Source organism: Micromonospora sp. B006, from assembly GCF_003408515.1.
Lineage (GTDB): Bacteria > Actinomycetota > Actinomycetes > Mycobacteriales > Micromonosporaceae > Micromonospora > Micromonospora echinospora_A.
Window position 1 is genome coordinate 6832200 of sequence record NZ_CP030865.1, and the last position, 57671, is coordinate 6889870.

At 72.0% G+C, this 57671-nt stretch carries 47 protein-coding genes and 3 tRNA genes (2 of these 50 cut by a window edge); 26 read left to right on the plus strand and 24 right to left on the minus strand.

Annotation, left to right across the window (positions count from 1 at the left end; translation table 11 throughout):
* The 7 genes from MicB006_RS30645 to fxsT form a co-directional block, all read left to right on the plus strand.
* Positions 1 to 52 carry the 3' end of a hypothetical protein gene (locus MicB006_RS30645; RefSeq protein WP_225980579.1) on the plus strand. The gene continues 1994 nt to the left of window position 1, outside the view, so only the last 52 of its 2046 coding nucleotides appear in the window; its start codon lies beyond the left edge, outside the window; the stop codon is at positions 50 to 52.
* A 10-nt stretch (positions 53 to 62) separates the two neighbouring features.
* The gene (locus MicB006_RS30650; RefSeq protein WP_116510785.1) at positions 63 to 2324 is read left to right on the plus strand and encodes a hypothetical protein; all 2262 of its coding nucleotides are present in this window, start codon (positions 63 to 65) and stop codon (positions 2322 to 2324) included.
* 286 nt (positions 2325 to 2610) lie between these two features.
* Positions 2611 to 2784, plus strand: coding sequence for a hypothetical protein (locus MicB006_RS32130; protein ID WP_184680028.1), 174 nt, complete (start codon positions 2611 to 2613; stop codon positions 2782 to 2784).
* A gap of 6 nt (positions 2785 to 2790) precedes the next feature.
* On the plus strand, positions 2791 to 5094 hold the full coding sequence (locus tag MicB006_RS30655) for an FxsB family cyclophane-forming radical SAM/SPASM peptide maturase (RefSeq protein ID WP_116510786.1): 2304 nt from the start codon (positions 2791 to 2793) through the stop codon (positions 5092 to 5094).
* Positions 5091 to 5894, plus strand: coding sequence for an aminoglycoside N(3)-acetyltransferase (locus MicB006_RS30660; protein ID WP_116511994.1), 804 nt, complete (start codon positions 5091 to 5093; stop codon positions 5892 to 5894). The genes MicB006_RS30655 and MicB006_RS30660 overlap by 4 nt, the downstream gene beginning before the upstream one ends.
* 129 nt (positions 5895 to 6023) lie before the next feature.
* On the plus strand, positions 6024 to 7214 hold the full coding sequence (locus tag MicB006_RS30665) for a TIR-like protein FxsC (RefSeq protein ID WP_116510787.1): 1191 nt from the start codon (positions 6024 to 6026) through the stop codon (positions 7212 to 7214).
* Positions 7211 to 11146: an FxSxx-COOH system tetratricopeptide repeat protein gene (fxsT, locus tag MicB006_RS30670; protein ID WP_116510788.1), complete on the plus strand. Its 3936-nt coding sequence runs from the start codon at positions 7211 to 7213 to the stop codon at positions 11144 to 11146. Before MicB006_RS30665 ends, fxsT begins: the two co-directional genes overlap by 4 nt.
* Here fxsT and MicB006_RS30675 read toward each other — a convergent pair.
* Positions 11124 to 12044: an alpha/beta fold hydrolase gene (locus MicB006_RS30675; protein WP_116510789.1), complete on the minus strand. Its 921-nt coding sequence runs from the start codon at positions 12042 to 12044 to the stop codon at positions 11124 to 11126. The two genes, fxsT and MicB006_RS30675, sit on opposite strands and share 23 nt — an antisense overlap.
* Positions 12045 to 12085: 41 nt before the next feature.
* Entirely contained in the window at positions 12086 to 15568 is a 3483-nt protein-coding gene (locus tag MicB006_RS30680; protein ID WP_116510790.1) for an NACHT domain-containing NTPase, read from the minus strand.
* Between the two features lie 166 nt (positions 15569 to 15734).
* Here MicB006_RS30680 and MicB006_RS30685 point away from each other — a divergent pair, with 166 nt between their 5' ends.
* The 3 genes from MicB006_RS30685 to MicB006_RS30695 all read left to right on the plus strand — a co-directional run bounded on the left by MicB006_RS30685 (position 15735) and on the right by MicB006_RS30695 (position 17877).
* Entirely contained in the window at positions 15735 to 16343 is a 609-nt protein-coding gene (locus tag MicB006_RS30685; RefSeq protein WP_116510791.1) for a class I SAM-dependent methyltransferase, read from the plus strand.
* Positions 16344 to 16435: 92 nt separating this feature from the next.
* Complete coding sequence (locus tag MicB006_RS30690; RefSeq protein WP_073831724.1) at positions 16436 to 16777, plus strand: DUF1330 domain-containing protein; 342 nt, start codon at positions 16436 to 16438, stop codon at positions 16775 to 16777.
* Between the two features lie 47 nt (positions 16778 to 16824).
* Entirely contained in the window at positions 16825 to 17877 is a 1053-nt protein-coding gene (locus tag MicB006_RS30695; protein ID WP_116511996.1) for a P1 family peptidase, read from the plus strand.
* A gap of 48 nt (positions 17878 to 17925) precedes the next feature.
* Here MicB006_RS30695 and MicB006_RS30700 read toward each other — a convergent pair whose 3' ends face one another.
* Positions 17926 to 18303: a helix-turn-helix domain-containing protein gene (locus tag MicB006_RS30700; protein WP_116510793.1), complete on the minus strand. Its 378-nt coding sequence runs from the start codon at positions 18301 to 18303 to the stop codon at positions 17926 to 17928.
* Positions 18304 to 18381: 78 nt separating this feature from the next.
* On the opposite strand from MicB006_RS30700, the gene MicB006_RS30705 reads away from it, so the two are divergent.
* The 7 genes from MicB006_RS30705 (at position 18382) to MicB006_RS30730 (ending at position 26414) form a co-directional block, all read left to right on the plus strand.
* On the plus strand, positions 18382 to 18798 hold the full coding sequence (locus MicB006_RS30705) for a RidA family protein (RefSeq protein ID WP_116510795.1): 417 nt from the start codon (positions 18382 to 18384) through the stop codon (positions 18796 to 18798).
* A gap of 430 nt (positions 18799 to 19228) precedes the next feature.
* Positions 19229 to 20386 (plus strand): NAD(P)-dependent oxidoreductase, encoded by a 1158-nt coding sequence (locus tag MicB006_RS30710; RefSeq protein WP_161565980.1) that lies wholly within the window; start codon positions 19229 to 19231, stop codon positions 20384 to 20386.
* Between the two features lie 17 nt (positions 20387 to 20403).
* Positions 20404 to 21414 (plus strand): NAD(P)-dependent oxidoreductase, encoded by a 1011-nt coding sequence (locus tag MicB006_RS30715; protein ID WP_161565981.1) that lies wholly within the window; start codon positions 20404 to 20406, stop codon positions 21412 to 21414.
* A complete protein-coding gene (locus MicB006_RS30720) occupies positions 21411 to 22562 on the plus strand; it encodes an aminotransferase class V-fold PLP-dependent enzyme (protein ID WP_116510801.1) in 1152 nt (383 codons plus the stop codon). The genes MicB006_RS30715 and MicB006_RS30720 overlap by 4 nt, the downstream gene beginning before the upstream one ends.
* The gene (locus tag MicB006_RS30725) at positions 22547 to 23347 is read left to right on the plus strand and encodes a hypothetical protein (protein ID WP_073831719.1); all 801 of its coding nucleotides are present in this window, start codon (positions 22547 to 22549) and stop codon (positions 23345 to 23347) included. Before MicB006_RS30720 ends, MicB006_RS30725 begins: the two co-directional genes overlap by 16 nt.
* Positions 23344 to 24261: a DUF6734 family protein gene (locus tag MicB006_RS31915; protein WP_161565982.1), complete on the plus strand. Its 918-nt coding sequence runs from the start codon at positions 23344 to 23346 to the stop codon at positions 24259 to 24261. The genes MicB006_RS30725 and MicB006_RS31915 overlap by 4 nt, the downstream gene beginning before the upstream one ends.
* On the plus strand, positions 24258 to 26414 hold the full coding sequence (locus MicB006_RS30730) for a BTAD domain-containing putative transcriptional regulator (protein ID WP_161565983.1): 2157 nt from the start codon (positions 24258 to 24260) through the stop codon (positions 26412 to 26414). Before MicB006_RS31915 ends, MicB006_RS30730 begins: the two co-directional genes overlap by 4 nt.
* Here the strand turns inward: MicB006_RS30730 and MicB006_RS30735 are convergent.
* The 12 genes from MicB006_RS30735 to MicB006_RS30790 all read right to left on the minus strand — a co-directional run bounded on the left by MicB006_RS30735 (position 26354) and on the right by MicB006_RS30790 (position 41894).
* The gene (locus tag MicB006_RS30735) at positions 26354 to 27421 is read right to left on the minus strand and encodes a glycosyltransferase family 4 protein (RefSeq protein WP_152037919.1); all 1068 of its coding nucleotides are present in this window, start codon (positions 27419 to 27421) and stop codon (positions 26354 to 26356) included. The genes MicB006_RS30730 and MicB006_RS30735 overlap by 61 nt on opposite strands.
* The gene (locus MicB006_RS30740) at positions 27418 to 28680 is read right to left on the minus strand and encodes an FAD-binding protein (protein ID WP_116510806.1); all 1263 of its coding nucleotides are present in this window, start codon (positions 28678 to 28680) and stop codon (positions 27418 to 27420) included. Before MicB006_RS30740 ends, MicB006_RS30735 begins: the two co-directional genes overlap by 4 nt.
* Positions 28677 to 29516 (minus strand): hypothetical protein, encoded by an 840-nt coding sequence (locus MicB006_RS30745; RefSeq protein WP_116510808.1) that lies wholly within the window; start codon positions 29514 to 29516, stop codon positions 28677 to 28679. Before MicB006_RS30745 ends, MicB006_RS30740 begins: the two co-directional genes overlap by 4 nt.
* Positions 29509 to 31566 (minus strand): ATP-binding cassette domain-containing protein, encoded by a 2058-nt coding sequence (locus MicB006_RS30750; RefSeq protein ID WP_116510810.1) that lies wholly within the window; start codon positions 31564 to 31566, stop codon positions 29509 to 29511. Before MicB006_RS30750 ends, MicB006_RS30745 begins: the two co-directional genes overlap by 8 nt.
* Positions 31563 to 32615: a hypothetical protein gene (locus MicB006_RS30755; protein ID WP_116510812.1), complete on the minus strand. Its 1053-nt coding sequence runs from the start codon at positions 32613 to 32615 to the stop codon at positions 31563 to 31565. The genes MicB006_RS30750 and MicB006_RS30755 overlap by 4 nt, the downstream gene beginning before the upstream one ends.
* Positions 32608 to 35451: a thiopeptide-type bacteriocin biosynthesis protein gene (locus tag MicB006_RS30760; protein WP_116510814.1), complete on the minus strand. Its 2844-nt coding sequence runs from the start codon at positions 35449 to 35451 to the stop codon at positions 32608 to 32610. Before MicB006_RS30760 ends, MicB006_RS30755 begins: the two co-directional genes overlap by 8 nt.
* Positions 35448 to 36437, minus strand: a complete 990-nt coding sequence (locus MicB006_RS30765) for a hypothetical protein (protein WP_116510816.1) — start codon at positions 36435 to 36437, stop codon at positions 35448 to 35450. Before MicB006_RS30765 ends, MicB006_RS30760 begins: the two co-directional genes overlap by 4 nt.
* A gap of 213 nt (positions 36438 to 36650) precedes the next feature.
* Complete coding sequence (locus MicB006_RS30770; protein WP_073831709.1) at positions 36651 to 36845, minus strand: hypothetical protein; 195 nt, start codon at positions 36843 to 36845, stop codon at positions 36651 to 36653.
* Positions 36846 to 37212: 367 nt separating this feature from the next.
* Positions 37213 to 38271 (minus strand): polysaccharide deacetylase family protein, encoded by a 1059-nt coding sequence (locus tag MicB006_RS30775; protein WP_116510818.1) that lies wholly within the window; start codon positions 38269 to 38271, stop codon positions 37213 to 37215.
* Between the two features lie 202 nt (positions 38272 to 38473).
* Positions 38474 to 39544: an alpha/beta fold hydrolase gene (locus MicB006_RS30780; protein WP_225980580.1), complete on the minus strand. Its 1071-nt coding sequence runs from the start codon at positions 39542 to 39544 to the stop codon at positions 38474 to 38476.
* A 135-nt stretch (positions 39545 to 39679) separates the two neighbouring features.
* Positions 39680 to 40864 carry an MFS transporter gene (locus MicB006_RS30785; protein ID WP_116510822.1) on the minus strand — a complete coding sequence of 395 codons (1185 nt, stop codon included), beginning with the start codon at positions 40862 to 40864 and terminating at the stop codon, positions 39680 to 39682.
* A 58-nt stretch (positions 40865 to 40922) separates the two neighbouring features.
* The gene (locus MicB006_RS30790) at positions 40923 to 41894 is read right to left on the minus strand and encodes an aldo/keto reductase (protein ID WP_116510824.1); all 972 of its coding nucleotides are present in this window, start codon (positions 41892 to 41894) and stop codon (positions 40923 to 40925) included.
* A 166-nt stretch (positions 41895 to 42060) separates the two neighbouring features.
* Here MicB006_RS30790 and MicB006_RS30795 point away from each other — a divergent pair, with 166 nt between their 5' ends.
* Both MicB006_RS30795 and MicB006_RS30800 read left to right on the plus strand, forming a co-directional pair.
* Entirely contained in the window at positions 42061 to 42666 is a 606-nt protein-coding gene (locus tag MicB006_RS30795) for a TetR/AcrR family transcriptional regulator (RefSeq protein ID WP_116510826.1), read from the plus strand.
* 43 nt (positions 42667 to 42709) lie between these two features.
* Complete coding sequence (locus tag MicB006_RS30800; RefSeq protein WP_116510828.1) at positions 42710 to 43807, plus strand: Gfo/Idh/MocA family protein; 1098 nt, start codon at positions 42710 to 42712, stop codon at positions 43805 to 43807.
* 107 nt (positions 43808 to 43914) lie between these two features.
* Here MicB006_RS30800 and MicB006_RS30805 read toward each other — a convergent pair.
* Both MicB006_RS30805 and MicB006_RS30810 read right to left on the minus strand, forming a co-directional pair.
* Positions 43915 to 43987, minus strand: a tRNA-Arg gene (locus MicB006_RS30805).
* Between the two features lie 35 nt (positions 43988 to 44022).
* Positions 44023 to 44113 (minus strand) — tRNA-Ser (locus tag MicB006_RS30810).
* A gap of 497 nt (positions 44114 to 44610) precedes the next feature.
* On the opposite strand from MicB006_RS30810, the gene MicB006_RS30815 reads away from it, so the two are divergent.
* Complete coding sequence (locus MicB006_RS30815) at positions 44611 to 45960, plus strand: hypothetical protein (protein WP_225980581.1); 1350 nt, start codon at positions 44611 to 44613, stop codon at positions 45958 to 45960.
* Positions 45961 to 46086: 126 nt separating this feature from the next.
* Here MicB006_RS30815 and MicB006_RS30820 read toward each other — a convergent pair whose 3' ends face one another.
* Entirely contained in the window at positions 46087 to 46860 is a 774-nt protein-coding gene (locus MicB006_RS30820) for a CPBP family intramembrane glutamic endopeptidase (protein ID WP_116510830.1), read from the minus strand.
* 122 nt (positions 46861 to 46982) lie between these two features.
* On the opposite strand from MicB006_RS30820, the gene MicB006_RS30825 reads away from it, so the two are divergent.
* A complete protein-coding gene (locus MicB006_RS30825; protein WP_116510832.1) occupies positions 46983 to 48104 on the plus strand; it encodes a globin domain-containing protein in 1122 nt (373 codons plus the stop codon).
* Positions 48105 to 48170: 66 nt separating this feature from the next.
* On the opposite strand, the gene MicB006_RS30830 is transcribed toward MicB006_RS30825, so the two are convergent.
* Entirely contained in the window at positions 48171 to 49703 is a 1533-nt protein-coding gene (locus MicB006_RS30830) for a peptide deformylase (RefSeq protein ID WP_116510833.1), read from the minus strand.
* 320 nt (positions 49704 to 50023) lie between these two features.
* Here MicB006_RS30830 and MicB006_RS30835 point away from each other — a divergent pair, with 320 nt between their 5' ends.
* On the plus strand, positions 50024 to 50806 hold the full coding sequence (locus MicB006_RS30835) for a hypothetical protein (protein WP_116512000.1): 783 nt from the start codon (positions 50024 to 50026) through the stop codon (positions 50804 to 50806).
* Between the two features lie 4 nt (positions 50807 to 50810).
* On the opposite strand, the gene MicB006_RS30840 is transcribed toward MicB006_RS30835, so the two are convergent.
* Complete coding sequence (locus tag MicB006_RS30840) at positions 50811 to 52589, minus strand: hypothetical protein (RefSeq protein WP_116510835.1); 1779 nt, start codon at positions 52587 to 52589, stop codon at positions 50811 to 50813.
* Between the two features lie 208 nt (positions 52590 to 52797).
* Here MicB006_RS30840 and MicB006_RS30845 point away from each other — a divergent pair, with 208 nt between their 5' ends.
* Positions 52798 to 53502, plus strand: a complete 705-nt coding sequence (locus MicB006_RS30845) for a bifunctional 2-polyprenyl-6-hydroxyphenol methylase/3-demethylubiquinol 3-O-methyltransferase UbiG (RefSeq protein ID WP_116510837.1) — start codon at positions 52798 to 52800, stop codon at positions 53500 to 53502.
* A 53-nt stretch (positions 53503 to 53555) separates the two neighbouring features.
* Here MicB006_RS30845 and MicB006_RS30850 read toward each other — a convergent pair whose 3' ends face one another.
* From MicB006_RS30850 to MicB006_RS30860, 3 genes are all read right to left on the minus strand, one after another.
* A complete protein-coding gene (locus tag MicB006_RS30850) occupies positions 53556 to 54089 on the minus strand; it encodes a YbhB/YbcL family Raf kinase inhibitor-like protein (protein ID WP_116510839.1) in 534 nt (177 codons plus the stop codon).
* Between the two features lie 40 nt (positions 54090 to 54129).
* On the minus strand, positions 54130 to 54819 hold the full coding sequence (locus MicB006_RS30855; protein WP_116512001.1) for a DNA alkylation repair protein: 690 nt from the start codon (positions 54817 to 54819) through the stop codon (positions 54130 to 54132).
* 172 nt (positions 54820 to 54991) lie between these two features.
* Positions 54992 to 55081 (minus strand) — tRNA-Ser (locus tag MicB006_RS30860).
* 96 nt (positions 55082 to 55177) lie between these two features.
* Between MicB006_RS30860 and MicB006_RS30865 the strand changes: the two genes are divergently transcribed.
* Both MicB006_RS30865 and MicB006_RS30870 read left to right on the plus strand, forming a co-directional pair.
* Positions 55178 to 55717 carry an AAA family ATPase gene (locus MicB006_RS30865; protein WP_116510840.1) on the plus strand — a complete coding sequence of 180 codons (540 nt, stop codon included), beginning with the start codon at positions 55178 to 55180 and terminating at the stop codon, positions 55715 to 55717.
* 9 nt (positions 55718 to 55726) lie between these two features.
* Positions 55727 to 56701: an NAD(P)H-quinone oxidoreductase gene (locus MicB006_RS30870; RefSeq protein WP_116510842.1), complete on the plus strand. Its 975-nt coding sequence runs from the start codon at positions 55727 to 55729 to the stop codon at positions 56699 to 56701.
* A gap of 3 nt (positions 56702 to 56704) precedes the next feature.
* Here the strand turns inward: MicB006_RS30870 and soxR are convergent, their stop codons facing one another.
* Positions 56705 to 57157: a redox-sensitive transcriptional activator SoxR gene (soxR, locus tag MicB006_RS30875; RefSeq protein WP_073831052.1), complete on the minus strand. Its 453-nt coding sequence runs from the start codon at positions 57155 to 57157 to the stop codon at positions 56705 to 56707.
* A 46-nt stretch (positions 57158 to 57203) separates the two neighbouring features.
* Between soxR and MicB006_RS30880 the strand changes: the two genes are divergently transcribed.
* Positions 57204 to 57671, plus strand: the 5' portion of a protein-coding gene (locus tag MicB006_RS30880; RefSeq protein ID WP_116510844.1) for a transketolase. 216 nt of this gene lie beyond the right edge of the window; only the first 468 of its 684 coding nucleotides appear in the window; its start codon is at positions 57204 to 57206; the stop codon falls past the right edge of the window.

Below are 57671 nucleotides of genomic sequence, written 5' to 3' on the forward strand. Positions count from 1 at the left end.
GCACGAGATGACGTACCAGGGGCTGCACTCCCTGTTCACCCTGCCGCTGTAGAGGAGCACCGATGGGCAGAGTCGTCGTCGCCGACGCCGATCCGGCGACGCTTGGTTTCAGCACCGCGCATTCCGACCGGTACGTCTACTCGAACTACTTCGTACCGGTCCGGCTCACGTTCGGCGGTGGCGAGACGCCCATCCTGCCGTTCTACGTCAAGCAGGCGCTGATCGAGGCGATCCGCTACGGCGGGCTCGACGGCGACCGGCTGCCCCACCTGCTCAAGCAACTCGGCCTCTACGACCTGTGGAAGGCCAACGAGATGGACGCCGCCACCGAGGCACTGCCCGGCGCCGACTCGGGCATGTCGTACCGGGAGCCGCCGGCGCGGCGCCAGACGCTCCTCGGCGACCAGCAGGCGGAGTTCGTCGCCGGGCTGCTCCAGTCCGACGTGGGCATCGCGTTCCTCGACCGCACCCGGATCCGGCCGGTGGGCTTCGCGCTCGGCGAGCACGTCTACGCGCTGGCGCTCGCCCCCGGTGAGGAGGCGGTGCTGGAGCAGCGCACCTACACCAAGCGCGAGCTGACCCTGGAGGAGCAGAACGAGTCGGAACAGCAGACCGACGTCGAGCTGACCAGCGCGCTCACCACGGAACTCCAGGAGGGCTTCGAGCGGCAGAAGTCGCTCACCGACACCTGGGGGCTCAACGCGAGCCACACCGGCCAGTACACCAGCCCGACCGGCATCTGGGGCACCTTCAACGCCAGCCACACGATCGGCTTCGCCAGCAGCGTCACCGCGGCGAGCCAGGAGACGAGCCGCCGCGCGGTCAAGGACAGCCGGACCGCCACCTCGAAGGTCGCCGCGCGCTACCGCACCCAGCACAAGACCGACTTCAAGCTGGTCAGCGAGACGGGTACGGAGTCGTCCTCGAAGCGCACCGTCCGCAACCCGAACCGGGCCACGCCGATCACGCTGCACTACTTCAAGGTGCTGCAACGGCTGGAGCTGGCCCACGAGCGGTACGGCGCACGGGTCTGCTGGGCCCCCACGATCAAGGATCCGGCGTTCGCCTTCGCCCAGAAGATCGTCGACGGGCGGCAGCGGATCCGCGACAACGCGGTCGCCGCACTGCCCCCGATGCCGGTGAAGCCGGAGCGCCCGCCGCGTGGCGCGCCCGCAGCGGTGGAGACGCGCGTCGTGTACTCCCCCGTGGTCACGCTCGACAAGTGGGGATTCACGGGTGACATGAGCGCGGACTACGACGTCGATGTCCCCGTCGACGCCGGCTGGGAGTGGGACGGCAACGTCGACACGATCCGGCAGAACCTCACGCTGATCACCCGCCGTCCGCCGGACGCGATCGCCGCCCGGGTGGTGGGCGTGCCGGTGGTCACCGAGGCGGACGGACGGCCGGTGCTGCGCGTACGCGTGCACGTCGGCGCCCGGAGCTGGCTGGCGGGTCCGGGCGCGGACGTGCAACTCGCCGCCGGGTTCCGGCGTACCCCGACGGTGGTGGACCAGACCGCCGACGACGCGGCGTACAACGCGCTGGTCGCGGGCTACCTGACCGACCTTCAGGAGTGGCAGGACCGGCGCGACGCGGCGCTGGCGGCGGCCCAGACGGCGGGGGACGAGTTCGAGGCGCGGCTACGGGCCGGCTTCTCGCCGGTCAACGAGATGGTCTCGCAGATCGTGGAGGCGCACTTCCCGGCCAGCGTGCGGGACGAGGCGTGGGAGATCGACTTCTGGCACCGGGTCTTCGACTGGGAGCGCGCGTCGTTCGTGGCGTACCCCGGGTGGTGGTCCGGCGGTGATGCCCGTGCCCCGGAGCGCGACCCCGGCGACTTCGTCAACGCCAGCTGGGCGAAGCTCTACCTGCCGGTGCGGGCCGGCATGGAGCTGACCGCGCTGCGGTGGATCTTCGGCAAGGTGGTGGCGACCAGCCTCGCGCCGCAGGTGGAGCACGAGCTGAAGGCGTTCGTGGACGAGCTGACGGCGTACCGGACCGGCCACCTCGGCACCGGCGACGAGATGCCCGAGCTGACCACCGAGTGCCAGGACGTGCCGGAGCGGGTGTACTGCCTGGCGAAGTGGACCGAGTTGATGCCCACCGACGGCACTCACCTGGAGGTGGTGCAGGGCGCCACCACGGCGGCCGACGCGGTGACCGCCAAGGAGATCAGCGACGCGGAGGCGCTGCGGGCGGCGTTGCTCGACGGCGAGGTGCAGACCAACCGGCTCCGGACCAAGGCGTACGACCAGATGACCGAGCCGGCCGACGTCGGCATCCACCTCGGCACGCCGTCCGGGAGCGGCCCGGCCGCCTGAGCCGCCGGACGCTACCGCTCGTCCACCCCGGTCCCTCGCCTGAGCAGGGGATCGGGGTGGACGATTTCTGGCAAAGTCTGAACTTTCGATTCGTGGCCTAGATGGTCAAAAAGGCGCATAATTGATCCCTTACGGTCGCTCCCCTGAGCGACGACGACGCCGGCCGGCGAACCGTCCAAAAAGAACCGTCTCCCCACCGGTGGGTTGATGGTGCTGGATCCCCAAAGGCACTAGGTTGGCCGGGGCCACTGTGCTCGGCTGGCGTACACGAACCTAAGGAAGACTCATGACTACCGCACCCTTGCGCCAGGAAGAGCCCCCGGTGTCGCTGGGCAAGGTCCGCGCGGAGCCGCTCGACCGGCTCTCCGCCGCGGACATATCCCCCATCGTGCGCCGGGTGATGGCGGCTCACCTCGATCAGACCAGGATCCCGGCGGCGAAATTCGGCTCGTTCATCTGACCTGCGATGTCCCCGGGGCCGGCCCGCGCGGCGCTCACCGAGTTCGTCCTCAAGGTGCACGCCAGGTGTGACCTGGCGTGCGACCACTGCTACGTCTACGAACACGCCGACCAGAGCTGGCGCCGCCGCCCGGTGCGGATGACGCCGGACGTGCTCCGGGCCGCGGCCGGACGGATCGCCGAACACGCGGCGGCCCACGGGCTGCCGGACGTCACAGTCGTCCTGCACGGCGGGGAGCCGCTGCTGCTCGGCCCCGACGGGCTGGGCCAGGTACTCGCCGAACTGCGGCGCGTCATCGGCCCGGTCACCCGGCTCCGAATGGGCATGCAGACAAACGGCGTGCTGCTCTCCGAGCGGTTCTGCGACCTGCTCGCCGAACACGACGTCGCGGTCGGTGTCTCGCTCGACGGCGACCGGGCCGCGAACGACAGGCACCGGCGCTTCCGCTCCGGTGCCAGCAGCTACGACCAGGTGCTGCGGGCGCTCGCCCTGCTGCGCCGCCCGGCGTACCGGCGGCTCTGGTCGGGTCTGCTCTGCACAGTGGACGTGCGCAGCGATCCGGTAGCCGTGTATGAGGCGCTGCTCGCCCAGGAGCCGCCCCGGATCGACTTCCTGCTCCCGCACGGCACCTGGGACAACCCGCCGTGGCGGCCGGCCGCCGGGGACACCGCGTACGCCCGCTGGCTGCGCGCCGTCCACGACCGCTGGCGCGCGGACGGCCGCCCGGTCCCGGTGCGCCTGTTCGACTCGCTCCTGTCCACCGCCCGCGGCGGACCCAGCGGCACGGAATGGCTGGGCCTCGACCCGATCGACCTGGCCGTGATCGAGACGGACGGCGAATGGGAGCAGGCCGACTCGCTCAAGACCGCGTACGACGGCGCGCCCGCTACCGGCATGACTGTCTTCTCGCACACGGCCGACGACGTGGCGGCGAGCGCGCTGCTGGCCCGCCGCCGCTCCGGCCGGGCCGGTCTCAGCGACGAGTGCCGGCGGTGCCCGGTGGTCGACCAGTGCGGCGGCGGACTCTTCGCCCACCGGTACGGCGCCGGGCACTTCGACAATCCGAGTGTCTACTGCGCCGATCTGAAAGAGCTGATCGTGCACGTGAACGAGAACCCACCGGAACCCGTCCGGCTCGACGCCGGCCTGCCCGACGACTTCATCGACCGCCTCGCGGCGCTGACCGGCGACCGGGTCGCCATCGGCCGGCTCGTGGAGGCACAGATCGCCATCGTCCACGCGCTGCTCGCCGAGGTGGCCGACCCCCTGCCGACCGGCGGGGCCGGAGCCGACGGCTGGGCCGCGCTGACCGCCCTGGACCGCAGCGCGCCGGAATCAGTGGCCCGGATCGCGGCGCACCCGTACGTGCGGGCGTGGGCTGTCGACTGCCTCGCCGGCACCGGCACCGGCGCCCGCCAGGGGCCGGACTACCTGAGCGCGATCGCCGCCGCCGCTGCGCTCGACGCCGGCACGCCGGTACACCTGGCCGTGCCGGTGCGCGGCGGCCGCCTGCACCTGCCGACGGTGGGCACCGTCCTGCTGCCCGAGGTGGCCGACGGCACCGCGCGGGTGGAGATCGGCCCGGACTCGCTGCGGGTGCGGGCCGGGGACGTGACAGTGGCGGTGAATCCGGGCACGGCGGGTGGGCCCCGCTGGTGGCCGACCCGCCGTCTCGTCGCGCAGGACGTGTCGGTCCTGCTGGAGGACGGCGACCCGCACCGCGACTGCCACCGGCTGCCCGCCGGTGACCGGCTCGGCGACGAGGGCGCCGCGCGCTGGGCCGCCACGTTCGCGGCGGCATGGCAGGTGATCCGGGACGAGGTCCCCGGCCACGCCGAGGAGCTGCGCGCCGGGCTGCGGGCCGTGGTGCCGTTGCGGCGCAGCGGCGCCGGTGTGAGCGAGGCGTCGACCGCCCGGCAGGCGTTCGGCGGCGTCGCGGCGACGGAGACCGACGCCGGGTCGCTGGCGGTGCTGCTCGTGCACGAGTTCCAGCACAGCAAGATGAACGCGCTGCTGGACGTCTGCGACCTGGTCGACGGCACCCGGCCGATCGACATCACTGTGGGCTGGCGGCCCGACCCGCGTCCCGCCGAGGCCGTTCTGCACGGCATCTACGCGCACGCGGCGGTGGCCGACATCTGGCGGATCCGGACCGACCGTCAGGTCGACGGCGCGCAGGCGGTCTACCGGCGGTACCGCGACTGGACGGCCGAGGCGATCGGCGCGCTGCAACGGGCGGACGCGCTCACTCCGGCCGGGTCGCGGCTGGTCCGGCAGGTCGCCCGCTCGATGTCCGGGTGGCCGTCGTGACCGCCGTCCGGACCGCGCACCCGGCCGGCACGCTCGCCGCCGACCTGCGCGCGCTCGGGCTCGGCCCCGGTGACGTGGTGCTCGTGCACTGCTCCCTGCGCGCCCTCGGACCGGTAGCCGGTGGGCCGGCCACCCTGGCTGCGGCGCTGCGGGCCGCCGTCGGTCCGTCCGGCACCGTCGTGGTCCCGGCGCAGACCCCGGACAACTCGGTGAGCAGCCCCGCGTACCACGCGGCGACCGCCGGGCTGACCGACGGGGAACGCCTGGCGTACGAGGAACGGATGCCCGGCTTCGACCCGGCCGTCACCCCGTCGTTCGGGGTCGGCGCGTTCGCCGAGCACGTACGCCGCCTGCCCGGCGCGGTCCGCAGCCGGCACCCGCAGACGTCGTTCAGCGCGTGGGGGCCGCGGGCGGAGGAGCTGATGCGCGTCCACGACCTGGACTCCCACCTCGGGGAGCGGTCCCCGCTCGCCGCCCTGGAGGCGGCCGGTGCCCGGACGCTGCTGCTCGGTGTCGGTTATGCGACATGCACCGCGCTGCACCTCGCCGAGTACCGGTTGCGCCGCCCGCCGCAGCGGCGTCCGTACCGCTGCTACGTGGTGCGCGACGGCCGCCGGGAACGGCTCGACTTCGAGGCGCCGCACCTGGATGCGGCCCCTTTCCCCGCAATCGGCGCGGAACTCGACCGGGCGGCGTTCACCCGGCACGGGACGGTCGGCGGCGCCCCGGCCCGGCTGCTGCCGATATCCGACGCGGTACGCACCGCCGTCGCCTGGATGGACGCCCACATCGGACGGTGAGGGCCTGGTAACCCGAGCGCAACCTCTCTACCCTGATCGATAGACGCCGTATCGTGTCGACTGGGGAGCAGCACGTGATCATTGACGGTTGGGGGTCAGGCGCTCTTCCCGTGGAACGGTCGGGTCGTCGTGACCTCTGAGCGGCCCGCGCTGCCGGGCCCGCCCTATTTCTTCCTCAGCTACGTCCCCCCGCCGGCACACAACGACCGCACCCCGGGCGACCACTGGGTCCGCCGCTTCTACCACGATCTCAACCTGGCGATCGACGGCCGGCCCGGCGACCGGTTACGCCGGCAGGGCTTCGCCGACTTCATGGTGCGGCCGCCGGAGGCCCGGACGGAACGAAAACGCATCGCGCTGGCCGAGGCCGAGGTGTTCGTCCCGCTGTACTCACCGGCCTACCTCAACCGGAACGACTCGCGCCGGGAGCGGGAGTGGTTCCGGCAACGGCTCATCCGGGCCGGCCGGCAGCCCGACGGCGACAACATCCTCCCGGTCCTGTGGATCCCGTCGCCGGCCGCCGTCCACGCGCCGGACCAGACGCGCGCGCTGGCGATGGCCGCCGACGTGGAGGCGTACGCCGCGAACGGCATGAGCGCGCTCTGCCGGCTCCAGAAGTTCCAGCATGCCTACAAGGAGGTGCTGGGCCGGCTCGCCCAGCACATCGTCGACACCGCCGAGCAGACGCCGCTGCAACCGGCCGAGCCGCCGACCGGCCCGACCGACCTGCCGTCGTCCCCGCCCAGCGAGGTGCCGTTCCGGGCGGTGGTGATCGCACCCGAGCAGCCGGGGGACCCGGGCCGGCTCAACGGACGCTCCGACACGCACGCCGGGCGGTGGCGCCCGTTCCGCGGCCGGCCGCCGGTGGTCGACGACGTGGCCGACGCGGTGCAGCGGTTGCGGATGCCCATCGACGTGCGCGACTTCGTACCGGACGCCGGGCTGTTCCGGGCCTGTCCGGGCGTCCTCATGATCGATCCTCGGGTGGTCGAGACGCCGGACGGCGCGGAGGCCGTCCAGGCCGCCGTCGACTGCCTGCACAGCTGGGTGGGCGTCGTGCTGATCAGCGAGGACGCCCGCCCCGGCCACCGCTCGCACGCGGCGGGACTGCTCGACCGGGCGGCGAGCATCCTCTCCGCCACGACGCGTCCGCTGATGATCACCACGTGGGACGCCTGGCGGACCGAGATCCACGATCTAGTCCGCCGGATGCGACGCCGATACCTGGAGGCGGGACCGAACTACCCACCGCCGGGACCCCCCATCAACAAGCCCCGGCTCTGGGAGAACCCGCCGCCCGACGAGGGAGTGGACACATGACCCGACGTGAGGGACAGGTCGTCACCTTCTACTCCTACAAGGGCGGCACCGGCCGGACGATGGCGTTGGCCAACGTCGCCTGGATCCTCGCCGCGAACGGCAAGCGGGTGCTCGCCGTCGACTGGGATCTGGAGTCCCCCGGCCTGTCGCGCTTCTTCGCGCCGTTCATCGACCGGGACGCGCTGGAGAGCACCGGCGGGGTGATCGACCTGATCCGGGAGTACGAGTGGGCGACCACCACCAAGCAGGACAAGGGCGACGACCGCTGGCACGAGCAGTACGCCCGGGTGCACAAGTACTCGTTCTCGCTGAACTGGTCCAACTTCCCCGGTGACGGGACGCTCGACTTCCTCGGCGCCGGGCAGCAGAACAACGACTACGCGGGCGCGCTCGCCGGGATGAACTGGGACGAGTTCTACGAGCGGCAGGGCGGCGGCTACTTCTTCGACGCGCTGCGCGCCGACATGAAGCGCAACTACGACTACGTGCTCATCGACAGCCGCACCGGGTTCTCCGACGTCGCCGACATCTGCACCATCCAGCTGCCGGACGTGCTCGTCACCTGTTTCACCCTCAGCGAGCAGGGCATCACCGGCGCCGCGAAGGTGGCGCGGCTGGTCGAGCACCGGTACGGGTCGCGGCGGATCCGGGTGCTGCCGGTGCCGATGCGTATCGACCCGGCGGAGAAGGTCAAGGCGGACACCGGGCGGGCCGTGGCGCGACAGCGTTTCAGCGGTCTGCCCAGCGGCATGAGCGAGGCCGAACGGGACCGGTACTGGGCCCGGATGCAGGTGCCCTACCAGGCGTTCTACGCGTACGAGGAACTCCTCGCCACGTTCGCCGACCAACCAGGCGTCAACGGGTCGCTGCTGTCCGCGTACGAGGCGCTGACGCGCGAGATCACCCGGGGCGAGGTGGAGTCGCTGCCGTCGATGAGCAGCGCGGTACGCGAACGGGTCAACGCCCGGTTCACCCGCACCTCCAACTCCGTGGAGAACGAGATCCTGCTCCGGCACGCCCCGTACGACCGGGTGTGGGCGGAGTGGATCGGCCACCTCCTGGTCTCGGCCGACGTGCGGGTGACCGACCCGTGGTTCACCGACGACGAGACGCCCCGGACGGCCCGGGAGCTGATCATCGTCTCCGAGGCGAACGCCACCGAGGAGGCGGTGCTCGCCGCGCCGGACCGCTCGCCCGACCAGGTGCCGCTCGTCGTCTACGTGGCGGACGTGCGGCGCCTGGCGAACGTGCCGGCCGCGCACACCGTCTCGGTGGCCGGGCTGGAGGCGCAGACCGCCGCCGCGCGGATCCTGCGCCTGGTCGGCCGGGAGGGGGTGTCGGCCGACCTGGAACTGCCCACCGGTCCCCGGTTCCCCGGCCGGGACAACACGGTGTTCGAGGTGCCGGGCCGCAACAAGCGCTTCACCGGCCGCGAGGCGGACCTGCGCGAGCTGCGGACGCTGCTGCGCAGCAGCCCGAAAGTGGTGCTCTCCGGCACCGGGCCGGTGGCGTTGCAGGGCATGGGCGGCATCGGCAAGAGCCAGCTCGCGCTGGAGTACGCCCACCGCTACCGCGCCGCGTACGACATGGTGTGGTGGATCGACGCCGACCAGGTGCCGTTCATCGAGTCGGCCATCGGTGACCTCGCGCCCTACCTGGGCGTGCCCTCCTCGGAGTCGAACCGGGAGAACGCCCGGCTGGTGCTCCAGGCGCTGCGCCGCACCGACCTCCGATGGCTGCTGATCATGGACAACGCCGACGAGATCGAGGGCGTCCTGCCGTACGTGCCGGACGGCAAGGGCCACGTCCTGATCACGTCCCGGAACCTCCAGTGGGTCGAGCGGGCCACCACCGTCCAGGTCGACGTGTTCAAGCGCGCGGAGAGCATCCAGCACCTCACCGAGCGGGTGCCGACCATGCGCGTCGACCAGGCCGACCGGATCGCCGCCCTGCTCGGCGACCTGCCGATCGCTGTCACCGCCGCCGCGGCCTGGCTGGCCGACACCGGCCACTCGGTCGACAGCTACCTCACCGAGATCGCCAACTTCGGTCCGGGCGCGGTGATGGAGCCGAACAGCAACGTCTCGGTGGAGGCGACCTGGGAGCTGTCCCTGAACCACCTGCGTACCCGGAACCCGGCGGCCTACCGGGTGCTGCAACTCTGCTCGGTGTTCGCGCCGGAGATCTCCGCCGACCTGGTCTACAGCGACGAGTTCGCCGAGGCGCTCGTGCCGTTCCACCCGCAGGCCAAGGAACGGCTGGTCCGTCAGCAGTTGGTGCAGCAGGCGAACCGGCTCGCGCTGGTCCGCGTCGACCTGCGGGCCGAGAGCCCGTCCGGTGGCGAGCGGGGCCGGGGCGGCCTGGTGCTCATGCACCGGCTGCTCCAGCACGCCGTCCGGTCCCGGATGACCGAGGAGGAACTCGACGAGGCGCGCCGCCAGGTCCACCTGGTGCTCGCCGCCGCCCGGCCCGAGGGCGAGGTGGACGACCCCGACGGCTGGCCCCGGTTCCGGGTCATCTGGCCGCACCTGGAGGCGTCGAAGGCGCCGCTGAGCCACCGGGTGGAGGTGCGGGCCCTGATGATCGACCGGGTCCGCTACCTCCAGTTGCGCGGCGACCTGGAGACCGGCCGGCGGCTCGGCGAGGAGGTCGCGCAGACCTGGGAGCAGATGCTGGCCGAGGAGACCGACGCACGGGCGCGCGACGACCTGCGCCGGCAGTTGCTGCACCTCCAGTTCAACCTCGCAAACATCCTCGCCTTCCTCGGGCAGTTCCAGCAGTCCCGGGCGCTGGACGAGGAGGTCCTCGCGGCCCAGCGGGAACTGCTCGGCGAGGACCACCCGCACACGCTGATGACCGCCGGCGGGCTGGCCCGCGACCTGCGCGGCATGGGCAAGTACAACGAGGCGCTGCGCCTGGACGAGATCACGTTCAACGCGTGGAAACGGAACTTCACCGAGGAGCACCCACGTACGCTCGTCGCGCTGAACAACCTGGCCACCACCCAGCGCCTGATGGGTGACTTCCGGGAGGCCCGCAAGAACGACGAGATGGTGCTGGCCGGGCGCCGCGCGATCCTCGGGGAGGACCACCCGGACACGCTCGCCTCGTCCGCGTACGTGGGCATCGACATGCGCGACGCCGGCGACTACGAGCAGTCCATCGCCCGGCTCCGCGGCGTCCACCGGGACCTGCTGCGCACGGCCGGGGCGGAACACCTGATGACCCTGCGCGCGCAGACCAACCTGGCGGTGTCGCTGCGCTCGGCCGGGCACGCGGTCGAGGCGGGCAAGCTCCTCGAAGCCGCGTACGAGCTGCTGAACGAGCGGTTCGGGCCGGACAACCCGGAGACGCTCACCTGCCGGCTGAGCCTGTCCGTCAACCTGCTCAGCGTCGACCTGTTCCAGCGCGCCAGCCGCGAACTGACCGAGGTGCACCGCGTCTACCAGCAGAACCTCGGCCCGGAGCACCCGCTGACGCTGGTCTGCATGGTCAACCTCGCCATGGTCGCCCGCCGCGCCGGGGACTTCGCCGAGGCCCGGCAACTCGCCGGCCGGTCCGCCGACGCGCTCGCCGACGTGCTGGGCAGCGATCACCCGTATCCCCTCTCCGGGTGGATGAACCAGGGCATCTGCATCGCCGAGCAGCCGGACCCGCCGGAGGGCCGGGAGGCGGCGGACCTGGAGGCGCTGGGGCTGTTGCGGCGCGCCGACGACGGCCTGACCCGGATGCTCGGCCGCGACCACCCGAACACGCTGCGCTCCCGGGCGAATCTGGTGGTGATGCAGGAGCGGATGGAGAGCGGACGGCGGGCGGAGCTGGAGGCGGTCACCCGCGAACTGGCCTACCGGCTGGGCGAGAACCACCCGGCGGTCGAGGCCGTCCGGGAGAACCAGTTGCAGCGGCGCATCATCGACCCGCATCCGATCTGACAGCGGCGCGCTCCACCGGGCCGGCCAGCCAGGCGAGGATCTCCGGCAGCACCTCGACCGCGCCGAAGTGCGCGCTACGCGGCTGCACGTGCAGTTGCGCGCCGGGGATCTGCTCGGCCAGCCAGCGGGTGTGGCTGGCCGGGGCGAAGTTGTCGTCCGCGCCGTGCCACAGCCGTACCGGCATCCGGATGTCCGCCAGCGTGACGCCCCAGTCGGCGCGCAGCGCGAGGACGTCGTCGATCCAGCCGTGCGGCCCCTGGCGCAGCGCCTCGGCGTAGGCGTCGGTCAGCTGCCGGCGGATCGGCACCCCGGCCACCACCCGGCGGTCGGCCGCGGTCATCTGCTCGACCAGCAGCGCGAGCAGCGAGCCCGGGTCGTCCATCGTGCGCTCGGCCCGCAGCCGCAACTGCTCGGCGAGCACCGGCACGGCGCGCTCGGCGGCGCCGTAGTCCCGCACGTTGGCGTCGGTCATGCCGCCGAACCAGTCCAGCCCGGCCGCCCCCGCCGGGGCGAGGCCGACCAGAACGGCCGTGCGCCGTACCCGCTCCGGCAGCAGCGCGGCGCAGGCCAGGGCGTGCGGGCCGCCGCCGGATCGGCCGACCACCGAGAACCCGTCCAGGCCGAGGTCGTCGGCGATGGCCGCGACGTCGGCGGCGGCGTCGGCGATCCGGCGGCCGGGCAGGCGGCTGGAGCCGCCGTAGCCCGGCCGGTCGTAGGAGATCAGGCGTACGCCGAGGCGGTGTAGCACGATCGAGCGTGGTCGCGGGCCGTTACGGCTGCCCGGCGTGCCGTGCATCAGGAACACCGGCCAGCCGTGTTTCGCCCCGGCGATGTCGACCGCCAGGTTCCTCCTTCCCGTCCGGACGATGTGCTCACGATGCGGGGGCGAGTGTGCCAATCGGGGCCTCCGAACGGGTGGTGGCGGTGCGGGTGGCGCGGTCAGACCGCCTCGGCGGCCGGGATCTGGTCGGTCTGCTCGGGCTGGTCGGTCCGGTCGGGCTGGTCGGTCGCTGCGAGGACGCGCAGCGTGTGGAGGGCGGACGCCAGCGAGACCTCGGCCGGCGCCCGGTCGTGCGCCCGCAGGTAGTCCACGAGCAGCCGGCACAGGCTCGCCTCGTCGAGGAACTCGTCCGGCAGCCGGTGGGCGAGCAGCTCGGCCATCGTCCGGGGCGGGATCTTCCGCCAGGCCAGGTCGCCGTACTCGGTCAACGCCATGAGCAGCCACAGCGCGGTGCGGTTGTCGACCCGCGCGGCCGCGAACTGCTCGGCCATCTCGGCCGACACCACGCCGTCCTCCAGCGGCAGCTCCGCGAGCCGCCCCTCGATGTCGGCGAGCACCGCCCGCACCCGGGGCACGTACCGCCGGGGCAGCCGGTCGAGCCCGTGCCGCAGGATGAGCGCGTGCAGCACCGCGTGGTCGTCGGTCGTGCCGAGCGAGTCGACCAGCTCCGGGAACTCGTCGATCAGGTACGGGCACGAGATGATCAGCTCCGGTGGCGCTGTCGGTGAGCTGGGCAACCGGCTCAGCGCCACCCGGGTCAGCCCGCACACCACCTCGCGGGGCAACTGCGCGCCGTCCTCGGCGAGGCATTCCAGCAGGACCGTGGCACTGGTGCTGGACACCGCCTCCGGGAACTCGACGGCGCGCGCCCACAGCCGCCGGTAGCTGCGCTCGTCGTACAGGATCAGCTGGTGCAGTGACGGCACCGGCCAGCGGCGGGTGGCCAGCTCCACCAGATCCGCGTGGAACCGGCCCGCCTCGAAGCTGGTCGGCGCCTGGCCGCGCCACGTCCGCGCGCCGGCCTGCAACTGGCTGTAGGTGGTGACGTCGCCGAGCAGCCGGGCCTCCTCGGCCGCCACGTTCACCTTCTCCCCCCGGCTCTCACGCCGCCGCTCGGCGACGATCCGGCCGTCGGCGTCGCGGCGCAGCCAGCTGATCATCGCGAGCTGGCCCTTCTCGTCCAGACCCGCCCGCCACAGCCGCACCGTGGACATCCAGGTCTCGTCGTCCATCAGGTCGCTGTGCCGCACCCCGTCCGGTGACACGAGCGCGGCCAGCGCGATCAGGTTCGCGGTGTACGCGGCGAGCAGCCGCACCGGGTCGTACGGCGCGGGCCGGTAGCCGTCCACCCCGGCCAGGTTGGTCCGCTGCCGGGCCTCGGCCAGCAGGCCGGCGACCGTCTCCACGATCGAGTCCCGCTCCCCCGGGTGGCGGGAGGCGAGTTCCCGCGCGAAGCCGACCACCGCCTCCCGCTTGACCAGCGGTTGGTGCGAGAGCAGCGCCCGGAACTGGCCGGTGTCCAGCTGATAGCCGAACCCGGCCGGGCTGCGGGTGTGCCGCCGCAGCTCGGCCAGGCTCCGCAGCGCCCCGATGACGTACTCGGCGATCAGGAAGTCGCCGATGGTGGCGTGCAGGAACTCGTACGTGCGCCGGGCGTCCTCGCCCTGCACGTCGTCCGGGCCGTACACCACGAAGAAGGCGGCGGTGACCAGTTGCTCCGGGCCGAGCACGTCGCCGAGTTCGAACCGGGAGCCGTCGCCGGCCCCGGGCCCGAAACAGCCGAGGTCGGCGCGGAGCGCGGCGCGGTTCACGAGTTCCCGGTTGCGGTTGAACATGGCGAACGCGGTGATCGCCAGGTCGCGCCGCAGTTGGTGTTCGCGGGCCTCCCGTTCGTGGTGCGGGAGGGCGGTCGGCGCCTTCTCGCTCACCTGCCGTCTGATGAACGCGGTGAGCAGGCCGGTGAACAGGTCGGACGGGGAGATGGCGGCGCCCGGACGGCGGTCGGCCCAGTGCTCGTTGTAGTAGATGGCGAGCAGCGTGAGCAGCAGCGGCTGGCGGGCCAGCTCGCCGTGCGACAGCAGCTCGCGGGCGGCGAGCCGGCGGTATCCGGGCCGGTCCTCGTTTGCCGCGTTGACGGCGGCCAGCCAGGCCGTCACCTGGGCGTCGGTCAGGTCCTCCAGCCGCACCAGCACGGTGCCCTGCGGCACGCTGGCGCGGTCCATCACCAGGATCCGGGACGTGATGATCGGGATGACGGAGTAGCCCAGGTCCCACTGGGCCTCCTGGAACTCGGCCACCCGGTCGATGTACTGAGAGTGGGCGGTGCCGGTGACCTGGACGAGCTCGTCGAACCCGTCGAAGATCACCACGACTGTGGTGTTCTCGGTGGCCCGCCGCAGGTCCGCCCAGCGGATGCGCTCGTCCATCACCTGCTCGATCGCGGCCTCGATCTGTTCCGTCGGCGACGTGTCCCCGGACATCCGGCGCAGTGGCACCACTATCGCGGTGAACCGGCTCGCCGGCAGCCGGGCCGCGATGACCCGGGTCAGCAACGTCTTGCCGGCGCCCGGCTGGCCGAGGAGCAGCAGCGGACGGTGCAGGCTCGCCGGATCGGTCAGGTACTCGGAGAGGAACCCGACCAGGTCGCCCCGGCGCGGCTGGTCGTCCCACCAGCGCTCCCGCTCCGGCGACGTGTGCTTGCCGTACTCGGCGGCCCGGAAGTCCGGGCTGATGAATCCCTCCTCCACAGTGGGCAGGCGCAGGTGGAAGTCGACGTCCTTGATCCGTAGCAGCGGCTGCCGGAACACCGCGGCCAGCGAGCCGGTGAGCCGGTCGAGGGACTCACGCAGCAGGTCGGGGCGGTCGGCCGGGACCGGGCCGGACAGCTCGGCGAGATTGCGGTACAGCTGCGCCAGCGCGTCCAGCCGGGCCGAGACCTCGGTGGTCAGGTTCCGATTGTCGATCAGGTTGTGCTCGATCGCCTGCCGGAGCATCCGGAACCCGAACTCGGGGAGGTCCGCGGCGAGGCGGTCGAAGCGGTCCTCGTAGTGCCACATGGCCCGGCCCACCACCCGGGACCGCAGCGACGTGAGGTCGAGCCCGCGCCGCACCGACGGCCAGGCGGCGAGGCCCTCGCAGAACGCGATGGTGGCGTCGTAGAGCTTGACGTAGGCGGCCTCGACGTCCCGGCGGGTGTCGTCCATGCCGTGGACCGAGGAGGGCAACGGGAAGTACCCGCCGTCGATCTCCTGCGGCAGCGTGTGCTGACGCCGCTCGGCCGGCACCATGCCGACCTTTTCCTCGTCGGTCAGCTCCAGCCGGTCGAAACCCGGCCCCACCTCGTCCCGGAAACCGTCGAAGAAGGCGGAGAGCGCCAGCACTGTGTGGCTGGCCTCCAGCAGCTTGTAATACGATTTCCCGCCAGTTGTGCGGATACGGCCGGCCTGGTTTCCGGTGGCGTCCCGGACGAGTTGCATGAGCGCGTTCTTCGGGCCGAGCAGAGCGAGCGCCGTGCCCTGGGTGAGCGCCCCGGCGCCCAGAATCCCCGCGCTGACGACCTTGTCGGTCTCGGTGATGCGCGTGCTGCCCGGGGCCAGCAGCTTTAACGCATCTCGATAGCTGAGGCTCGAACGGCGCGGCATGCCGCCCCTTCCGCTGCTGGCGATCGGGATTCTTCAAGGATAGAAACTTCAGTGACGGAAAGCTATCGATTCCTCACCGGGCGGCCGCTTTACGACGACTTTTCCATTCATTCATCTCATTCATCTGCTAAATGCGGCCAACGCGTCGGACCCCTATGGTCGAGCGGTGGACGACACACGGGTACGGCAGGCGTACGGGGCGGTCGCGGAGCTCTACATCGAACTGTTCGGCAGCACCGCCCAGGTGCATCCGGACGACCTCGCCCTCATCGGGCGGCACCTGGCCGGCCGGACCGGCCCGGTGCTCGACCTGGGGTGCGGACCGGGGCACCTCACCGACCACCTCAGGTCGCTGGGCGTCGACGCCACCGGGATCGACATGGTTCCCGAGTTCGTCGCGCACGCGCGGGCTACCCATCCGGGCGGCGCGTACCGGCTCGGGTCGCTGGCCGACCTCGCCGTCCCCGACCACTCCGTCGACGGCGTCCTCGCCTGGTACTCGCTGATCCACCTCCCGCCGCCGGATCTCGACGCGGTGCTGGCCGGGTTCCGCCGCGCGATCGTGCCGGGTGGACCGCTCGTGGCCGGCATCTTCGTCGGCGACGAGGTGAGCGCCTTCGACCACAAGGTCGCGACCGCGTACCGCTGGCCGGTGGACGAGTTCTCCGCGCGGCTGCGGCAGGCCGGGTTCACCGAGGTCGAGCGCCTGTCACGCCTGGACGACGACGCCCACCGTCCGCACTCCGCCGTCGTCGCCGTCGCAACCGGGCCCTGAGCGTCCGCTTCTCCTGCGCGAAAATTGGCGGAGCGAACGGCGGCGACTGTGCCAAGATCGACGCTTGGAGCCCGACCGACCGGAAGGACACCATGCCCGCGTACGTAATCGCCCACCTCCAGGACGCCGCCCCGCACCCGGACATCGCCGAGTACGTCGAGCGCCTTCCGGCCACCCTCGCCCCGTACGGCGGACGGTTCCTCGTGCACGCCACGCCGCACGAGGTCAAGGAGGGCGCCTGGCCCGGCGCGGTCGTGATGCTCGGCTTCCCGGGCATCACCGAGGCGCGCGCGTGGTGGGACTCGCCCGCCTACCAGGAGATCGCGCCGCTGCGCTCGCGGCACATCGAGGGCGACATCATCCTGGTCGAGGGCGTCCCCGACGACTACTCCCCGACCGGCCTCGTGCAGGCGATCCGGGCGGCGCTGCCCTGAGCCGGACCGGCCGGCGCGCCCGGGACCTCGGGATCGTCGTCGGGTCGCTGCCCACCGGACGCCACAACGCCATCACCGACGTCCCGGGCGTCCTGGTCGGTCACACCACAGTCGACAACGGTGGCGACCTGCACACCGGCGTCACAGCCGTCGTACCGGGCCGGCTCGGCCCTGGGCGGTGGACGATGCCGGCGGCCGTGTTCTCCGGCAACGGGCACGGGAAACTCGTCGGCTCGACCCAGGTGGACGAACTCGGCGTACTGGAATCCCCCGTGGTCCTGACCGCGACGCTGTCGGTGTTCCGGGCGGCGGACGCGCTGCTCAGCTGGTTGATGGAGCGCCGGCCGGACGGGGTGTCGTTCAACCCCCTGGTCGGCGAGACGAACGACGGGCACCTGTCGGACATCCGCCGCCGCCCGATCACCGAGGACCACGTCCTGGCCGCCGTCGCCCAGGCGTCCGACGGGCCGCCCGCCGAAGGCTGCGTCGGCGCCGGCGCCGGCACCACCGCCCTGGGCTTCAAGGGCGGCATCGGCACCTCGTCCCGGACCGTGCGGACCGCCGGCCGTACGGGGACGGTCGGCGCCCTGGTCCAGTCGAACTTCGGCGGCGTCCTCACCGTGCTCGGCGTGCCCATGCCGGCCGACAAACTGGTCCCCGCCGCCGACCGGACCGAGCCGCCCGGCAACTCGTGCATGATCGTGGTGGCCACCGACCTACCAGTGGACGCGCGACAGCTCGGGCGGCTCGCCCGCCGGGCGGTCTTCGCCATGGCCCGGGTCGGCGCGTCCTTCAGCAGCACCAGCGGCGACTACGCGATCGCGTTCACCACTTCCGACCAGCAGCCGATCCCGGACGGGGAGATCGACCCGGTGTTCGCGGCCGTGCTGGACGCCGTGGAGGAGGCGCTGCTGAACTCCCTGTTCACCGCGGTCACCACCACGGGCGTGGGCGGTCGTACCAGTCACGCGGTTCCGCACCGCGCCGTGATCGAACGGCTGACGGCGGCCGGCCGGTTGCCCGCCCCTCCGCTGATTCCGGAATCACCGTCGGAAACGCGCCTGCGGACGACGCCGGCGCGCGACGAGCAGGGCTCCTGAGCCCGGCCGGCGCGGTCCTCGCGCTTCCCGCCGCGCCGGCCGTACTCGTCAGCCCGGCTCGGCGTCGAAGGTCCGGCGGGCCTGTTCGATTTGCGGCAGGTGCGCGTCGGCCCAGTCGAGCAGGACGTCGATCGGGGCACGCAGGGTCTTGCCCAGCCGCGTGATCCGGTACTCGACCGCGACCGGACGGGTCGCCACCACGTGGCGTTCGACGATGCCGTTGCGTTCGAGCCGTCGCAGTGTCGCCGTGAGCGATTTCTGTGTCACCGCCGGGATCGCGCGGCGCAGTTCGTTGAAGCGGCACGGCCGCTCGCACAGCTCGTTGAGGACGCTCAGCGACCACTTGTCCAGCACCTGATCGAGCAGCTCGCGGTGCGGCGCGTCGATGCGCAGCTCGGCGGCGCGAACGCCTGCGGTATCGCCCATGAAACCAGGTCTCCTTGAAGTGTCCTTCGTCAACTAGGTATCAATGGTAAACCTAGCTTGGTTCGTGAAGGAGAAACGATGTCTGTCACCCGCTTCAGCCCTGCCGGTCTTCAGCCGCACACGCCGTACCACCACGTGGCGGTGGCCACCGGATCGCGCCACATCCACGTCAGCGGTCAGATCGCGCGGCTCGGCGACGGCTCACCCGTCGCACCTGGGGACCTGGCCGGGCAGGTCGCCCAGGTGCTGCGCAACACGGGCCGCGCCCTTGCCGGAGCCGACGCCTCGTTCCAGGACGTGGTCCGGCTGACCTTCTACGTCACCGACTGGACGCCCGACAAGATCGGGCCGTTCATGGCCGGCATCGAGTCGGTCGTCGAGGAACTCGGCCTGCCGTGGCCGCTTCCGCCGGCATCCCTGATCGGGGTCGACCACCTGTTCGAGCCCGACGTGCTCGTTGAACTGGAGGCAACCGCCGTCTCGCAGAACGGGTGACTTCCTGGGCCAAGTCGACCGAGCTGGTGTTCGCCGCCGCGCTGGGCGCGGTCGAGGAGAGTCACTGGTGAGCTCGAACGTCCTGTTGGTCGTCGACGCGGCCGGGCATCCGCAAGCCCGGCTGCGCCGACACCGATCCGCTGCCGACCGCCCGTTCGGTTCGCACAGCCGGAGGGCGCGCCGATCAGGCCCACTGTCGTCACTTTGAGTGACCACGCCGATAAGGATATCGCGGTGGCTGCCGTTACCGTTACGAGACCGGGACAACGTTGCCGGTCGAATGTGGACTCCCTAACCTCGACCACGACGAGGGAAATTAAACGTCATCTTTATGAGGCGATGACCGCCGATGCCGGTCGGCAGCCGCTTCGGCGTAATGCCACCCGGGGCTGACCGCAGTCCATGCTCACCCAAAGTGAGGGAGGTTGTGGTGAAACCAGTTCCCGAGGCCTCTCCCCAGATCATCGGCGCGGCCGAGGCACGGACCGGAACCGAGTGTCCGGAACCGAGGGCGGAGGGCGGCCGGTACCTGGTGACCGGCGGGCTCGGGTTCGTCGGCAGTCACCTCGTACGGCACCTGCTCGCACTCGGCGTCCAGGTCACCGTGTTGGACAGCGACCGCACCTCGACGCGCGCCGACCAATTGCGTGCCGGCGTGCCTGCCGGCTCGGTGGCACGGCTGAGGATCGTGGCCGGTGACGTCCGGCGTCCGGAGGACCTGCACGATGCGCTCGCCGACGGCCCCTTCCGCGCGGTGTTCCACCTGGCGGCGTACTCGGTGATCGAACGGGCCGCGCAGGATCCGACCGGTGCCATCGCGACGAACGCGATCGGCACGGTCAACTTGCTCGACGCGCTGCGGCGCGCGCCGTCCGCACTGCCCGACGCGGTGGTCATCGCCAGCACCGACAAGGTGTACGGGGAGATGGAGGGGAGCCGGTACACCGAGCAGAGCGCACTGCGGGGGATCGGCATCTACGACGCCGCGAAGCTCGCGGGTGACGTCATGGGGCAGGCGTTCCATCAGTCCTTCGGCGTCCCCACCGTCGTCCTCCGCCTGTGCAACGTGTTCGGCCCGGACGACCGGAACAGCCGCTATCGGCTTGTCCCCCGCTCGCTGTCCCTGATCTTCGACCCCGCCGGCCCACTCCCGCCGGAGTTGTACTTCGAATCGATCGGGCATTGGCGGGACTACATCTACGTCGACGACGTGGTGACCGCGTTGCTGCTCGCCGCGGGTCACCCCGCCTGCCGGGGTGAAGTGTTCAACGTGGCCGGCTGCGTCAACCTCAGCACCCCGGAGGTGCTGCGCCGGGTCGTCGAGGCCGCTGCCGAGTACGAACGCCGCCTCGACCCGGAGCGCGCCGAGCGGATCATGGCCAACGGGTTCCGGGTGGTGGTCCGTGGCCAGACGCCCGGGGTGACCACGATCAGCCGCCAGCACCTCGACGGCACGAAGTTCGCTCAGACCACCTCCTTCCGGGCCCGGACCGACTTCGACCACGGGCTGCGGGTGACCGTCCGGGCGGCCCGGGCGGGGTACCTCGACCCGACCGCCGGCCCGGTGCTCGCCGGCACGACCCGATGACCGCACCACTCCCCTCCGTGGCAGGGCACCCGCCCGCGAGCGTCGACCCGGCGAGATTCTGGGCCGGCCGGCGGGTCATGGTCACTGGTGGCTGCGGTTTCGGCGGTGGTCATCTGGTGCTCCGGCTGGTCGCGCTCGGCGCCGAGGTGGGCGTCTTCGACCGGCAACCGGAGCAGCCCGGCGTACTTTGCGGGGATCCGGCGCGAGCCGAGGTCGACGTGATGCGTGGAGACGTCCGCGACCAGGCGGCGGTGGCCGCGGCACTGCGTCGGTGGCGTCCCGAGGCGGTCTTCCACCTGGCCGCCCAGCCCCTGGTGCCGGAGAGCATCCGTACGCCGGCCGACACCCTCGCGGTGAACGCCGGCGGAACATACACGCTGCTGGAGGCGGTCCGCCGGATCGACCACGGAACCGCCTTCGTCCTCGCCTCCACCGGCGGCTACTACGGCGAGAACCACGACGATCGGCCGTTGCACGAGGACGACCCGGCCCGCGCGGCGGCGAACCTCTACGGCGCCTCCAAAATCGCTGCCGACGTGGCCGTACAGGCGTACGCCCGCACCTTCGGCCTACCCGCCTCGGTGTGCCGGTTCATGAACACCTACGGGCCGGGCGATCGACAGACCTCCCGCCTGGTGCCACACGCACTCCGGCGGCTGCGCGAGGGTGGTCCGTACGACTTCGGCGACCGCGATGACGGCACGACGCGGTTGGACTTCCTGTTCGTCGGTGACATGGTCGAGGGCTACCTGCGGGTGGCCGAGCGTCTCGCCGGGAACCCCGGGAGCTGCTACAACTTCGGCTCCGGCCGTCCCACTGCCATACGGGCCGTCGCCCGGATGGTGAGCGAGGCGTACGACGGTGTGGCGCGGGAGCCGCTGTTCCGGGGCCCGCGCCGGGACCGGCCGATTGTCAAGAGCCTGGACGTCACCCGGGCACGGACCGAATTGGGGTGGGTGCCCACCGTCTCGCTCGCCGACGGGCTGGCCCGCACCGTGCGGTACGCGACGGCGGGACCAGCGGGATGAGTGGCCCGCTGGAGCGGATCCTGCGGGACGCGCACTTCCGAATGGATCTGTTCCCGGTGAGCCGGGATCGGACCTTCCTCGCCCATGCCGCAGTCGCTCCGCTGCCCAGGCCCGTGGTGGAGGCGGTCACCGCCTACCTGGAGCGGGCCGGCCGAGAAGGACAGTTCGACCTGCTCTGCCCGGGCCTGGCAGAAGACGTGCGGTGTCTCGCAGCCGAACTGCTGGGGGTCGACACCGAGGAGATCGCTCTGAGCCCGTCCACCTCGGCCTCGCTGGGCACGGTGGCCGGGGCTCTGCGCTGGCAAGCCGGCGACCGGATCCTGGTGGCCGCCGACGACTTCCCCAGCCTGCTACTTCCCTGGACCAGTCTCCGGGAGCAAGGCGTCGAGGTGGCCACGCTGCCGTACCGGGACACGCCGGTCGGCACCGATGAGGTGCTCGACGCCGTCGACCACCGGACCCGGTTGGTGGTCGTCTCCACCGCCCACTTCGTCACCGGTCGGCCCGTGGCAGACCTGCCCGGCCTGGGCCGCGCCCTGCGCAGACAGTCGGTGCTGCTGGCGGTGGACGCGATCCAGACCCTGGGGGCCGTCCCGGTGGACGCTCGTGACGTCGACTTCCTCGCCGCCGACGGGCACAAGTGGCTGCTGGCCCCGGCCGGAATGGGCGTGCTCTACGTCCGCCGGGCAATGCTCGAGCAACTCCGGGTCCCGGTCGTCGGCTGGCACAGCATGGACGACCCGAAGCGGTACACCGCCGACGGCGTGCTCGCCGCCGGCGCACGGCGGTTCGAGCCCGGTTCGCTCAACGTGCTCGGGCTGCTCGGTTTCCGGGCCGCGCTGCGCCTGCTGCACGAAGTAGGGGTTCCGGCCGTCGCCGACCGGCTCGGGTCGCTGCGCCGGACGCTTGTCGCCGGCCTCACCGGGCGTGGCTACCAGGTGCCCGGAGCCACCGAGGAGCGCTGGAGCGGCATCACGGCGTTCCGCCGGGACGGTGTCGACGCCGAGGACCTGGCCCGGCGGCTGCTGGCCGGCCGGGTGGTCACCTCGGTGCGTCGGATGCCGGGTCCGGGAACCGCCCACATCCGGCTGGCCCCGCACTACTACACCACCGACGAGGATTTGGAGCGGCTGTGGACGAGGCTGTGAAGCCGGGAGCGCCGTACGCTTTCGACGGGCTCGCCGCGCAGTACACGACGCTGGTGGAGACATCGTGGCAACGACTGCGGCACCGGCTGATCGTCGCCAACCTCCGGCGACACCTGACCGACGGGCCACGCCGGTGGCTCGACGCGGGTGCAGGGGACGGTCTGCTCGCCGTGGATCTCGCCGGGGACGGCCATGGGGTCACCCTGGTCGAGCCGGCCGCCGACCTGCGGGACGCGGCCGGTCGCCGACTGTCCCGGGCGGGACTGCTCGCACGGTGCGACATCGTCCCCGGCACCCTCGACGACGTGCCCGCGTTGATCGGGCGGTCCGGACCGCGAGGACTGAGCCTGCACAACGTGCTGGAGTACGTACCCGATTGGGGTGCGGCCCTGGACGGCTGCCTGCGTGCGGTGCCCGTCGGTTGCCTGGTCTCCGTGGTGGTGAGTAATCCGTACGGCCAGTTGCTGGCCGCCGCCGCGCGGGGCGCGGACCCCGGTGATCTGCTCGACCGGCTGCGCTCCGGCACTCTCACAGTGGGCCTCGACGGGCACCGTTTCAGCCGAGCGGCGCTACCGGTCGGGCAGGTCGCGGAGCGGATGGAGGCGGCCGGGCTGCGCCTGGTGGGCCGGTACGGCGTCCGGGTCTTCCACGACGTCCTCGCCGCCGGGCACGGCGACCGGATTCTTGACCCGGAGACGGTGTTCGCGTTGGACGACGCCGCCGGCCGGAACCCGGAGCTGGCCATGCTGGGTCGACACGCGCACCTGGTGGGAGAGAAGGCGTGAACAGCTCCCCGGTGGCCGAGGTGCCGGCCTTCCACACCCTCTGGACCGCGCCGAGCCGAGCCCGAGGTGTGGCGTACGAGTTCACGCCGTGGGAAGTCGTCACCGCCGTCCTGTCGGTTCGTTCGTGGCAACGATTCCACGGGCCGGTCCGCCTTTACACCGACGACGCAGGCGCCCACCAGCTGGACCGGCTGGGACTGCTCGACCTCTATGCCGACGTGTCCACCGACCTCGACGACGTCACCCCGTACGACGTCGACCCGGTGGTCTACTACACCGGCGGGAAGCTGGTGGCGCTGGCCGCCGAGCGCGCCCCGGTGGCCATGCTCGACCTCGACCTGTTCCTGCTCTCCTCCGTCGACACCACATGCGCCGACTTCGTCTTCGCGCACGTCGAGCGTGCCACCGGCGACATCTACCCGCCGCTGGAGCGACTCCCCGGCACCGACCGGGTCGACGGCACCCCGCCGGACCTGGCAGCGAACACCGCGTTGGCGGTGTTCAACAACGAACGGCACCGGGCCGCCTTCACGACCGCTGCCCACACGTTCATGCGGGGCAACGCCGATCCGGCCGGCTGCGCCCCGGTCGCCCTGCCGGCCTTCTGCGAACAACGACTGGTGCTGTGCGAGGCGGAGCGGCTCGGACTGAGCTACGCGCCGGTGACGCCGGCGGTCTGGGATCCCCGGGAGCGAGCCTGGTCGGGCGACACGAGGAGGGCTCCGTTCCACCACACCTGGATCCGCAAGCGTCTGCTCGCCCGCGACCCGTTGCGGCAGGCCCGCTACGTCCGCCGACTGGTCACCGAGGTCGCCCGCAACTGGCCGGCGGACCTGGACCGGCTCACCGCGCTCGCTTCTCTCGCCCCGGCGGTCGCCGAGGTGCGGAGCCGGGGACCGGTGTCGGGGCCATGACCCTGCGGTTCACTGTGCTCGGTCCGGTCGGCGTCACCGTGGGAGCGCGCCCGGCCGAGATCCATCGGCCCCGCCGGCTGGGAATCCTGGCATATCTCCTGCTCCACGCGAACCAGGTGGTCACGGTGGATCGGTTGATCGCCGCGACCTGGGGCGACGCGCCACCGACGACCGCCCGCGCGCAGGTCCAGTCGGACATCCACGGGTTGCGGCGGGCGATCCACGCGGCCGGTTCGTCCGACAATCCGATCTCCACCCAACCCGGCGGGTATCGGCTCGAACTGCGCCCGGAGCAGCTGGACCTGGCCCTCTTCACCGACCAGGCCGCCCTGGCCCGCGCCGAAGCGGCCCGGGGCGAGGCGGAAACCGCAGCCGGCCTGATGCGGTCCGCCCTGTCACTGTGGCGGGGCCCGGCCCTCTCCGGGGCCAGCGGCGACTTCCTTGAACCGGCACAGGCCCGCCTGGAGGAGGCCCGCCTGGATCAGTACGAGTGGCTGGTCGACCTGGAACTGGCGCTCGGCCGGCACCACCGGCTGGTCACCGAGCTGACCGAGTACCTCACCGAGCATCCGCTCCGGGAGCGGCTGCGCATCCAACTCATGCTCGCGCTGTACCGCAGTGGACGGCAGCCGGACGCGCTGCGGGTCGGGCGGCGGGGCCGGGAGATCCTGGTCGACGAGTACGGTCTCGATCCCGGTCCGGCGCTGACCGAACTGGAGACGGCGATCCTGCGTCAGGATCCCGCGCTGAACGCCCCGGGAGGATCACCGGCCGAGCCCGCCGCCACCACGGTCGGCGACCGTCCGGCCGTCTCGACGTCCTGCCGCCCGGCGCAGTTGCCGCCGTTTCCGGTGCCGTTCGCCGGGCGGGCCGACGACGTCGTCCACCTCGGCGCCCACCTGCACGCGGAGGAAGGCCCCGAGAGCCGGCCGGCCCCGCCGGTGCTGCTGCTGCACGGGATGGCCGGTGTCGGGAAGACCGCCCTGGCGGTCCGGATCGCGCACACCGTCCGGGCCGACTACCCGGACGGTCACCTGTACCTCGACCTGCGCAGTGGCGGATCCGAGGCGCGGGCGCCCCGGCACGTCGTCGCCGAGGCGCTACGGGGCCTCGGGGTGGACCACCGGGAGCTTCCCTACTCGCTTGACGAACGCGCCGCCCTCTACCGCAGCCGGTTGGCCGACCGGCGGCTGCTGGTCGTGGTGGACGACGCCGGCTCGGTCGACCAGGTCCAGCCGCTCGTTCCGGCCGCCCCGGGCTGCGCGGTGCTGGTGACCAGCCGATTCCTGCTGGACCTCCCCAGTGCGCGGCGGCACCGGGTGGACCCGCTGCCCGAGTGCGCCGGGCTGGACGTGCTGACGGCGCACCTCGACGACCGGCGGAGTGAGGTGGCGCCGGCCGCCGCGCGGGCGGTGGTCCGGGCCTGCGGCGGGCAGCCGCTCGCGCTAAGGATCGCGGCGGCCCGGGTCCGATCCGGAACGCGGCTGACCGATCTGGCGGAACTGCTCGCCGATCCACGGCACCTGCTCGACGAACTCGCAGTCGACGGGCTCTCGGTGCGGGAGGGCCTGGCCGCCGTTCACCGGTCGCTCAGCCCATCGGCGACCCGGGTGCTGGCGGCGGCGGCCCAGCTGCCGACTCCGTCCGTGCCGGACTGGGTACCGGTCGCCTGCGCCGGTCTCGGTGCCCGCGAGGCGGTTCGCGTCCTGGACGAACTGGTCCGCTGTCACCTACTGACCCTCGCCCCGGGTTCGGCCCCGGGGCCGAACCGGTACCTGGTCCATCGACTGGTCGCCGCGTTCGTGGCCGCCGGGGAGGGCGGCGACCCGCCGGGCGACGATCCGGTGGCCCGTGCCGCGCACACCTGGGGTGTGCTGGCCGGCGAGGCGGTCCGGCGGATCACGGCTTCGCCGCACCCCGCCGAACCCACGCCGCCGCCGGACGTGGACCTGCACAACCGCACCCTCGCCGATCCGGCCGGGTGGCTGCGAAAGGAGCGGGCGAACCTGATCGCGGTGCAGGCCCTCGCCCAGGACCGGGACTGGCCGGAACTGGCGGATCGCATCGCCGCCGCCCTGGCCGACCGGCACAGTCACGTACGCGCCTGCCCGCCGGTGCCGACCGCCGTCGGCCAGTCGAGAAGTTCCTGGTAGGCAGCCACCGTCGCGGCGGCGGCGCGGGCGCGTAGGCCCGGTGCCACCTGGGGGGCGTCGCCCCGTACGGCAGCGACCATTGCCTCCAACCAACGCCGGATCTCCGCAGCGCTCATCGTCACCGCGTAGTCGGCGTCACTGGCCGGCGGGTCGAGACAGACGCCACCGGCGCCGACGGCCTCGGGCAGGCCACCGACCCGGGTCGCCAGGACCGGTAGGCCGTGCAGCGTCGCCTCCCGCGCGACCATGCCGAAGCTCTCCCGCCAGAGGCTCGGCGCGAGCAGGAGATCGGTCTCGGCGTACAGCGCGCAGACGTCCTCCCGGAACGGCGTCACCTCCACGTTCGGGCAGCGGTCCGGGTCGACGCCGACCCGGCGCAGGTCAACAGCGGTCCACCGCCCCTCCACGAGCCGGAACCGGAACGGCAGCCGGCGCGCGGCAGCGACCCCCGCCAGGGTGAGCACGACGCCGAGGCCCTTGGCTGGTTCGGGGTTGACGAAGGTGACCCGGACCGGTCCGCGCCGGCCGACCGGCGGGCGCACCGCCGGGCAGGCGCAGGGGCGCGACATCGGCGCGACGACGTGTGCCCACGGGCCACCGCCGGCCGCGAGCTGCTCCCGGGCGTACGCCGACGGAACGACGACCTCGTCGGCGCGTTCGAGGGTTCTGGCGGCGGGCGGCAGGTCGGCGGCTGGGTGCTCGACGACCAGCCGGACCCCGGCGGCGACCAACCGATCGACGAGCGGCGTCTCCTCACCGTCGGCTCCCGGCCAGAGCAGGGCCGCGTCCGGCCGGTCGGCGCGGAGCAGCCGGTCCAGTTCGGCGCGGAGCGGACCGAGCTCGGTCTGCGGGTCGCTCACCGGCCGGCCCGGATGCAGCGGTCCGTCCAGCACGGTCGTCCGGTGCCCGGCGGCGGTCAGTGCGCGGGTGAGCTCGCGCAGGTGAACGGCCTCACCGGAACGGCCCTCCGCCAGCCGGTACCCGCTGAGCACCAACAGGTGCCTCACCGAGGCGTCCACAGGCCGCCACGGCGGTAAGCGGTCAGGCCGAACGCGGTTCGTATCCGTTCGAACGCGTCCACGCGGCGACGCAGATCGGACCGGCTGGCCGGGTCGCTCTTGCGGTACGTGAACGGGGCCAGCCACACCAGCGCGCGGGAGTCCAGCGGGCGCAGGGTCCACGGACCGTCGGCCAACGCCGGATCGTCCTGGTTGGCCCGCCAGTACGCGACCACGAGCGCCGGGTCGAACGGCAGGCAGGCGGTGTGCCACTCCAGTCCGACCGGGCGGCCGGCGACCGTTTCCGGCTGGTCCGCGCTTCCTCCGACGACCCGCAGGTCGTCAGCGTGGCCGACTGCGTCGAGAGCCACCCGCAGGCCGTGCTGCCCGGCGATCCGCCGGATCTCGGCGACGATCGTACCGAGCATGGGCCGGGAGACGGCGCCGACGGTCAGGTACAGCACCAGACCGTCATGAGCGGTGGTGACGCCCTGCATCTGCCGCCGCGCCACGGGCTGGAGCAGTGAGCCGGTGACCAGTCGATGGTGCAGCAGTTCCCGCCAGCATCGCAGCAGTGCTTCGGTCGGTTCGGGGCCTGCGAGCAGCACCAGTGGCGCGGTGTACGGCACCGCGGGCGGCAGGACGTGCGTCAACTCGACCACCACCGGACCGTGCCCTCCGGTCTGGAAGACCGTCCCGCGCGAGTGCGGACCGGGCGGGTAGGGCAGCGCGCGCCGGACCCGGTCGTCCTCGTCGCCGGTCCAGTCGAGCCGGGACAGTGTGCCCTCCCGGCTGAGCACGAGGAAGTCCCGGCAATGCTGTTCGCGTTCGCCGAGCCCGGCCAGTAGCCCTCGGTCGAGAGCGTTGCCCAGCACCGAGGTGTGCGGACCGGAGCCGGGTGGGGGCAACCGGTACGGTGCACCGGCCTCGTCGAGCGCACGCTGCAGTTGCGCGAAGGTGACCCCGGGCTCGACGGTGGCCAGGCCCAGTTCCGCGTCGAGGTCGAGCCGGTCCAGCCGGGCGAGCCGGACGATCGCACCCGGCTCGGGCACCCGGGCGTCGTCATAGCCCCAGTTGCGGCCGAGTGCGTCGACCCGCCAACGGACCCCGGCGGCGTTGAGCACACCGACGACGGCCATCAGTCCGGCCAGCGATTCGGGCTCGACCAGCCAGTCGGGTCGGTGTCCACGCGGGACGGTGGAGTCGGGGGCCGCGCGGACCACCGCACCGGCGTTGGCCAGCAGATCTGGCAGGGCTGTGGCAGTCATGCCTGCTCCAGGGCAACGCGCAGTTGCCCGGGCGCCACGCCGTAGTCACTGACGAGGATCCGGCGGATCATGGTGAACACCTCGACGATCTGTTCGGCACCGCCGCCTCGTTTCAGGTTCCACAGGTGGCCGAAGGCCGGGGGTGGGCTCAGCCAGCGCAGCGAGCGGGTGGACCAGCGGGCGGCGAAGATGCTGGTGACCGGCTGGCCGGCGCGCACCGTCAGGTCGGTGGCGAGCACCTGCTCGGCAACGGTCATGTGCAGGTGAGGGTCCCGCCCGGGAGTGGCCGGGTTGCCGTCCAGGAAGGCCAGACCGGTGGCGCTGATCCGATCCGCGAGTGCCCGGTCGGCGGCGCGGAACAGGGCGGTGTTGCCGACCAGTCCGGGAGCGTCGGGCAGATCCACCCCGGCCGGGTTGCACAGGCCGCGCAGGCCGGCATAGAAATCACCGTCCCCCACCTCGAGGTGCGCGAAGTGCGATCCTGGGCCGGTGAGCCGCAGCGGCGCGAGCAGGTAGGCGTCGGTGTCGACCAGGACCGCGTCCGGGAACCGGGCCAGGGCGAGCAGCTTCGGCAGCGCGAAGCAGGCGCTCCTGTCGTACCGGTGGTCGAGCCCGGTGTCGTCGAGCGGTGTGGTCCGGTCGTAGAGGTCGAGCCAGCCCAGCCCGGCCAGCCAGTCCGTGGTCGGGGCGTCGGCGTACAACTCGACCGGGCCGGCGTGACGCCGCCAGGACAGCACGCTGAGCATCCAGGTGGCTGCGGCCAGCTGCCGGTACGCCCGGGGTCGCCGGCCCGGCACTCGCCAGTACGCGTGCACACCGCGCAGCCCCTCAGCCATGGTCGGGCACCAGCCGGGAGATTCCGTCGGCGGACCGTTCCACCACGAGGTGCCGACTGCCGAGATGCGCCGCGACCGGCCGGTGGCTGACCACCACGAGGGTCTCCACCCGCTGCTGCACCGCGCGCAGCAGTCGCAGTTCCATCGCCCGGTCCAGGGAGTTCGTGGCCTCGTCCAGGATGAGCAGGGACGGCCGGCGCAGCAGCGCCCGGGCCAGCGCGAACCGCTGCACCTCCCCGGCACTGAAGGTGGCGTTGTCGATCTGGAGGGTGGTGCGCAGTCCCAGCCGCAGCGGTCGCAGCACCTCGTCCAGCTCGAACAGGCGAAGCACCTCGTGCAGGTCCGCCTCCCCGATGTCGTCGGCACCGCTGCACAGACTGTCCCGCAGGCTGGTCCGGGCGAAGTCCGATCGGGGTGGCACGTAGCAGACCATCGGGCGGAGCCGGTCGGGGTCCCAGTCGGCGACGGGGACGCCGTACACCTCGGCGTGGCCGGACGGGACCGGATCGAGCCCGCACACGATCCGTGCCATCGTCGACTTGCCGGCACCGCTCGCCCCGCCGACGGTGACCGTCTCACCTCTCGCGACGTTCAGGTCCAGCCGTAGGTCGAACCCGTCGCGCGGCCGGTGCACCCGGACGTCGCGCAGCACCACAGCGGGGGCACCCGGTACCGGCTCGGTGCGGGTGCCGGCCGGCACCACCGGCAGGTCCATCAGGGTCGCGACGTACCGGAGCTGTCGTTCCAGTTGGGCGGCGGCCGGCAGGCTCTCCGCGACGTTGACCACGGCGAACATCACCGTGCCACCCATGGTGAGGAACCCGAAGAGTTCTCCGGTGCTGACCGCGCCGGCGGAGACGAGCACCGAACCGACCAGCAGAATCGCGTAGAGACCGACGAACCTCAGCGCCTCGGTCGGGCCGGTGACCCAGGAAAGCCGGAAGTTCAGTGCGCGGATCGCCTCGTTGAGCTGGTCCAGGCGGCGCGCGTGGGTGTCTCGCAGGTGTCCGGTCGCACCCAGTCCCCGGAATGTGGACAGCCCGCGGGTGAGGGTGATCAGAACCTCGTGGACCTCACCCTCGAGCCGGAGCCGCTCGTCGTAGTGCCGCACGATCGGCCGCCGGGCCAGCATGGTCAGCCCGACGTGCCCGACGGCGAGCGCGGCGACCACCGCGGACAGCGGCAGCGACATCGACACCATGAAGCTCATCAGGACCAGCACCGCGCAGACGTCGGTGAACACCGCCAGGGCCAGCCCGGTGCTTCCCTCACGGACCTCGCGGACGGTGGTCACCCGGTGCAGCAGGGAACCGGAGGATGTCTCGACGTTCGTGGCGGTCCGGGAGAGCCGGTCCACCAGGTGGTTGAGCAGGGCCCTGTCGAACGCCAGCCCCAGCGTGGTGAGGTGGCGGTGCCGGAACCAGAACATCGCGCTGAGCGCGAGGAAGAACAGAATCAGGCCGGCGACGAGGCCGGGAGCGCTGTCCCCGCCCTGCCCGCTCGCCCGGTTGAGGTACGGCATCAGCACCAGGTTGAGCAGCGTCAGCCCGGTGTAGAGCAACAGGCTGACGGCGAGTACCGGCACGACGTGACGGAACCGGAGGCCTCCTGCCCGTACCAACGGGCGCAGCCACCCGAGCCGGGCCACGCGGGGCCGGACGCTCGGTGCAGGGCTTTCCCGCGGCACCAGCACCCAGCCGGAGCAACGTTCCCGGTACCGGCGCTCGTCCAGCCACTCCGGGCCGGTGGCCGGGTCGAAGATCCTGACGCGGCGGAACCGCCGGCCGATCACTGTCACGAAGTGGTCGGCGCGCAGGTGCACCACCGCACCAGTGGTCAGCGCGTCGAACGGGCAGTCGCGCGTACCCCGGTAGCCGACACCGCAGACCTCGGCGGCGGTGTCCCTCAACTCCCGCATCGATCGGGCGCCCCGGGCATCGAGTGTTTCCCGCAGCCGCGCCTCGGGCGGGTCGTGTCCCAGGAGCCGCAGGCTGACGACCAGGGCTTCCACGCCGCAGTCGTTGTCCTGGCGTTGCAGGGTGAAGGTCATCCTCGCGCTCCGACCACGCTCGCTGTCCCGTCACCCAGGCTCAGAACCGCGCCCCACCACGGCGGTGTCGGTTCGGTCGCCTCCACCAGCGCCAACGCGACGCCCAGCGGACCACTGAGCAGGGCGTGCGCCAGTGGCATGCCGAACACGGCGTTCAGCCCGCCGTCGTCGGTCCGGTCGAGATAGGCGACGAGCCGCGCGGTGAGCCGGACACGCAGGTCATCGGGTACGAGGCCGGCCCAGAGTGGGGCGAGCCTGGCCGCCAGGGCCACTCCGGCCAAGCCGTGACAGAGCGTCTCGTCGCTGGCGGGATCGGCGACCAGGGTGGCCAGCCGGGCAAGCGTCGGGGTGGTGACCGGCGCCTGCGTCACCGAGACGGCCAGCGCGGCGTCCACGTCGGGGCCGAGCGCGACCGCCGTCCCCGGCAGCCCTGAGCACAGGGTGACGCCACCGACACCGAGTTCCCCGGTGTCCAGCGCGGCGGGGGTCAGTCGGAGCAGGTCGCCAACAACCGTCGTGGCCGCGGCCTGCTCGTCCGCGACGTCCGCCAGCATCCGCCGGAGCAGGAGGTTGCCCGGGCGGCCGTGGTACAGGCCGTTACTACGCTGTGCGGCGATCCGCCGGGCCACGTCCGCGAGCGAGGCGGCCATGCTGCCCCGCAACTCGTCGTCGGCGACGTCCCACAGTCGCATGCCCACCCCGCCGGCCCCGTTGATCAGGTCGACGTTTCCGGCTTCCAGGTCGGACCGGTACTGGGCCCGAAGCGCGGCGACGGCGTTCCGGTGGGCAGCCGCAACCAGGCGCGGGTCATCCGGCTCGTCGCCGAGGCACTCCCGGGCCAACCGGTGGAGCAGCCAGGCGGTGCGGTCGTCGGCAGCCGGCCCGGCGCCGAGTGCGACCCGGGTGAGTCCGGCCGCGAGTGGTCGCCGGTGCAGGCGCTGTGCGAGCAGTGCGATGCCGGCCAGGGTCGCCGCAGGAGCCCCGCCGCGCTCCCGCAACTCGACGACGAGCTTGGCGAGCAGACGCCCGGCGGCCTGCGGGTCAGACATCCGCGCCGTCCCGGTCGGGTGTGCGGGTCGGGCACGCCGTCGCCGGTGTGGCGACGCGCTCCGCCGCCGACGACCGGCCGGCCCGACCGGCATCCACGGAGCGAGCCGTACGGGCCCGTAGCAGGCGGGCGGCGGCCATCACGATCTCCGGCTCCCGGGACACCGCCTGGTTGAGCGGGAGGCCCCGGTTCACAGTCATGTGGATCAGGCTGTTGAGCGCCAGTAGGCGCGCGTCCGGCTCCAGCCCGGTCAGGTACGCGAGGGTGGGTTCGGGAACGCGGCTCTCGGTCGCGAACCGGTCTTCCAGCTGGGGCCGGGCGATGCGGTAGCTCGCCATCCACTCCCGTTGGTCACGGCTACTCGGCAGGCGAGGGTCCAGGCCGCGCAACCGGGCCAGGAAGGCCACCGCGTCGGGCCCCGCGAGTTGGTGACACCAGGTGGCGATCCGGGTCACCGCGAGGACGTACCGCGCGGTGGCCTCCGGGGTTCTGGCCAGGCGGCGGATCCACCACGCCGAGTCGGCGCAGAAATGCGCAACGGTCGCGACGCGGGCGTCCCGGCCGCCGTACCGGTGGTCCTCAGGCACCCATGGGTGCGTCTCCACCGGGCAGGGGTGGTGCGGTGACCAGGCGGCGAGGTGGGCGCGCAGGTCGGCTAGCAGCTCCGGGGTGGCTGCCGGCAGCCGCAGCCGCAGCCGCAGGTGTGGGCGGTCGTCCCGGTAACGGATGTGGAACAGCTCACCGCGGTCCATCAGGGCGAGCACCTCTGCACGGGCCAGCCAGGTCTCCACTATCCGGTCCGGCGCGTAGACGTACCAACTGGTCCATTCGGGGTCTGCGGCCGGCGGTCGTCTGACGATCCGGGTGCTCGCCAGCCTCGCGGTAGCCGGGAGGTCGGCGCGCACCCACGGCACCCAGACGTCGTGTGCGTGGTCGCCGAGCCGTGAGGTCACCGGCGTGGCGACGGGCAGTGCCTCCTGCAGGACCAGCCGGTCGGAGCGGCGCAGCCGGCGAACCAGCCACCGGCGGTGGTCGACGTCGGTGACGTCCACCCGCAGCGTCAGGTCCGCGGAGCGCTCGGTCACCTCCACCACCGGGCCGAGACCCACCTCGCCGAGCACCCCGGCCAGCGCGCCCGGGTCTTCGGCGAGAGCGAGCAGGTCGGCACGGTGACCGGCGTCCAGGACCACCCCGCGCCGGGCGAAGAGACAGCGGCCACCGGTGATCCGGGGCACAACCGACCCCGGGGGCAGCTGGAACGCGGGGTCGATCATCCGGCCGGTGGCGTTGCCCTCGACGGCCACCATCCCCAGCAGCCGCACCACCCACGGGTTGGTCGGCTGATCCAGGTTGAGTGGGCTGTCGAACCGCAGTTCGACCAGTCGCCCGTCCGGCAGGTGCACCAGGTGCAGGCGACCGTCGAGCACGGTCACCGCCAGGTCGGCCAGCCCGATGTCGCCGGGCCGGGCCGGCAGGTTGAGGTTCAACCGGGGCAGCGGCCCGGCCGGCCGGCGGGTCAGCGGAGCACGACCGTCGACGGGCGTCCAGCCGAGCTCGACGGTCAGCCGGCCGGGGTCCACCCGCTCCGGCGGCGCCGGCAACGCCACCACGTCCGCCAGCCGTGCACCCGGACCGTGCCAGAGTCCCGACAGGGCCATCTTGAGCCACACGTCCGTCCCGGAGACCGGGTCGGCCAGCACTGCGCCGCAGACCATGCCGTTCGGCGGTTCGACGGCCGCGACCGGACCGGCCGGTCCGCCCGCCCGGGAGGTACGCCGCGGGCGCCAGCGGTCCACGTCCTGAGCGGTCCGCCACCAGTCGACCAACACGCCGTCCCGGTCCTCGGCGGGCACGAACAGCCGACGGGCCGGACCGGGCGGCGGCTCGGTCCCGACCGGCGGCGCTGGTTCCCGGCGCCAGCTACCGAGCGGATGGTCCACCGGTGCGCTCAGCAACCAGGACAGCGGCACCGCCCCACCGCTCACCATGGACTCCAGGTGATTGCGCAGGGATGCCAGCCGGTCCCAGGGCCAGGTCATTCCGAGCAGCCGGGCCGCGCCGGCGACCAGGGCGGTGGCGGCCGTCCGGTCCACTGCGGGACGCACCGCGCTGAACGCGTCGACGAACTGGTCCGGGCGGAACGGCCGCTCGGTGGCCATCAGAGCGCCCACCGTCACCGCGTGCGGCTGCGGATCGGCCGCGGAAAGCCGCGGGCGGTCGAGACGTGGCGTGTCGACGAACGGTCCCGGCGTGTGGACCGGCAGGAGCACCTGCTGCTCGACGCACCTGTCGAACTCCTCGCGGCCTAGTTCACCGATCCAGTCGGCGGCGCCACGAGGGCCGGTTGTCCGGCGCTGCGCGATCAGACGCAGCGCGGGCGTGTCCGGGGCCGACGAGGCGCCGCCCCGGTCCGGACGCAGGTACATCCACCGGCCGGCGTCGGCGGCGAGGGTGGGGTTGGCGAACCACTCGTCGATGCGCCGGGGCACGTCAACCGGATGTACCACGACGTCGGTCTCCAGGTCGACCCGCGTGGGTCCGGGGTCGTCGACCAGGTCGGCCCGGGCGGAGAAGGCGAACAGACCGAACGGGGTGGGACGGTGCCTTGCCCGCGCCGCGTACACGGCCCGTAGGGTCCGATCGGCCCGCCATTCGCCGTCCGGCCCGGAGGACCGGCCGTACGTCGAGGCGTACCCGACCGCCAGGTCGAGCAGCCGCCCGGCCGCCTCGTGCGCGTGTACGTCGGCGGGGTCGACCCGCGGCACTGCAGGCAGCATCGGCACCCGGATCAGGCACCAGTCGCCGACGCTCAGCCGGGGCGCCGTAGCGCCACTCACCCCGACCGTCCGTGCAGGTAGGAACGCATGGCACCGTGCGGGCGCATGGTCTCACCGTCCCGCCGCGCCGTGACCAGCCGGGCCCGCAACGCGGGGTCGGCGGTGTCGCAGGCGGCCGCCAGCGCCAGGACCGCGTCCAGCGCTACGTGGTACGCCCCGGACAGCAGTGCCCGGAACTCGGCGCGCAACGGCGGGGCGAACGGCTTGAGACGCCCGTTACGGGCCAGGGTGTCGAGGTCCCGCAGCATGTCGGTGACGCCGTGCCGAGCCAGGACGCACCTGCTGTAGGCATCGCTGTAGGTGGTCGCCCACGCCGAGGTGCCCGTGACGGTGGGCCCGAGCAGCGCCAGCAGACCTTCGGCCAGGCCCAGTGGCACGCCGGGCATGTTGGCCAGGAAGAGTTCCCCGTCGCCGTAGATGCCGGTGGGCCGGTCCGACGGGAGGTCGGTCAGGTCGACGACGTCTGTCTCATCGACGTGGACGTCATCGGCTCGCAGTGTGTGACTGGTGGTGGCGAGCAGGCCCGGCCCGGCCCAGGGCTCGTCGACGCGGAGCAGGTCCCGGCGCAGCAGCGCACTCCGCCGCCGGCCCTCCACCGGCACGCAGCCCATGGCGAGGTAGGTCGCCCGATCCGCGCCGGAGGCGAAACGCCACCGTCCGTCGATCCGCGCGGTCCCGTCTCCATCGGGACGGAGCACCCCCACCGGTGCGACGACGCCGAACACCTGGTTGTCCCGGGCGTACGTCCGGTCCAGCAGTTCGTCGGACGCGAAGGTCGAGAGGTAGTGCGCCGTGCCGTTCGCGATCATGCACAGCCAGCCCTCGGCGACGTCCCCGGCCGCCACGTGACGGACCAGTTCCAGCCCTTGGACGAGGCTGCGCGACTCCTCCGGGCCGCCTCGAAGCCACACCAGCGGGTACGGCGACTCCGCCCCGGCTCTCGGATCAGCGGTGTCCGGCGAGACAACCTGCTCCACGCGGCCCACGCGGCCTCCCGTGTCGGTGCAAAGGTCAGACATGGTGGATGCTTCCCGCGCCGGAGCGGGCTCCTCGTCTGCGGAACGAGTCTGGTCCGACCCGCTATCCGGCTTCTCCTCGTCCGCTATCCGGCGTCGACCCGGCCACGCGCACACGCCGGGCGGTACGGGGCCGACAATTCGGCAGTGCCCCGTACCGCCCTCAGCCGGGTGTCGGACGGATCAGTACTGCTGACCGTTGCAGCCGGCGGTGGCGCACCTTCCGGTGATCGTGCACAGGTCGGTCGGCCGGAACCCGCCCGCGACATCCTCGGTCGCCTCGACCTCAAGAGCGGCGAAGTCCAGGTCGTCGAGGTCGATGAAGTTCTCGCTGGCGGACGTTCCCGGCACGGCGGCCGAGTTCGTGTCGTACGACATGCGTTCTCCTCGTGGTCGGACCCTGTTGGACGGCCGGCGTACCGGCCTGTGTCAAGTCTCGGGCCCGGCGCTATCCCCGCCCTATCCCGCGGCGATGCGTCGGGTGACGCCCTCGGGCAGGCTGGCGGCTCGACGCGCCAGCTCAACCACCCGCATGACGCGACCCTGAATCCGCACCCTCGGGTACGGGTCAAGCTCCGCACCACGGACCACAGTCACGGCCAGAGCACGCAGTGGGCCCAGCCGGCGATCGAGATCAGCCTTCTGCCGGGGGTGCCCCTACGCTCCAGGGTCAGCTGGACCGTAGGGGCACCTGGTCGACCACACCCACCCGAGCCGTTGCGGTGGCCTGGGCGGGCCACCGGGATCAGCCCGTGGTGCAGGAACGGATCTGAGGTCTGGCGCTGCTGTTGCCGTTCATCATCGTGGTGAAGCCGAAGGTGTTGCCGCTGCCGTTGGACCGCATCGTCATCACGTAACCGGTGCTGTCCCAACTGGGGGAGCCGTTCCAGGTGGTGGAGACCCGCTGCGGCGGGGTCAGAGCCACGACCACGGTCCAGTTGCTGGCCCCCTGAACCGTCACCGAGGTGTTGTACCGGTCACCCCAGACGTTGGGGGTGGTCGCCGTCGCCGTGCACCCGCCGCTGGGAGGCGGAGTGGTCGGCGGCGGAGTGGTCGGCGTGCCGGTCGGCGGCGGAGTCGTCGGCGGCGGGGTGCCGTCCGGGGCCACCGCCCGGCCGGTGCTCGGTGAAATCATGCCCGGACAGAGGTTACGGCTGCTCAGGTTGGCCATGATCTGCGGAATCGCGTCGCGGGTGTTCTGAATGCCGTCGTGCATCAGGATCACCTGGCCGTCCTGAAGGCGGCTGGCGTTGGAGACGATCTGGCTGACGCTGGCGCCGTTCCAGTCCTGGGAGTCGACGTCCCAGATCACCTGGCGCAGGCCGAGCGACGAGGCGACCGACTGGAGGGTCGAGTTCGTCTCCCCGTAGGGCGGGCGGAACAACTGCGGCCGGACGCCGGTCGCCGCCTGGATCGCCGAGTTGGTCTGGGAGAGGTCCGACTGCATCTGGCTCTGGTTCATCGAGGTCATGTGCGCGTGGTTCCAACTGTGGTTGGCCACCCACATGCCCGCGTCGACCTGGGCCCGCGCGGCGGACTGGTTGTTCTGCACGTTCTGGCCGACGTTGAACATGGTCGCCCGTACGCCGTTCGCGCGCAGCACGGACAACAGAGCGCTGGTGCTGCCGGTCGGCCCGTCGTCGAAGGTGAGGCCGACGTACCCGTTGCAGGTGGCGGCGCTGGACGGAGCGGCGGCGACCGCGAGACCGGCGGCGGTCAGCGCCACAGTGGAGGCGAGCACTGCCAACCGGACGGTGAGACGCGATGTTCGGGAGCGGCGGGAGCGGCGGATGCTGGCGTACATGCGCAGGTCCTCCTTGGGACGGGTTAAACCCGACGACGCGTGGCTTCAATCGACACACACTGATGTCGCAGTGCTCGGAGTATTGCAGCGGCGTTTCGAACAGGTCAATGATTTTCCGGAAGTTTTCCGGAAGCACCAGGGCGTGCGGGTTCGAGGCCCGCACGCCCTGGCGGTCAGGGGATGGCGTCAGTGTTCCCCGGCGTCAGCGCAGGAACTTGAGGAGCATCGTGGTGAGCTCCTGCGGTCGTTCCTCGGTGAGCCAGTGACCGGTGTCAGTCATGACCTGAGTCTCGACATTGGCGGCATAGCCCTGCCACTGAGTACCCACGGCGCTGCTGAGGGCTTCTTCGCCTCCGACGGCCAGGATGGGCATCTGGAGCAGCCCCGCCTCGCGGAACTTCTCGTTCTGGGCGATGTCCGTGTGGAGGGCTTGGTACATGTTCATCCACGCCTTGAACCGGCCGGGCTCGCGGAGGTACCGGGCGTAGAACTCGTAGTCGCGGTCGTCAAAAGCCCCGTCCACTGCCAGGTACTGCTCGACGAACCCCTTGATCAGGTCGCGCTCGTGTCCACGGACCAGGTCCTGAGCGAAGTCCTTCTGGAAGAACCCGAGGTGCCACGTCGACAGGCCCCCCTCCGCCGGGAAGGCCGGGAATGTGTAGAGGGACCGGTCGGGGATGGGCCCTTCCATCACCACCATTCGACTGACCTCGTTGGGCCACATTGCGGCGTACGGGTAGGCGATCCATGCGCCGATGTCGTGGGCGACGATCTGGACGCCCTTGTTGAGGTTGAGCCGGGTGAGCAGCTCGTGCACGTCGTCGGCCAACTGGGCCGTGTCGTAGCCCTGCTGCGGGACGGAGGAGTCGCCGGTCCCGCGCAGGTCGACCGCGATCACGGTGTGGTCCTTGGCGAGTGCCTCGAGCTGCGGCTCCCACTCGGCGGAGGTTTGCGGGAAGCCGTGCAGCAGCACCACCGGCGAGCCGCTGCCGCCGCGGAGGTAGTGCATCCGGAAGTCGTTCACCTGCGCGTACTCCGACCGGAAGCCGTCCGGCAGCCGGTAGGGCAGCCGGGCGCTGGCGCCTTGCGCGACAGCCGACTCCGGCCGCAGGTCCACGTCGGCGTTCGTGGAGACCAGTCCGGGCCCGGTCAGAATGGCGATTCCAGCGATGGCGGCGACGGCAGTCCTGATCAGGACCGTCATTCTTTTTCTCATGGTTCTCTCCTGAAGCGTGATCGGCCTTGCGCCGAATCGCTGTCGATCCGGTTGCACGGCGGAATCGTGTGCAATGGACGGTTCTCGGGTGCACGGGCGCACCTGACAGATGAATCGGTCACTTCCTCGTTGCGTCCGGGTCTACCGGCGGACGAGGTGCGGTCGTCGTGGCGAGATGGGGGCCAGGACTGGCTATTGGCTCGTGCGGCTCAGCGAGGTGAGCAGGAGGCCGCCGGCAATGACTGCGGTGGCGCCCGCGATCAAGGGGGCGGTGGCCGACTGCCGGTCCACGAGAACTCCGCCGGCGGCCGCCCCGGTGGCGATGGCGAGATTACATACGGACACGATGACGCCGCTGACCTGCTCGATCCGGGCCGGCTCGGTGTGCGCTCCCCAGGTGAGCACCGTCGTCGGGACACCGCCGAATCCGAAGCCCCACAGCGCGACCGCGAGCACGAGGCCGTGTCCGCGCATGGTGTACATGACGAACATTCCGGCTGCGAGCGTGGCAGGAAAGAGGAACAGTCCTGCGCGCAGTGACCGGTCTGCGAGCGGCCCGGCCAGCAGCGTGCCAAGGAAGTTGGTGACGCCGAAGACGATCAGCAGCCCGGCGAACGAGCCGGGGTCCAGTCCCGCGACGGCGTCGACGGCAGGTCGGATGAACGTGAAGCCGCCGAAATGCCCACTGAAGATGAGGACTATGCCGAAAAGTCCTGCAACAACCGTGCCGGAACACAGGACTCCTCCGAGTGCTCGGAGGCCGCCCGTGGCCGGTGGCGTCACGTGCGGCAGTGTTATGGCCTGGGCCGCGAGCGCGATCCCGGCAATGCCGGCCCCCAGGATGAAGGTGCCACGCCAGCCCCAGAGTTCGCCGAGCCAGGCGCCAAGGGGAACGGCGACGACCGTGCCGAGGGCCACTCCGGAGCTGATGACTGTCAGCGCGCGGCCCAGGTGGCTCTCGTGCACCAACTGTGCGGCGACCGCGGTCGCCATGGCCCAGAAGCCGCCGAGTGCCGCCCCGAGCAGTAGACGAGCGAGCATGACGGTCGCCAGGCTGGGCGCCATCGCAACGAGGAGGTTCGACACCACTGCGAGCAGGGTGAGGCCCATCATCACCCACCGTCGGTCGGCCCGCGGGAGCACCACCGAGAGAAACAGGGCCGAGGCTACGGCGGCGAAGGCGGTCGCACTGACGGCCTGCCCGGCCGCGCCGGTGGACACGTTCAGGCCATCGGCGATATCCGGAAGCAGGCTTGCGGGCAGGAATTCGGCGATGATGAACGCGAAGATGCCGAGACTGATAGAGCCGACGCCGGCCCAGGACGCCAGGCCGCCGGCGGTCGAGGCATCGTTCGATGCCATGTGACGGGTGGTCATGTGATGCCCTTCAAGGCTGTGCGCCGCCTCTTGGGGACGACTGGGAGTGGCGACCGGCTCAGTGGTTGAGGGCGGCCATGTTGGCCTGGTCGTAGCGGTCACCGCTGGCCGGTGTCAGGTTCTGCAGTCGGGTGATCTGGTTGTCGGTGAGGGTGATGCGGTCGGCGGCGGCGTTTTCCTCGAGCCGGTCGATGCGTGTGGTGCCCGGGATGGGGGCGATGTCGTCGCCCTGGGCGAGCAGCCAGGCGAGGGCGACCTGCGCGGGCGTGGCCTCGGCCTCGGCGGCGACGGCGCGGACCTCGTCGACGATGCGCATGTTGCGTTCGAGGTTGCCGCCGGCGAAGCGGGGGTTGGTACGACGCCAGTCGTCGGCGTCGAGGTCGTCCAGGGTGCGGATGCCGCCGGTGAGGAACCCGCGGCCCAGCGGGGCGTACGGGACGAAACCCACGCCCAGCTCGCGCAGGACCGGCAGCACCTCGGCCTCGGGGTCGCGGACCCACAGCGAGTACTCGGACTGCACCGCGGCGATCGGGTGAACGGCATGCGCCCGCCGGATCGTCGCGGGGCCGGCCTCCGACAGTCCGATGTGACGGATCTTGCCCTCGGCCACCAGCTCCGCCAGCGCGGCGACGGTCTCCTCGATCGGCGTGACCCCATCGCCCCGGTGCTGGTAACAGAGGTCGAGGTGGTCGGTGCCGAGGCGGCGCAGCGATCCCTCCACTGCGAGCCGGACGTTGGCCGGGGTGCTGTCATTGCCCGGGCGGCCGGTGTGCGAGAGGTGACCGAACTTGGTCGCGAGCACCACCTCGTCCCGGCGTCCCTTGATGGCGCGGCCGACCAGTTCCTCGTTGACGTAAGGGCCGTACGCCTCGGCGGTGTCGATGTGCGTGACGCCGAGGTCCAGGGCCCGCTGGATGGTGCGGATGGACTGGTCGTCGCGCTGGCCGGCGCCGGTGTAGAAGGCCGACATGCCCATGGCACCCAGACCGATGCGGGAGGTCTCCAGTCCGCCGAGCGAGATGGTTCTCATCGTGGTGTTCCTCTTCCTGTAGTGGGCCCGACCGCTTTAAGTTCCGGTCGGTACAGAACGCTAGCACATCTGGACCGATCGGGAGTAAAGTCGGCTGTGAGGAGAGAAACAGCTGGCGATGGCGGTCCGCCGACCCTGCCGACCCCGATTCGAGGAGGATGCCGAGATGAGTGGATCCCAGAGCACCGCATTCGGCCGCCCCCGGGAGTTCGACATCGACGAGGCCTTGGAGCGGGCCATGCAGGTGTTCTGGGCGCGGGGGTACGACGGCACCAGCCTCACGGACCTGACCAGCGCGATGGGGATCACCAAGTCGAGCATGTACGCCGCCTTCGGCAACAAGGAGCAGCTCTTCCGCAAGGCCGTACAGCGCTACGCCGAAGGGCCGGCCTCCTACGTGACCCGCGCCCTGCGGGAGCCCACCGCCCGCGCGGTGGCCGAGACATTCCTGCGGGGAGCCGTCCGCACGACGACGTCGCCCGGCCGCCCCACGGGATGCCTGTCCGTGCAGGGTGCGCTGGCGCTGAGCGAACAGAGCCGCCCCGCGCACGACGTACTGGTCAGCTGGCGCGTTGACGCCGGCGAGCAGCTCGAGGCGCGCTTCCGGCGCGCCGTCGAGGAGGGCGACCTCCCGCGCCACGCCGACCCGGGACGCCTCGCCCGATACGTCATGACGACGGGATTCGGCATCGCCGTCCAGGCCGCGAACGGCCTCGGGCCCGACACGCTCGACGAGATCGTCGACACGGCACTGCTCGCCTGGCCGACGTGACCACCCCGCACGGCGCAAGCACGCGAAAGGGCGACGAAACGTGATGGGAAAAGCCGGGAGACGCCCGCTCGGCGTCGGGATCGTCGGGCTCAGCACGTCGGGCGGATGGGCGGCCGGGGCCCACCTGCCCGCGTTGTCGGCAGTCGACGGCATGGAACTCACCGCCCTGGCGACGAGTTCCCCCGCGTCGGCCGCTGCTGCCGGCGCCGCGTTCGGGGTTCCCGGCTACGCCTCGGTCGACCAACTCGTGAAGGACGAGAACGTCGACCTTGTGGTCGTCGCGGTCAAGGTGCCCCACCACCGCGAGCTGGTGTTGCCCGCGCTGCGGGCGGGAGTGCCGGTCCTCAGCGAATGGCCCTTCGCCATCGACCTGGCCGAAGCCGAGGAGATGGAAGGCGCCGCCCGCGACACGCGTACCTTCATCGCGCTTCATGGGCGCTCCTCGCCCACCTTCCGCTGGCTGGCCGGCCTCGTCGCCGACGGATACGTCGGGAACGTGCTGTCCGCGACGGTGCTGGCCTCATCGGTCGAGTGGGGCAACCCGGTCTCGGAGCGCATGCGATACACCCTCGATCGCACGCTCGGCGCCACGATGCTCACCATTGCGTTCGGAAATGCCATCGACACGGTGTCGATGGTCGTCGGCGAACTGCAGGACGTGGTCGCCTCGACGGCGACCCGGCGCCCGACCGTTGCGCTCGGCCGCACCGGACAGACGGTCCCGATGACCGCCGAGGACCAGATCGCCATCTCCGGCCGGCTACCCGACGGAGCGATCCTCTCCGTCCATCACCGTGGAGCGACTCTGTCCGGACCCTGGTTCTCCCTGCTCATCGACGGTACCGAGGGAACTCTCGAAATCACCTCCGCGAGCGGATATCCACACCTCGGGCCCGTTACGGTGCGCGGCGCACGAGGCCGCGCCCCACTGTCGCCGTTGACACTGCCCGATGGCCACGACGACTACCCCCACCTGGCCGGAACACCGATCCACAACCTGGCGCACACGTACGCGGCGATCCGGAACGATCTCATCAACGGCACCACGACCGCCCCGAACTTCGCCCACGCCGTCACACGTCACCGGCTCCTGGACGCGATCATCCGATCGTCCGCCGAGGGACGACGCGTGCAGCTCTGACAGGGGGAAGTTCTGGGCGGTGCGAGGTCACGCTCGTAGGCGTCACCGGCATGGCTGGACAGAAAGAAGCCCCCTAGCGGCCGTGGGGCCTGCCAGGGGGCTGTCTGTGCGCCCGAAGGGACTCGAACCCCTAACCTTCTGATCCGTAGTCAGATGCTCTATCCGTTGAGCTACGGGCGCTTGTGCTCGGCCAGTCTACACAACCGGCTTTCGCGCGGAGACTCCGGGATTCGAACCCGGGAGGGGCTTTAAGACCCCAACCGCATTAGCAGTGCGGCGCCATAGACCAGACTAGGCGAAGTCTCCCTGGTGACCCTGAGGTCACCGCGCCCGAGGATACAGGCCCGCACCCGCCCGGGGCAAAGCGGATGCCGGGACCGGCCCACGCGACCGCGTTTCCGTCGTGTGCCAGATCACGTCCACGGCTACGCTCCATCGATATGCAGGAGCAGCCGCCGAGCGATCCGCCCCGTCGCGAGCCTGCCGCGAAGGCCCGGCGGACCCGCTCCCCCCGACCCACGTTCAGTCCGCCACCCACGCCGGAGCCTCCCGCCGGGAGCGCGACGAGCGACACACCACCGCCCCGGCGCCCCCGCCGGGCCGCGCCGACTGTCGTCTTCCAGCCGCCGACGGCGGCCGACGCCGCAGCGCCGGCACCGCGACCACGCCCGCCCGCCGAGGCTCCGACAAACGATCCGGGTACGCCTGCCGCCGCGCAGCCCGACGCCGTGCCCGCCGAGGCCGAAGCGAGTACGCCTCCCGCCAAGCCGGCCGTACGATCACGCCGTCCGGCCGAGGAGTCGGTGCCCACCGAACCGCCGAGCGAGGACGAGGCGCCGAAGCGGACCCGCCGTGCGCCCGCCGCGAAGAAGGCCGTCCCGAAGAAGGCCACTCCCGCGGTCAAGAAGGCCGCCCGGAAGGCGACCCTCCCGAAGCAGGCGGCGCCCGAGACACCGGCCGAGCCGGCAGCGGCCGCGGCCGGGCAGGAACCCGGCGGGACCGACGCGGTCACCGTGGAGACGCCGGGCCCTGCGCCGGCGAGAAGAACCCGGACCACCAAGAGCGCCAATACCCCCACGGCCACGGAGGCCTCGACGGCGGCCACGGACGCCACCGCCGTCACCCGGACTACCCTGGACCCGGCAGCCACGGCCGCCACCCCCATCACGACGACGGCGACCACTCCGGCCACGGCGGCCGCGGAAGCCACCCAGGTCACGCCGGCCACCCTGGCCCCGGCGGCCACCTCTGCCCCAACGGCTACCGGCGTGGCCGCGACGGCCGAAACGGCCAGGCGTGACTCGTCCACCACAGCCACTCCGACACCGGAGACACCCGCGTCAGCGGGTGACCCCGCCAACCCCGCAGCCGTAGCCGGCGATCAAGCCCCGGCCGTCGACCGAACCGCAGCCGACGAGAGCCGGAAGACCGAACCGCCCGTCCTGGACCCGCCGGAAGAAGCGCAGCCGCACGACAACACCGAGAACCTGCCGGCCACCGTCGAGCACGCTGCGCGTACCCAGGAAAAGGGCTGGCGGGCGGTGGGGCCGCAGCTGCGCGACCACCCCGGGTTCGCGCCGGAGCTGCTGGCCCTGGCGGCGGTGGACGCGCTCGGGCCGCGCGCCCGGGACTGGGTGGCGCAGGTCCGGCGGGCCTACCCGGAGGCGGACGCCGACGGGGTGGCCCGGCTGGCGACGCGGCGGTTCGTCCGGATGGCCGGTACGGGTGGGGCGCTGGCGGCTGGCGCCGGGATGTTCGCGCCGGTCGCGGAGCTGGCGGCAGTGCTGTGGACGCAGGCGAACCTGGTGCTGCACCTGGCCGCCGCGTACGGGCGGGATCCGGCGCATCCCGATCGGGCGGCCGAGCTTCTGGTGCTGACGTTGGTGCACCCGGACGACGGCACCGCGCGGGCGGCGCTGGCGGCGGCTCTCGCGGCCGACGTGCCGGCGGACGGGCCGTGGGGGCGGGCGGCGCAGGCGGCGTGGCGGCTGGCGACGCCGGTGGCGGCGCAGGCGGGCGGGTGGCTCGGGCTGCGGCTGGCCGCCCGGCGCCTGCCGGGTGCGGCGGCGCTGGCGGCGGCGATCGGCGGTACGGCGACGGCCGAGCGGGTGGCCGCGCGGGCGGTCGCCCGGTACCGGCCCGGCCGCACCTGATCAACGCGTGTTCGGCGAGGTGGCGGGGTCCGTCGGGCCGCGATACCGCCACCTCGCCGAACCGGCGCGGGCCGACGACCTGCCGGGCCCACGGAACCACCAGGCCGGGCAGGCCGGCAGCCGGGGTCAGAGCCAGTCGAACCAGGACTTGGGCAGCAGCGCGTACCCGACGAACGCGAAGATGTCGAGCAGCGTGTGCGCGACGATCAGCGGGGCGACCCGGCGGGTGCGCAGGTAGAACAGCCCGAAGATCACGCCCATCACGGCGTTGCCGACGAACGCGCCGAAGCCCTGGTAGAGGTGGTAGGAGCCGCGCAGCAGGGCGCTCGTGGCCAGCACCGCGCCGATCCGCCAGTTGAGCTGCCGCAGCCGGGTGATCAGGTAGCCGACCACGATCACCTCCTCCAGCACGGCGTTCTGCACGGCGGCGAGGATCAGCACCGGCACCGTCCACCAGAGGTCGGGCAGCGCGGCCGGGACCAGCGTGGCGTTGAGGCCGAGCTGCGCCGCCGCCCAGAACAGCGCCAGCCCGGGCAGGCCGATGAGCGCGGTCAGGCCCGCGCCCCGGGCCAGGTCCGAGCCGGGCCGCCGGAAGTCCACGCCGAGCGTCCGTGCCGGGTCGCCGGGGTCGCGCGCCAGCAGGTGTACGGCGAGCAGCACCGGCAGCAGCGCGAAGACGATCCCGAGCAGCTGGTACGTCAGGTCGAGGTAGGGCCGGGCCGACGCGGAGGTGTTCAGCGCGGCGGTCTGCTTGGACAGCCCACCGGTCGCGGTGAGCTTCGCGATCAGCGACACCAGCGCGTACACGGCCGACTGGCCGAGGGACAGACCGAGCACGAGCAGCGTCTCGGTGCCCAGCATCCGGCGGGAGACCGGGCGGGCCAGCTCGTCAACCGTCACCGGACCATGAAATCACTTCGGCGTCCCGACCTGGCGATCGCACAGTCTGTGCGATCGGCACACACGCTCCGTGGAGATTCTATTGCTGCCGATCCGCCCGTACGGAGAAGGAGCGTGCCCCTGTGGAGAACTTCGCGCGGCTGCTGAAGGAGAGCTGGGCCCTGGTCGAGGAGGACCGGGAGCGGCTCAGCGGTCACTTCTACGCCCGGCTGTTCCTCCTCGACCCGGAGCTGCGCAAGCTCTTCCCGGTGCAGATGAACGGGCAGGGCGACCGGATCCTGGAGGCGATCGTCACCGCGACCCAGACCGTGGGCGACCCGGAGAGCTTCGACGAGTACCTGCGGGCGCTGGGCCGCGACCACCGCAAGTACCACGTGTCGGCCGAGCACTACGCGACCATGGGCGTCGCGCTGCTCGACGCGCTGCGCAGCACCGCCGGGGACGGCTGGAACCTGGAGTACGACCAGGCGTGGCGGGAGGCGTACGCGAGCATCAGCGCGCGGATGCTGGCCGGCGCGGAGGCCGACGGCAACCCGCCGTACTGGCACGCCGAGGTGCTCACCCACGAGCGGCACGGCCCGGACACGGCAGTGCTGACCGTACGCGCGCTCCAGCACCCGCTGCCCTGGCAGGCGGGGCAATACGTCAGCGTGGAGGTGCCCCGCTACCACCCACGGGTGTGGCGGACGTACTCGGTGGCGAACGCGCCGAACGAGGAGAACGTGCTGGAGTTCCACGTGCGTACGCCGCCCGGCGCGGCCGGCTGGGTGTCCGGCGCGCTGGTCCGCCGCACCAAGCCGGGTGACCTGCTGCGGGTGGCCGCGCCGATGGGCTCGATGACGCTGGACCCGGAGTCCACCCGGGACGTCCTCTGCGTGGCCGGCGGGGTCGGGCTGGCGCCGATCAAGGCGCTGGTGGAGGAGCTGACCCGGGTCAACCGCACGCGCTGGGTGCACGTCTTCTACGGCGCGCGCCGCCCCGACGAGCTGTACGGGCTGCCCGGTCTGGAGGACCTCGTCGCTGCCCACCCGTGGTTGTCGGTGACGCCGTCGTGCAGCGAGGACCCGGACTTCGGCGGCGAACTCGGTGACGTGTCCGAGGTGGTCACCCGGTACGGGCCGTGGACCACACACGACTGTTACGTCTCCGGCTCGGCCGCGATGGTCCGGGCCACCCTGCGGGCGCTCGCCGCCGACGACGTCCCGCCCGATCACATCCGGTACGACACGTTCGGCAACCTCTGAACCTTGCTCCCCCCGAGCCGGGTCGCGTGCCCCTGCCCCCTGGGGCACGCGACCCGGCCCCCCGTTTCAGTAGCGCCAGGGGGTGCCGGTCTCGCGGTACTCCTCCACCGGCACGAGCGGCACGCCGGGCGCCATCCGGTCGACGTAGAGCCGCCCTTCCAGGTGGTCGATCTCGTGCGCGACCAGCCGCGCCATCGCGTACTCGAACGAGGTGATCACCCGGCTGCCGTCCCAGAGCGCGTGCTCCACGTCGATCCGCAGCGGCCGGGGCACCAGGCCGCGGTGGTCGAAGAAGGAGAGGCACCCCTCGTACTGCTCGTCGGTCTCGGCGGCGGTGTCCACGACGCGCGGGTTGAGCAGCACCACCGGTTCGGCCGCGCGGTCGGCGGGCCGGACCAGCGCGGCGGCCCAGCCGATGCCGAGCTGGGGCGCGGCGAGGCCGACGCCCTTGCTGAACGGGTGCAGCTCGTCCAGCCGGGCCAGCATCGCGGCGAGCCGGTCGATGACCTGCCGGGCGTGCGGCTCCTCGGCCGGCAGGTCGAACTGGCGGGCCGGCTGCCGCAGCAGGTCGTCGCCGCGCTGCACGATGCCCACGGCACGCATCCGGTCGCTGGCCCGCACGCGGGCGCCACCGGTGGGGGCGTTGTCCGGCTCGGCGTCCGGCTGTGGGCTGCGGAACCGCCACTGCATCCGGTAGCGGGCGTTGAGCGGCGGGTCGTCGGTCCCCCAGTCGAAGATCACCCGGTCGCCGTCCACGGCACGCTGGATCGGCGTACGCAGCGGTCCTTCCTCGGCCGACAGCGAGGTCTCCGCGCCCCGCACCTTGGGGTCGAGGTCCGCGGGCAGGTCGAGCCGCACCGCCAGGTGCCGGGTGGGCAGGCGTACGGCCCGCTGGAACCAGGGGCCCCACTTGTCCTGGCCGACGCGGTACGCGTACTCGATGGTGACCCGGTCGCCCGGGTAGAGCGGGAAGCGTCCCTCGTCGTTCTCGAAGAGCAGCCAGATCTCCTTGAACGCGTCCCGGTCGTGCTTGGCCCGCCAGTGCATCGGCTCGCGTCCGCTGCCGTCGTCCCGGTACGCGGTGAGTTGCAGCTCGGCGAAGGTGAGCGGGTGTTCCCGGTGGTGCCGGTTGGAGCGGCCCGGGTCGTTCGGGTAGCGGTCGACGGCGACCCGGACCAGGTAGCGGGTGACCGGTTCGGTGCCCGCGTTGTACAGCTCCCGCCGGATCGCGCAGTGGTAGCCGTCGCCGATGTGGGTGAGCGTGGCCACCTCACGCTCGACCACGAGGCCGGTGCCGGGCGGCAGCCACTGCCCGGGGACCGGCGGGTCGCGGTGCGCTCCGCCGGCGCGGCCGTGCCGCAGCTCGTCGTACTCCCGGAAGCGCTGCCAGATCGCGCCGCTGGCCTCCAGGACGGCCTCGGCGCGGCGGGCGAAGTCCTCGGTGGGCCGGTGCCGGCGCCCTTCGACGTGGCTGACGTAGGACGGGTCGAAGCCCATCAGTGTCGCCAACTGCTTCTTGGACAGCCCTCGGCCGGTCCGGTGCCGGGCAAGTTCCGCCGCGAACGAGTCCGCGGCACGCTCGATCGGTGAGGTCGTCATCAGCTTCCTCGTGGCGGGAAGCCCATTTTCACGTTGGGTGGCCGAACGTGTACGGAAACTGCCTCGTATTCGACATACACCTTGACATCTCAACGGAGCGCGTCGATCCTTACACCGTGCGTCGCCGTTTCCGGCGGCGTTTTTCGTCTCCTGGGCCGGGTAGTACGCGACCGGCGCCGGAGTGACCGGGACCTCCCCGCGATACCGCGACGTCACTTCCCCTCCCGCCGCGGGAGTGGTTAGGCTAGCCTTAGCTTCGGTCGACGGCACGCGCCGGCCGACAGGGCGACCAGACAGGGGACGGCCAGGTGACTGCGGTGATGCCGGGGCGCGACGCCGCCACCCCGTTCGCCCCGGTGACCGCGACCCTGCGCGCCATGTTCGGCACCGACGACCTGCCCGGGCTCGCACCCGGCCTGCTGGTCCGCGATGAGTTGGACCGCTGGTCCCCGGCCGCCCGGCTGATCGACGGCACACTGCTTCCCGAGTTCCTGACCCGCGCCGGCCGCCGCTGGGGCGGCACCCCGCACGCCTGTGCCGCGCTCGCGTGGAAGTCCTACAGCTACTGGACGGCGCTACCAGCGGTGCTCGGCTGGGCGTCCGCCCGGCGGGTGCCGCTGCTCGACCCGGCCGACGTGCTCGTGCACTTCGAGGACCACCACCAGCTGCTCACGCTGGGGCTGCGCGCGTCCACCCCGGTGGCGGTGCTGCCCGGCGACCCGCTGGCGCTGACCGGCGCGCCCGGCGTCCGGGTGGTGCCGGACGAGGCCGCGCTGCTCGGCGCGCTGCGCGCGTCCCTGCTCGACGCGCACTTCGCCCCGCTGATCGCCGCCATCCAGGGCGAGGTCCGGATCGGCACCCGTACGCTGCTCGGCTCGGTGGCCTCCGGCATCGCGCACGGCATCCTGCGCGCGGCGGACGCGCTGCCCGGCTCGTCGGTGGCGACCGTCGGCACGCTGCTCGGCGCGCTCGACCTGAGCGACCTGGTCGAGCTGGTGCCCGGCCCGGGCGGCGAGCCGACCGTGCAGCGGCGCACCTGCTGCCTGGCGTTCACGCTGCCCCGGCCCAAGGTGTGCCAGGGCTGCTGCGTACGCCAGGGCTGACCGCTCAGTCGGCCAGCGGCCGGACGTCCCACAGCCACACCCCGCCGGTACGGGTGGGTGTGATCCCGCTCAGCTCCGTCATCGCCCGGCGCAGCGCTTCAGCCTGCGGCAGCCGGGGGTCGAGGATCACCGCGCCGGCTCGCCAGTAACGCAGGTCGTCGACGGCGGCCACCCGGTCCTGCGGGGTGATCGGCGGGACCGCGTCGTTTCGCCGTACCGTCTCGAAGAACGTGCTGGTGGGACGCGGCGGCGCGGTGAACAGGGCGATCCGGTCCCCGCCGGGGCGGGTGTCCGGATAGAGGAAGTAGCCGCGGGCCAGCGGCATGTCCAGCCGGGTCTCGGCGGACCAGCGCAGCGGGACCGCGTACGTGGTGTCGGGCAGCGGCAGCGTGACCACGCTGCGCCCGTCGGCGACGTAGGGGCGCCAGGCGCCGGAGGTGACGAACGCCGGGGTCGGGTCGAGGCGCTTGGCCGGCAGCGGGGTCGGCAGGATCGGCAGCAGCGCCATCGCGAGCACGGTGACGGTGGCGAACCGGATCTGTCCGCGCTTGTCCGGGTGCCGGGCGGCGAGCCGGCGGACCTGCTCCGCGCCGAGCGCGAGCAGCACGCCGATGATCGGGGTGAGCGCGAGCGACCAGCGGGTGGGCACCACCGCGTGCAGGACCGGCAGGTTCTCCAGCGCGGCCCAGGGGCCGGGGATGCCGGTGTCGCGTCCGTCGTAGCGGATCTCCCGGCCGAGCGAGAAGAGCGCGAACACGAGGCCGACCGCGGCCAGGCCGAGCACGACGGCGTTGCGGCGCATCCACCAGACCAGCGCGATCACCAGGATCACCAGTGGCCAGCCGAAGAACGCGTTCTCCTCGGTGGCGTTCTTGACAAGCGGTTCACTGCCCCGGGCGTCACCGGCCACCGACTCCCGCGACCAGGCGACGTACGCGGCGAGGTCGGTGGAGTAGCCCCGGATCAGCGTGGAGAGCCCGCTGTACGCGCCGGGGCCGAAGAACTGGACCCAGAGCGGGTACGCGAGCAGCGCCCCGGCGACCACCGCGGCCACAGCGAGTCCGGCGGCGAACGGGCGGGCCGCCGAGCGCAGCGCGGGACGGCCGAGCGCGAGCGCGAGCACCACCGCGCCGAGGCCGATGGCGGTCATCAGCAGGATCTCCAGGTTGAGGAACGCCTGCCAGACGATCACCAGGGCGAGCAGTACGCCGTTGCGCAGCCACCGGCCGGGTTCGGCCAGGCGCAGGGTGCGCCAGATGATCAGCGGCACCACGAACTGGCTGACGATGTTGGGGTGCGAGTTGGCGTGCGAGATCATCGCCGGCGCGAACGCGCAGAAGGCGGCGCCCAGCCACGCCGGACCGCGAGACCGCACGACAACTCGGGAGAGAAGGAAATACCAGGACACGCCGGTGGCGGCGAGGCCGAGAGTGAGGAAAATCAGGAATGACCAGCGCGGACCCGCCCAGAGCGTGATCGGGGTCAGCGGCAATGAAACGGATAATACGGACGTATTAGCCATGAGATTGACGACATCCGGCACATTCATCCGGTCCGAGGTGAACGGATAGGCAAAGTCCGTGACGATGCGCGCACCATGCGCCATCATCCATTCGAATTGCGCCTGATCTGTCCGATTATCCCGGATTCCATTGCGAGGGTCCACCCACAACCGGGCGGTGACCCAGAGCGCGAGCAGCACGAAGCTGAGCACGGCGAGCGCATCGATCCGCCTGCCCTGCCCCGTTTTCGACGGGTCCGCCGCTGATTCCGGAGTAGTCATGACATTTCAGAGCGTAGTCAGGGTATGACCGGCAGGTGCAATGTTCCGCAGACTCACGTACTATGTGCCGAGTTCGCCGATCGCCGATCAGGCACCCCTCCGCATCACAATTCGGCCCCCCTCCGTCCCCCGATTTCCCCATCAGCCATCCAGATGGTTGACTCTGACGGTCCAGGCGCGGGTCAGTCATATCGTGAGGAATCGACGCATGGCAGAAATCACTGGGGATCAGCGCGTCCAGTCCGAGGTGCTCGAAGGCCTCGCGACCGCGGTCAACCACCGGCAGTGGTTCGTCGAGCTGGCGGTGCCCTACCTCGGTGACAACCCGATCGAGATCGGCAGCGGCCTGGGCGACTACGCCTCCGCGTGGGCCGAGCAGGTACCCCGGATCACCGCCACCGAGGCGGACCCGGACCGGCTGGTCCAGCTCAAGGAGCGGCTGGCCGACCTCCCGGGCGTCGAGGTCCGGCAGATGCTGCTCCCGCACCACGAGCGCGGCGACTACAGCGCGGCCGTCTCGTACAACGTGCTGGAGCACATCGACGACCACGTGGGCGCGCTGCGCAGCATGCGCGACCTGGTCCGGCCCGGAGGCGCGGTGGTCATCATCGTGCCGGCGTTCCAGTTCGCCATGAGCCCCGCCGACATCGCCACCGGCCACGTCCGCCGCTACACCAAGAAGACGCTCGCCGCAGCCATGACCGAGGCGGGCCTCACCGTGGAGCGGATCCACTACGCCAACGCGCTCGGCCTGATCGGCTACTTCATGGCCACCAAGGTCTTCCGGCTGATGCCGAAGGAGGGCCCGATGGTGAAGGTGTACGACACGCTCGTGCTGCCGGTCACCAAGGCCGCCGAGCAGCGCGTCCGCCCGCCGTTCGGCCAGTCCGTCTTCGCGGTCGCCCGCGTGTAAGGAAGGGCCCCTTGTTAACAGACGTCTGTTAACAAGGGGCCCTTCCTTACACCTCAATCCTTGATCTGGTACGTCGGGCGGATGACCGCCCGGGCCAGGGTGTGGAACGCCAGGTTGAAGCCGACGAAGGCCGGGCTCGCCCCGGCTGGGATGTCGAGGCGGTCCACGTCCACGGCGTGCACCGCGAACACGTACCGGTGCGGGCGGTCACCGGCGGGCGGTGCGGCGCCGCCGTAGCCGGTCTCGCCGTAGTCGTTGCGGACGCTGAACGCGCCACCCAGGTCGTCCTCCCGCACGCCGCTGGGCAGCTCGGTGACGGACGCGGGCACGTTCACCAGCACCCAGTGCCAGAAGCCGCTGCCGGTCGGGGCGTCCGGGTCGAAGCAGGTGACCACGAAGCTCTTGGTCTCGGCCGGGAAGCCCGACCAGGACAGCTGCGGGGAGACGTTCTCGCCGCCGGTGCTGCCGTGCGCGTACCGCGCGTCCATCGGCTCGCCGTTGTGCACGTCCTCGCTCGTCAGGTCGAACGACGGCACCGTCGGCAACAGCTCGTACGGGTCCGGGGCGATCGGTCGTTCCAGGGTCATCGAAACGGTCCTTCCGGGTACGCGAATGTCCTGCGCCCCTTCATACCCCGTTGTCCGCGCCGCCGTGCTGTCGGCGCACCATCTCGTTGATCCAGACCGGCGCGTACGGCGACGTGCAGCCCGGCGGCGTCGGGTAGTCCTTGAGCACCCCGAGCCGCTCCCCGATGCCGATCGCCCGCTCCCGGTACGCGGCATGCTCGATCCCGATCTGCGCGAGGCAGTGGTTCATCGCCCACTGGAGGCGCTCCGGCGCGCCCGCCATCTGCGCCTCGATCACGTCGAGCAGGCCGGCCAGGTCCAGCCCGTCCGGATTCCGCGCCTCCCGCTCGGTGGTCAGCGCCCAGCCGGCGCTCGCCACGACGGGATCCCTGTCGGCCGACCAGGCCAGGCGCAGCGGCTCCGCGTGCGGGCTCTTCTTCACCACGTAGTTCACGAGCCAGTCGTGCACCTTCGGCGTACGCGCCTCGCGCAGCATCGCGTCCAGTTCGTCCCGCCCGTACGCCTTCGGCCGGCAGATCAGCAGCGCCAGCAGCCGTGCCGCGCTGTCCCCGGTCGCCCACAGCTCGCGGGCCAGGTCCTGCTGCGTCTTCAGCCGCTTCGCGATCGCCCGCAGCTTGCCCAGGTTGACCCCGTGGTCGTCGCCGTGCCGCTCGTTGACCGCGCGGATTTTCGGGTCGTCGAGCGAGGCCAGCTCGGCCGTCACCTCGGCCACCGTCGTCGTCTCCGCCACCAGGGCCTCCCGCCGTCGCCGCACTCCGCAGCCTACGACCGGCGCGACGCTCCCGTTGTTCCGCCGCCCCGCCGTTCCTTCCCTCCGCCGCACTGCCGCCCCATGCATGCCCCATCAGCGGACAACACCCGTCCTGGAGCATGGGCTGAGCTGCGTAAAAGGCGATCAACTATGGCGGAGGGTGTGGGATTCGAACCCACGAAGACATCGCTGCCTTACCGGTTTTCAAGACCAGCGCCATCGGCCACTAGGCGAACCCTCCCGGCACGCCCCCGAGGGGTGCGCGACCGGGGACCAGTCTGCCACGAACCCCGTACCGGGCAAGCCGCCGTCCCACCACAGTTGCGAGAATGTGTGCATGTGGAAGAGTCCGGCAGTGGTGCTGATCAGCGGAATCATGGCCGTAGGCAAGTCCACAGTGGCCGAAGGGCTGGCCCGGCGGCTACCCCGGGCGGTGCACCTGCGCGGTGACGTCTTCCGCCGCATGATCGTCAGCGGGCGGGCCGACATGACCGCCGAGCCGACCGACGAGGCGCTGCGTCAGCTCCGGCTCCGCTATGACCTGGCCGCGTCGACCGCCGACCGGTACGCCGCGGCGGGCTTCACCGTCGTACTCCAGGACGTGGTCCTCGGCGCGGACCTTCCGGCCATGATCGGCCGGATCCGGCACCGCCCACTCGCCGTGGTGGTGCTCGCCCCACGCGCCGAGGTTGTCGCGGCCCGCGAGCGGGACCGGCCGAAGACCGGGTACGGGGACTGGCCGGTGGCGGACCTGGACGCCGGGTTCCGGGCCGACACGCCCCGGATCGGGCTCTGGCTGGACACCTCCGACCAGACCCCGGAGGAGACGGTGACCGAGATCCTCGCCCGCGCGTGGACCGGCGGGCAGATCGGGTAAGACTGAGTCATGCGCGCAGTCACGATCACGGAACCCGGCGGACCCGAGGCGCTCGTCTGGGCTCACGTGCCCGACCCCGAGCCCGGCCCCGATGAGGTGGTCGTGGAGGTGCGGGCGAGCGCGGTGAACCGGGCCGACCTGTTGCAGCGGCAGGGGCACTACCCGCCGCCGCCGGGCGCGTCCGCGTACCCCGGTCTGGAGTGTTCGGGGACGGTGCGTGCGCTCGGTCCCGGCGTGACCGGCTGGTCGGTGGGCCAGGAGGTCTGCGCGCTGCTCGCCGGCGGCGGGTACGCCGAGCAGGTCGCGGTGCCGGCCGGGCAGTTGCTGCCGGTGCCGGCCGGGGTGGACCTGGTTGACGCGGCGGCGCTGCCGGAGGTGGCCTGCACGGTCTGGTCGAACGTGGTCGACATGGCCCGGCTGGCCGAGGGGGACACGCTGCTGGTGCACGGCGGCGGCAGCGGGATCGGCACGTTCGCGATCCAGCTCGGTGTGGCGCTCGGCGCGACGGTGGTGGTCACTGCCCGCTCGGCGAAGCACGAGCGGCTGCGGGAGCTGGGCGCCGCGCACACGATCGACTACCGCGAGCAGGACTTCGTGGACGAGGTACGCCGGGTCACCGACGGCCGGGGCGCGGACGTGATCCTGGACATCATGGGCGCGTCCTACCTGCCCCGGAACGTGGCGGCGCTGGCCACCGGTGGGCGGCTGGTGGTGATCGGCATGCAGGGCGGCCGCAAGGGCGAACTGGACCTGGGGATGCTGCTGGCGAAGCGGGCGGCGGTGCACGCCACGGCGTTGCGGTCCCGTCCGGTCGAGCAGAAGGCGGCGATCGTCCGGGGCGTACGCGAGCAGGTGTGGCCCCTGGTGGAGGCGGGCCGGGTCCGGCCGGTGGTGCACGCCCGGGTGGACATGGCCGACGCCGCCGCGGCGCACCGCCTGGTGGAGACCAACGACCACCTGGGCAAGGTGCTGCTGGTCCGCTGAGGGTCAGCCCTGGCCGGGGCGCGGGAGCATGAGGCGCGGGCCGGGGCCCTCGACGGCGAGCGAGTCGCCGGGGTTGTAGAGCGTGCAGCGCTGCAACGACAGGCAGCCGCAGCCGATGCAGCCGTCCAGGTCGTCGCGGAGCTTGCCGAGCAGCCGGATCCGCTCGTCCAGCCGGTCCCGCCAGGCGCGGGACAGCGCGGCCCAGTCGTCGGGCGTGGGGGTACGGCCCGACGGCAGCGAGTCCAGCGCGGCGCGGATCTCCTCCAGCGAGACACCGACCTGCTGGGAGATCCGGATGAACGCGACCCGGCGCAGCTCGGTGCGGGCATAGCGGCGCTGGTTGCCGCCGGTGCGGGCGGCGTGGATCAGGCCGAGCCGCTCGTAGTAGCGCAGCGCCGAGGGGGCCACGCCACTGCGGTCGGCGAGCTGCCCGATGGTCAGTGTTGCTTCGTGCATCACACGGCCTTGAGTTGAAGTTCGCTTCAAGTCCGAGGCTATCGGTATGACGACGACCACCGCCACCGAACTGGGCCCGCTGCTGGACCGGGTACGCGCCCGCCGCGAGTTCGGCGCCAACGTGTACTCGACGCTGGACGTGCTCCAGGTGCTCTACGACCGGGTGCTCCGGATCACCCCGGCCACCGTGGACGACCCGAACCGGGACCGCTTCCTGCTCTCCAAGGGGCACGCGGTCGCCGGCTACTACGCGCTGCTCGCCGCGCGCGGCTTCGTACCGCCCGAGTGGCTGGACGACCAGGGCGGCCCGGCGAGCCGCCTCGGCGACCACCCGGACCGCACGCTCGTGCCGGGCGTCGAGATCGGTTCCGGTTCGCTCGGCCACGGCCTCGGGCTGGGCGTGGGCACCGCGCTCGGGCTGCGGGCCCAGGGCCGCACCGGCCCCCGGGTGTACGTGCTGCTCGGCGACGCCGAACTCGACGAGGGCTCCAACCACGAGGCGATCGCGTACGCG

What these genes read in the sequence shown, in the direction of transcription:
- MicB006_RS30865 (WP_116510840.1), top strand. Translation starts at nt 55,178, where the DNA reads ATGTGGAAGAGTCCGGCAGTGGTGCTGATCAGCGGAATCATGGCCGTA.
- MicB006_RS30700 (WP_116510793.1), bottom strand. Translation starts at nt 18,303, where the DNA reads ATGGGCGATACCGCAGGCGTTCGCGCCGCCGAGCTGCGCATCGACGCG.
- MicB006_RS30840 (WP_116510835.1), bottom strand. Translation starts at nt 52,589, where the DNA reads ATGACTACTCCGGAATCAGCGGCGGACCCGTCGAAAACGGGGCAGGGC.
- MicB006_RS30655 (WP_116510786.1), top strand. Translation starts at nt 2,791, where the DNA reads ATGTCCCCGGGGCCGGCCCGCGCGGCGCTCACCGAGTTCGTCCTCAAG.
- MicB006_RS30790 (WP_116510824.1), bottom strand. Translation starts at nt 41,894, where the DNA reads ATGAGAACCATCTCGCTCGGCGGACTGGAGACCTCCCGCATCGGTCTG.
- MicB006_RS30730 (WP_161565983.1), top strand. Translation starts at nt 24,258, where the DNA reads ATGACCCTGCGGTTCACTGTGCTCGGTCCGGTCGGCGTCACCGTGGGA.
- MicB006_RS30690 (WP_073831724.1), top strand. Translation starts at nt 16,436, where the DNA reads ATGCCCGCGTACGTAATCGCCCACCTCCAGGACGCCGCCCCGCACCCG.
- MicB006_RS30785 (WP_116510822.1), bottom strand. Translation starts at nt 40,864, where the DNA reads ATGACCACCCGTCACATGGCATCGAACGATGCCTCGACCGCCGGCGGC.
- MicB006_RS30870 (WP_116510842.1), top strand. Translation starts at nt 55,727, where the DNA reads ATGCGCGCAGTCACGATCACGGAACCCGGCGGACCCGAGGCGCTCGTC.
- MicB006_RS32130 (WP_184680028.1), top strand. Translation starts at nt 2,611, where the DNA reads ATGACTACCGCACCCTTGCGCCAGGAAGAGCCCCCGGTGTCGCTGGGC.
- MicB006_RS30740 (WP_116510806.1), bottom strand. Translation starts at nt 28,680, where the DNA reads ATGACTGCCACAGCCCTGCCAGATCTGCTGGCCAACGCCGGTGCGGTG.
- MicB006_RS30770 (WP_073831709.1), bottom strand. Translation starts at nt 36,845, where the DNA reads ATGTCGTACGACACGAACTCGGCCGCCGTGCCGGGAACGTCCGCCAGC.
- MicB006_RS30720 (WP_116510801.1), top strand. Translation starts at nt 21,411, where the DNA reads ATGAGTGGCCCGCTGGAGCGGATCCTGCGGGACGCGCACTTCCGAATG.
- MicB006_RS30745 (WP_116510808.1), bottom strand. Translation starts at nt 29,516, where the DNA reads ATGGCTGAGGGGCTGCGCGGTGTGCACGCGTACTGGCGAGTGCCGGGC.
- MicB006_RS30705 (WP_116510795.1), top strand. Translation starts at nt 18,382, where the DNA reads ATGTCTGTCACCCGCTTCAGCCCTGCCGGTCTTCAGCCGCACACGCCG.
- MicB006_RS30750 (WP_116510810.1), bottom strand. Translation starts at nt 31,566, where the DNA reads ATGACCTTCACCCTGCAACGCCAGGACAACGACTGCGGCGTGGAAGCC.
- MicB006_RS30800 (WP_116510828.1), top strand. Translation starts at nt 42,710, where the DNA reads ATGGGAAAAGCCGGGAGACGCCCGCTCGGCGTCGGGATCGTCGGGCTC.
- MicB006_RS30830 (WP_116510833.1), bottom strand. Translation starts at nt 49,703, where the DNA reads ATGACGACCTCACCGATCGAGCGTGCCGCGGACTCGTTCGCGGCGGAA.
- MicB006_RS30680 (WP_116510790.1), bottom strand. Translation starts at nt 15,568, where the DNA reads ATGCCGCGCCGTTCGAGCCTCAGCTATCGAGATGCGTTAAAGCTGCTG.
- MicB006_RS30850 (WP_116510839.1), bottom strand. Translation starts at nt 54,089, where the DNA reads ATGACCCTGGAACGACCGATCGCCCCGGACCCGTACGAGCTGTTGCCG.
- MicB006_RS30835 (WP_116512000.1), top strand. Translation starts at nt 50,024, where the DNA reads ATGCCGGGGCGCGACGCCGCCACCCCGTTCGCCCCGGTGACCGCGACC.
- MicB006_RS30755 (WP_116510812.1), bottom strand. Translation starts at nt 32,615, where the DNA reads ATGTCTGACCCGCAGGCCGCCGGGCGTCTGCTCGCCAAGCTCGTCGTC.
- soxR (WP_073831052.1), bottom strand. Translation starts at nt 57,157, where the DNA reads ATGCACGAAGCAACACTGACCATCGGGCAGCTCGCCGACCGCAGTGGC.
- MicB006_RS30775 (WP_116510818.1), bottom strand. Translation starts at nt 38,271, where the DNA reads ATGTACGCCAGCATCCGCCGCTCCCGCCGCTCCCGAACATCGCGTCTC.
- MicB006_RS30845 (WP_116510837.1), top strand. Translation starts at nt 52,798, where the DNA reads ATGGCAGAAATCACTGGGGATCAGCGCGTCCAGTCCGAGGTGCTCGAA.
- fxsT (WP_116510788.1), top strand. Translation starts at nt 7,211, where the DNA reads ATGACCCGACGTGAGGGACAGGTCGTCACCTTCTACTCCTACAAGGGC.
- MicB006_RS30795 (WP_116510826.1), top strand. Translation starts at nt 42,061, where the DNA reads ATGAGTGGATCCCAGAGCACCGCATTCGGCCGCCCCCGGGAGTTCGAC.
- MicB006_RS30650 (WP_116510785.1), top strand. Translation starts at nt 63, where the DNA reads ATGGGCAGAGTCGTCGTCGCCGACGCCGATCCGGCGACGCTTGGTTTC.